The following is a 56,830-nucleotide window of genomic DNA, read 5'->3' as shown; positions in this document are numbered from 1 at the left end:
TCGGCGTCGGCTATGCCGCCTATTGGGTGCAGGGTTTTGCCGAGCCCGAGCGGCTTTGGAACGAATTCTACATCGCCAGCCGTACCGGCTTCCACTTCCACAACACCTATGTCGAGGCCCTTGTCGAACTCGGCTTCACCGGGGCGGTGCTGATATCGCTGATCTTGCTGCGCACGCTCTATGGCCACGTCGCAGCGGTGATCTTCAAGAGGTGGCAAGCCGAATCGGTGGTTCTCTTCGGCGTGATGGTATTGCTGCTCATCCGTTCCTTCGTCGAGGTCGAGACCCTCAACCCTTACATCATGGGCTCCTTCCTGATGTATTTCAGCTACTTCAAGCTGGCGCGGCTGCCTGTTACCCGCACGCGATGGTCCCCCGCCATCGAGCCGGCGAATGCGAAGGGCGGAGAGGCAACCTGGCCTCACCGTCCCGCGGCGGCCGAGTAACGATGAGGGTCCGCTAGAGCCGTTCCAGGAAAAGTGCGTAGCGGCTTTCCGTCCGGCGCCAATGCATGTCGCGCAAAAGTGACCTCGGTTTTGCGACAACGGCATGCATCAAGCAACGGCCTAAAGCGCGCCGCATGAATCCGTTTCGACGCGACGCGCTTTAGGTAAAGCTGGAGCGGGTCAGAGCCATTCCAGGAAAAGAACGTGAGACGGTTCTCCACCCGGTGTCGCGTCAACAGTCGTTCTGGTTTCCCGGTGTAGGAAATCCTGCCAGCAAAAACCTCCGCCCGGCAGGCCAGGCGGAGGTTCAAAGTCTTTGCGTTATGGATCGAACGCGACGGGCCGCGCGAACTTCCGCTTTCCTACTGGCTGGCCAGCGGTGCCAGCTTGATCTTGATCACATCGCCAGGCAGCACCGGTGTGTCTTCCTTGGCGGCGATTTCGCTGGTCTTGCCGTCGACATTGCGCACCAGCGAATAGAGCAAGCTAGGCTGCTGGTCGTTGGTGATGGCGGCCGTCGTCGCCGGATCCGTGGCCTGGGTTATCAGGCCTTTTTGCATGTTCACCTTCAGCGCGGCCTCGTTCAGGTCGGCTTCGGTCTGCTGCCGGTCGACGGCAAGCTTCGAGCTCAAGGTGTTCTGGGCGTCGATGGCGTCCTGCGTCGCCTTGCTGATAGCCTGCTTGGCGGTGAGGATGGCCGTCTCATAATCCAGGATCTTGCCCTGCAGGTCGGTGACGGACTGCTGAGAATCCAGAAGTCTCGAATTGGCGACCAGGCCCTTCTGGGCAAGCGGACCGATGCTGGTCAGCTGTTGCTGCGCCAGGTCGACCTGCTTCTGCTGGTTGACGATCTTCTTCTGCAGCGATTCGATTTCGGCCTGCAGCACACCCTTGAGATCGTCCAGCGCCTCGAGCTTCAGCTTCAGCGCCTTCTGGTCGGCGGTCAGGATCGTCATCTCGTCATTGACGATGGTCGGTAGCCGCGGATCGCCCTCGACCTCCTTCGGCGCTTCGAAGCTCGTCTTGCCAGCCATATCGGCGTCGATGCGGGCGCGCTTGACGATCAGTCGCACGCGCAGGTCGTCGGAGATATCGAAATTGCCCTTGGCTGTGACCAGGTCCTTGCCGAGCTGGGGACCGTAGTCGGCGTTGCGCCTGATGCCGCCGGCGACGCTGATCGCCTTCAGCACCGTAAGGTCGGGCACATAGGGAAATTGGCCGGGGTTCTGCACTTCGCCCGAAATGTAAAACGGCCGGAATTGTGCCATTTCGACCGAGGCTTCGGGCTTGTCCGACAAAGCGAGCTTGTGCTGCAGCGCCTCGCCGATCGCCGCGGCGATCTCCGCCGTGGTCTTGCCGGCCGCCGGCAGTTCGCCGACGAAAGGCACCGACAGCGTGCCGGCCGGACCGACCGTGTATTGGCCATTGACCGACGACCAGTCGCGGAACGCGCTTTCGACGGTCTGCCATTCGGCAATGCGGATGGTGAGCTTGTCCTGGGAACCCAGACGGTAATCGTCGGCGGCGGCCAGCTGGGGGAAAGCGAGCGACATCGCAAGGCACGTCGCCACGAGCCGCGAGCGGCCAGAAAATGGGCCGCTGCCAAAGGCTTCCAACATGTCTATCTTCAACTGAACATTCCGATCCGTTTTAGCCCCACCGCCCGATGAGCTTGCCGCCGGATGCCTGGGTCAGGCCGGCCGATCAATAAGAGCCGCGTGACATCCAGACGGCCGGTACGGTCCTGATGATGATGCGAACGTCCTCGAACAGCGACCAGTTCTCGACATAGTGGCGATCGAACGCGACGCGGCTGTCATAGGAAACGTCGTTGCGGCCGCTGACCTGCCACAGGCCGGTCAGGCCGGGCCGGGACTTCAGATAATAGACGGCCGCGCTGCCGTAGATTTCCAGTTCGTCACGGACCACCGGGCGAGGCCCGACCAGGCTCATGTCGCCCTGAAGGATGTTGATGATCTGCGGCAACTCATCGAGGCTGAGCTTGCGCAGGACCGCTCCGACGCGGGTGACGCGTGGGTCGTTCTTCAGCTTGCGGGTCGCTATCCATTCTGCATTGGCCTCTGGATTGGTCGCAAGATAGGCAGCCAGCACCTTGTCGCCGTTCGGCACCATGGTGCGGAACTTGAGGCAGGAGAACAGCCGTCCGCCGCGCCCTATTCGGCGGTGACCGTAGAAAATCGACCCGCCATCGGAGAACTTGACGAGCAACGCTATCATGATGAACAGCGGGCTGAGCGCGATCAGCCCAGCCAGCGAGCCGGCGATGTCGAAGCTCCGCTTGATGAGGCCGCCGATCGGCGGCGGAAAGTCGGTGTTGGCCTGCGAAAAGTCCGCCGTGGCCGACTTGGCAATATCCCTCATACGGAAACTCCATGCGTTGAACGAATGGTTTACCGCACGATACCAAAAAAATGCTGCAGCGCAACACACAATTTCCAACCCCCTTGAAATAGTCGCGTCATGAATTGACTAAATAATAAGCTCGCCCTGCACAAATTTCGAAATCTTTAGCACATTTGTGACAATAAATGGGCAAGGATAAAAAAATCAGGACATTTTTGAGGCGATTCCTAGGCGACGCGTTCTCGGGGTGAGGGCCTGGAGCATGTCAGTGCTTTAGGAAGATGCCATATTCGAAACTATTCACCTAAAATACTGCTTAATATTATAGATTGTACTCGCAGCTTATGGTGGCTGCAGGTTGAGTGAATTGCGATCGTGTGCGTTGCAGCATGGCAGAGTCGAAGGCGTAAGCTCAATCAAAAATATGTGCGGTTGCCCTTGCCGCCTTCTGCTCGCCTTAATAGAATTGCAAATTATACCTGTCATAGTGACGACAGGTTGAAAGGCCGGAAGCAACCGGTCGGCGGCGGGTGACTCAACAAGCCCGCATGACAAGGGACGGCGCTCGGGTGGGGCTATCGTTGGATATGACCCGAGCCGGTTTATGGGCTATTGGGTATGTCGCTTCCAAAATTCATCGTTGGGATGCTCTTCGCGCTCGCGATCGTCGTTGCCTGGTCCTGGCTAGGTGGGGCTTCGCTTGGCACGACACTGATGCGCATCATCATCTGCGCCGTGGTCATCCAGGCCGGTTATTTCGCGGTTGTTTATGCCATGATCGCCAGTAGCGCGCCGACACCAGCCGACAGGCTGCGCGAAGCCGAGAGAAAGCAGAACTCCCCCGAAGTGCCCAAGGGCGAGAAACTTGGCAGCGCCCGGCGGGGCCTGCATTAGATCCCACGGGGATATCACCGTCCTCAGGCCACATCGGCGGGTTCAGTCTCCGACTGTTCTCCCGACAGCATCCGGGACAGCCGGCTCCCCGGCTTCGCCTTCAGCCGCTGATATTGCCCGACTTCCACGATACGGCCCCCTTCCATTGCCACCACCCAGTCGGCGAAGGCGATCATCGATGGCCGGTGCGCGATGGTCAGGATCGTCATCGCGCCGCGCAGGCCGTCGATCGACTGGGCGATAAGCGACTGGTTCTGCCAGTCGAGCGCGCTTGTTGCCTCATCCAGGATGAGCAGCGAGGGTTTGCGCAGCAGCGCGCGCGCCAGCGCGACGCGCTGACGCTCGCCGCCCGAGAGGCGTACGCCGCGGTCGCCGACCACCGTCTCCAGTCCCCGGTCGAGCCGTTCGACGAATTCGCCGGCGTGCGCGGCGCGCAGTGCCGTCCACAATTCGTCGTTGCCGGCCTGCGGGGCGGCAAGCCGCAGGTTCGCCGCGATCGTGTCATGCAGCAGGAACACGTCCTGCGGCACATAGGCAACCCGATCGCGCCAGCGGCGGCGATTGCCGGCATCGATCTCGACGCCATCGACGAGGATCTTGCCGGCGGTCGGCTCGAGCAGCCCGAGCAGCATGTCGGCGATCGTGCTCTTGCCTGATCCGGACGGGCCGATCAGAGCGGTGACCTTGCCGGCCGGGAGGCCGAAGGTGATGTCGCTCACCACCGCCTTGCCGGCGCCGTCGTCATAGGCGAAGGAGACATCACGAATGTTCAGCCCCGTATCGAGCGACAGCTTGCGGGCTTCCCTGGGTTCGATATGGCCCGGTTCGCGCTCGGCGTCGAAACGTGCCTGCAGGCTACGCATTGCTGTGTAGGCGGGCAGGTTGATCAGCAGCTGCTGGGCCTGCGTCTGCATGTCCATGAAGCGCGGCGCGATTCGCATGAAGACCAGGAGCAGCACGACGATCTCGGCCAGCGACAGGTGGAAGCGGACCAGCGCCACGTAGATGAAGACGCTCAAGCCCACGACGCTCGCCACCTGGAACACGGCGGTGCCGATCGAAGAATTGCGGACATAGGCGATGTTGTCGGCCTTCATCTTTTCGAGCGTGGCCTGCAGCTGCGCGAAATAGCTGGCCTCGACATTCAGGCTCTTGGCCACCTTGATGCCGCCGAGAAATTCCGAGACCGTGCGGTACTGATCCTGGCGATTGGTCGTCAGGATCCGGCCGAAAGCGGTGGCGCGCGAGCGGAACGGCTGCAGCGCTATGAACATCACGATGCCGATGACGACGGCAAACGCCGTCATGACCGGCGAAATGAACATGGAAATCACGAGATAGCCCGCCAGCAGCACGGCGATCTGCACCAGCATCAGCAGGGAAAAGGCCGCCCCCTGGACGCGGTCTATGTCACCGGTCAGGGCATGGTCGAGATCGGAGCCGCGCATGCGCGTGAACACGCCCCACCGCGCCTTGCCGATGCTCTCGAACAGGTTCATGCGCAAGCGGTTGATGAAATCGAAGAGCAGCCTTGCCATATAGACCGACTTGAAGCGGTTGAAGGCTGCCTGCACGGCAACAAGCCCGACAAGCGCACAGAGCACCGTGGTCAGCTGCAGCGTTCCGCCTGGCACCAGCCAGCGCACAAAATCAATGTTCGGCAGCCTGACCGCGAAATCCTGGTCGGCGCGCCCGACCAGATGCAGCAGCGGCACCAGCAGCAGGATGGAGATGCCTTCCGTCAGGCTGCCGAGGATCAGGAACAACAGCGCCGTCCAGGTTCGCCGCCCGCCGATCTGGGCAATGACGGCACCGAACGCCGCGACATCGCGAAACAGCGACAGGCTGAAGATCGATGACCTAGGCATCTCCAGCCAGTTCCTTCTCGATCAGCGCCACGGCCTCGCCGATCCTGTCGATGCCCGTCGGAACGTCCAGCCGGCACACGCCGACATGGTTAGCGATTGCTGAACAGTGGCGAAGATGCATCGCCGCGAAATCGCCGGAGAGTGCGGCGCGGCCAAACCGCGTCACGTAGGAGAATTTGATGATGGCCGGCAAGGCGGCGATGTGAGGCAAGGGGGTGATCCCAGCCCTTTCGCCGCGCTCGAGGATGTAAATCCTGGCCGCCGGCACCTTGTTGCCGGAGAAGGCGCCGTGCAGGCGATGCTGCATTTTCTCGATCGCGGGATGCACTTGCGGCCGCACTTGCGCCTGCCCAAGCGAGATCGCCGCCGCGGCATCGGCGGCAAGCTTGATCTGCGGAAACCCCGGAACGATCATCGGCTGGTTCGGGTCTGCCAGGTCGATCGCCACGACGTCGTCGGTAAGCAGGTCGTGTCCGGCCCGGACCAACGCGCTTGCCGTCGTCGATTTGCCGGCGCCCTTGTCGCCCATGAAGATGGCGCCCCTGCCGGTCACCGCAATGGCGCTGGCATGCAGAACCAACAGGCCGCGCTGGTGCAGAAGCAGCGCCAGCACCGGCCCCAGCAGCGGGAAGGCAAGCAAGGCGTCGTCGACGCCGGGCGCCGGCTGGACATCGATGCGGCGCGCGTCGCTGATCAGGAATGCGCCGACGGCCTCCCAGGCCAGATACTGCCGGCCGGGCTCGAAGCGGAAGACGGTCGCGGCCTCCGCCGAGGGCTTGGGCATGTCGATCGGGCCGATGGCGATCTCGATATCGGCCGCCGCTGGCTCCGCCGGCTCCAGTTCGGGCAGTGACACGTCGGATGCGATCATCAGGCCGTAGGCGCGGTAGTAACGTCGTTCTCCCGCGATCCCGCCGCGCTGGGCAAGATGGTCGAGATCGCCGCCGAACGGCTCATGGCGAGACATCATGCGGGGCTCCCGCCATGCTGGACCTGCCGCAGCCACAGCGACAGTGACGCCGAGCGCCAGACATACTGGACATCGAGCGGTGCCGCCTGGTCCGGCTGGCGCAGCAGCCGCGCATAGGCGGCGTTTACTTCAGGCAGGTTGACATAGGGCGCGATGCGACCCGCATCGCCTACCAGCAACTGCTCCAGCAGGTCGCGATGATTGCGCACCATGCCGTTGACGAGATTGGCGGTGAAATCGATCTTGTCGCGCCGCCACTGGACCGCCGCCGGCAGGATGCCCTGCATGGCCTGGCGCAACACGTAGCGGCCAAAGCCGTGACTGAGCTTCTGCTCGCCCGGCAGCCCTAGGCAGAATTCGACCAGCGACTTGTCCCAGAACGGATAACGCGGCTCGACGCCGAAATTGGCGGCGGCCTTGTCCAGAACCTCGAAAGAATGCGGGACATATCCGTTGGACAGGATCCAGCGGTGGCTGAGCGCGTCGCTGGCCTGGATGCTGGGCGGCATATAGCCGGCTCGGTGGAACCGGTCGATGAGCTCCGTTCGCCGGGCAAGGTCCGGATTGATCAGGTCGCGCCAGCTCCGGCCACGCTGCGATTTGGCAGGCCTGCGTATCCTGTTCAGGGCTCGGTTCCCCAGTTGCCTCAGCCTGGCGATGCGCCAGGCCGGTCCGTAAATGGTGAGAAACTGGAAATAGAGGCCGAGCGTGCTGCCGCCATAGGTGTTGGAGGCGCTGCGGACCTCGCGCCAGAGGTCCAGCCATCTGCCGCCATTGGCAAGCTCGTGCAGATGGCCATGTCCCTGCGAAACGACTTCGTCGCCGCCATGGCCGTCGAGCAGCACCTTGATGCCCTTGGCGCCCGCCGTCCGGTAGATGCCGCGGGTCAGCGTCAGGCCCGGCGCCAGGAAGGTGCCTTCCTGCTCCTCCAGTACCCGTTCGAACTCAGCGAAAGGCGCATAATTGCCGACAGGGATCAGCGTCGGATCGGCCTTCTGCTGATCCAGCACCGCATCGATGAAGGAGCGCTCGTCCATCGACGAACCCTTGTCGAAAACCAGTGAGAAGGTCGGCAGCTTCGGCTTGCGCCCGGCCGCATTTTGCAGCCCGGCCACGCAGGCGATCGAGGAGGAATCGAGGCCGCCGCTCAGCATCGCGCCGACCGACGGACTTCCCCGCATGCGATTTCGGACCGCTTGCGAGAACAGATGGGCGAATTCTTCCGCGGCATCAGACCGCGGCACTCGCTGCGATGGTTCGATCTGCCAATACCGGCGCAGCACCAGACGTTGCGCGCTGACGGTGAGGCTGTGACGCGCCGGCAGGGCGAAGATGTCGCTGTAGGGCGTGGATTGCGGGTCATCGGCAAGCCCGGCCAGGAATCCAGAAATCCGGTGCTCGCTAAGGCGCGCATCGACCCCGTCGAGGTCGAGCATTGGCCCGATCTCGGAGGCAAAGGCAAAGCGTCGCTCCGCGGCGTGGTAGTAGAATGGCTTGACCCCGAAATGGTCCCTCGCGCAGAACAAAAGTTGCCGCTCGGCATCCCAGACGGCAAAGGCGAAATCGCCTTGCAGATGCACGGGGCAGGCTTCACCCCAGCGCAGATAGGCCCGCATCAGCAATACCGCATCGGCGACTGAGCTGTCCCTGATACCGAGCCTGGCGAGCAACTCGTCGCGGTTGTCGAGCCGGCAGTCGGCGGTGATGGCCAGCTTGCCGCCGGCCATGGTCAGCGGGCCGGGGCCGGGTTCGTCGGTCGTGTTCAGCCAGGCGTGGCCAAGCGCGATGCCGCTGTCCAGCCACCATGAGCTTCCGTCTGGGCCACGATGGCGCATGCGCGCCAGCATCTGCTGGATGCCGCTCGCCGCTTCAGCCAGCGCGGGGCCCTGTCGCAGCAGGATTCCGGCCACGCCGCTCATCGGCTGCCGTGGTCGACCAGATGGGCGAAACCATCGACGGATCCGCCAAGCACGATGTGGTTGTCGCTGACTAGCCAGGCATGCGCCTTCAATTGCTCGCCCGTGCCGCGCTCGATGCCGATGCGGACATTCGAGGCATTGCCTTGGCGCGCCAGGAGGTATTGGCCCGAAAGCGCCTGGGTCAGGCATGTGGCGCCCGGCACGAACCGTGCGGCCGCTGCAACCCCCCAGGCGACAAGCCGCAACTCGCCCATGCTGGCACATTGGCGTGCGTTGAGCCGTGTCACCATCCCGCGGACGCGGTTGTAGGAGAACAATGTCAGCCCGAGCCGGACGGCCGCGACCACCAGCAGGCAGCGGCACAGGAAAACCGCTTCCGAGCCGCTCAAGGACAAAATCCTGGCCAGGCTCCGCCCGCCAGGCCGCTGCTTCATCGGCCGGGGATGTCCCTGTGTCACAGGTCTTTGCTGCGGAACCATGGCCATTTGCGACACCTGCCTAGACGAGGGCCTCATGCTCAAGCCTCGCAAGCCCGTTTTCCATCAAGCCTTTCAGCAATGCGTCGACGTCGGCCTTGCAGCGTTCGGCGTCGACATTGTAGCGAGCGAGAACCGCGCTGCGGATATCGGCGATCGATTTGGATTCCTGGATCAGTTCCCAGATGAAGGCCCCGACACCGTTGAGGCTGTAATAAATATTGGATTTCAGGTTGAGAAGCGCGAGGCCATTGCCGAATTCGCAAGCAACGGCGTCCTTGGTGGCCCTTACGCAATCGTGCTCGGAGGGGTTCCAGTTCATCCTAAAACCTCGTTTGCAACACACGGCCTACACGTCGTCGGTTCAAGGCGGAAAGTCGGGGATTTTCATCCCCGGCTCCATTTTGGTCTTGGATCCTGGAGGCCCAACGTCACTCCTCCAGCATCAGGCTGGTCTCAGGAGAAAGTCAGGTCGCCGATCGGGGTGTGCGCGGGAAACGACGCGTCGAGTGCCGTGCTGCCACCGCCGCCCTGCGTAATGGTTTCAATTGAACCATGTACCGTCAGGTTTGGCGTTTCATACTCATGCTTTTCAACATTCTGTTCCATTTTACTCTCCATTAGGACTTGAAACGGCCTGTCGATTGCCGTCAGCACTTTAATGCTGCATTGCAATAGCTGCACGGCAACATTTATGAGTCAAGCCTCATTTACCTTGCGTTAATCAATTATGGGTTGCGAACGTCACCCGGTATAAGAGACTCGCCTCTTTTGAGATAAAGCCGCATGCAATCGGCGCTTGCTGCTAGAAGCCCTGTAAATCTTTGATTCTACTGTTTTAACGGAAAATAACGCAGGCGATTGATTTTAGATGACACTAGACTATATCCCTCTTTGAACTGACCGCCGACGATAGCCCGGCGATCGCAAAATTTTGCACTGCGAAAGGAAAGGCTTTACGGCGCCGCGGTTTTTAAGGATGCTTTGCTTCGCAGTTGCAGCATAGCGCGACGCGCAAACCGTTTTTTGGAGACTGTGCGCTCAATGGCCTTGCCGGAAAGCTCTTATGAAAGATTGCGCGCCACGGACTGCGCCAATGAGATCGCCTATGTGCAGGCCTGCTTACGATTGTATTTCGCAGGAACGGCCGCCTCGGCGGGCGAGGTGTCGCCGCCTGGCCTTTCCGTCGCTGTCGTCGCCGATATCGCCAGGCTCAACAAGGTCGGTACCTTCGTTCTGAAGGCGCTGTCGCGTGCGCCGGCGAATGAGAGGCCGGCCGAGCTCTTCCAGTGGCTTGAAACCTATCGTAGAAGGACGGTTTCGATGAACGCCGCCTGCCTGATGGATTCGATGGCCATCAACGAGGCACTGCTCGACAGGCGGATTGATTTCGTCTTCCTGAAAGGGCCGTTCCAGCAGCATCTGCTTTACGACGATCACTTCATGAAGCCTGCGGGCGATGTCGACATCCTGGTCTCGCCGGCCGGGTTCTCGAAGGCACGCGAAGTGTTGCGCTCGATCGGCTACGAGGTGTCAGGCAAGTCACGTTCGGTCTGGTGGGTCCGCTTCCTCGGCGAACAGCACATGGTCCGCGGCAATGGGCCGAAATCATCCACGGTCGATCTTCATTACCGGCTTCAGCAGCCCGGCTCGCCCAGTCCCCGCGATGCCGACGGGTTCCTGCGGCGAAAACGGCTGGTCGAGATTACCGGCGCCGAAGTCCCCTTCACGTCAGCCGCCGACACTTTGATGCTGTCCTGCATCAGCGTCGCCAAGGCCCTGTTCAACCGCGAGCCCTGCGCCGGCTATGTCTGCGATATCAGGGCCAGCGCCAGCCGACTCGACGAGGCTGATCAGCAGCGTGTGCTCGATGCCGCGGTGACCCAGGGACTGGAAGACACCTTGCTGCTCGGCCTGCGCGCCGCCGATGTGCTGCTGGGCGGCACCGGCACGCTTCTGTCGGAGCGAGCCAAGCCGATCCTGTCGCGCATCGGCAATGAGGATCTGCTCAACATGGTCATTGCGCCATGGCTGTTGTCGCTGCGCTGGCCGCAACGGCGGACGGTGTTGTGGGAATTGTGCGGGCGGGCTCCCGTCCGCTATCTGGCCGAGGTTGGCTGGGCCGCGTCGGCGGACATCAGCCGCCGCATCTTCGAACGGCCGGCCAGTCCATGATGGCAGTGGGTATCGAACGGGTACAGGGCGAGGGCAGAACGGAACCTGTGCAAGAGGCAAATTCCATGTCGATGACGAAATCCCAGGTCTGCGTGATCATCGCGGCCAAGAACGCGGCGCGCACCATCGCGGTCGCCATCGGATCCGCGCTGCGCGAACCGGAAGTGGCGGAGGTCGTCGTCGTCGACGACGGCTCTACCGACACTACGGCCGAGGTCGCCCACTCCGCCGATGATGGCAGCGGTCGGCTTACCGTCATGCGCCTCGACGTCAACCGCGGCCCGTCCTTTGCCCGCAATGCCGCGATCGCCCGCTCACGAGCGCCGTTCGTCAGCATTCTGGACGCCGACGATTTCTTCCTCGAGGGCCGGTTTCGCAACTTGTTTGCCGGCGCCGACTGGGATTTCGCCGCCGACAACATCATGCTTATCAGAGATGACGCGACCGGTGACGCGACCAAAATCGTCGCCCCGGATTTTGCCGCCGATCCGGAATTCCTGGATTTCGAAAGCTTCGTGGAAGGCAACATCTCCAGACGCCGGGTGCAAAGAGGTGAACTCGGCTTCTTGAAGCCCGTGATCAGCCGTGCCTTCCTCGACCGCCACGGATTGCGCTACGACGAAAGCCTGCGACTGGGCGAGGACTATGAGCTTTACGCGCGGGCGGTCGCCCACGGGGCACGGTTCAAGGTCATCCGCTCCTGCGGTTACGGCGCCATCGTGCGCGCCGATTCGCTCAGTGGCCGCCACAAGACGCAGGACCTGAAGCGGCTGGCCGATGCCGATCTGGCGCTGCTGGCCATCGACAGCCTGCCGGAAGGGTCCAAGGCGGTACTGCGGCGGCACGAGCGGCATGTGCGCGACAAATACCGGCTGCGCAATTTCCTCGATGTGAAGGCCGAGCGGGGCCTGGCTTCGGCCGCGGCCTACGCCTTCGCAAGCCAATCCAACCTCATTCCTATCGTCCAGGGGGTGGCATCCGACAAGCTCGAGGCGCTGTTTCGCAGTGTTGGCCTCGTGTCCAGGAACAAGCGCGTACCGACGCTGCGGTTCCTGATGGACGGAACCAGCACGGGCAAGGGACGGTAAGGCGCGGGACCGTCCGGTGCTGCCTGCCGCCCGGGAGCGTGCCACGCAAACCATTTCGATCGGATTTATGAGTTTACGAATTGGGTGGTTGCCTCGCGGCTCCGGGGATGGCAGTCTATGTTGCGGTGCAGCAAATTGAACGGCCAGCCGAATTGGCCCCCGGTCGGACTGGTCCGAAGTCTCTCTTCTTCGGCGAAGTGGACGCGGTACGAGTTTTTCAGCCCCGGTTGCGGGGATCGGCCAGTGGCCCGGCCGGAAGCCGGCCCAGAAAGCCGGCGATGACGGGAATTTAAGCTCATGGCCTCGATATTCGGCTTCAGATCAAGGGATCCTATCCGCGACAGGCAGACAGACGTTGCGCGTCTCGACCGGCTGGCGAAGCTGTTCGAGCAGGTCGCGGCTGAAATCGACGCCGAGAAAACCAGCCTGGAGAGCCGCTACCGTAAGGAGGCGACCAACGCGGCCTTCCCAGTCGAAGCCGTGGAAAACGGTTCCGCCTCCGACCGCCGCGCGTCCGAGGTCAGTGCGCTGACGCAGTCGATCTTGAACAGCGAGCGCCGCATCGCGGCATTGTCGCGCCAGGGCGGCATGATGCGCGAGCTCCGTCATTCGCTGGATGTGGTCTTCGACGAGAACGCGGCCACCGATTCGCCGGCCACGGTCGCATCGGCCTGGCGGGCAGGAGCCGGCCGGGGGTGAAGACGGCGGCGCGGGACCGTTACGACGGAGGTGATGCAAGACTGGAGGAAGTCGGGAGGGTGATTGAAGAGGTCAAGGTTGGCCCGTTTGGAAGCGGTTCAAACGTCGACTTTGGGTTGGGGACGCACAGCGCAAAGGTGAGTTTGTCATGAATTCGGATCCCAAAATCATGTCCACGACAGCAATTGACGCCCCCATGCATTTCGGCTGGCGGTCCGGCCTGGCAGTCGCTTTGCTACTCGCCGCTCTTGGCAGCCTGCCGGCAACCCCGTCTCATGCGCAGGATGTCCAGTCCGCGCCCTCTTTCGTCGACGACTTCAAGAGTTTCGACCGCGAGCGCTGGTACGTTTCAGATGGCTGGACAAACGGCAGCCATCAGAATTGCACCTGGTCGAAAGGCCTGGTCCAGCTTTCCGACGGCGTTCTTTCGCTCGGTTTCGCGAAGCAGAAGACCAAAGATCGTGAGTTCGCCTGCGGTGAGATACAGACCAAGCAGCGCTTCGGCTATGGTACCTATGAGGCGCGAATGAAAACCGATACAGGCGCCGGCCTCAATGCGGCCTTCTTTTCCTATATCGGCCCGTCCGACAAGCAGCCCTGGGACGAGATCGATTTCGAGGTCCTCACCAAGGACACGTCCAAGGTGCAGGTCAACGCCTATATCGCCGGCAAGGGCAAGAACGAGAAGCTGGTCGACGTGCCCGGTGGCACCGACAGTGCCTTCAACGACTACGCCTTCGTCTGGGAGAAGGATAGTCTTCGCTGGTACCTCAACGGCCAGCTTGTGAACACCATCACCGATCCTGCGAAGCTGCCCAGCCATGCGCAGAGGATTTTCTTCAGCTTTTGGGGCAGCGACACGATGAAGGGCTGGATGGGAGCGTTCGCCGATCCGGGCCGCAAGCTTTCGCTGCAGGTCCAACGTGTCGCCTTCACCGCGCTCGGCCAGCCCTGCCAATTTCCGGAATCGCTGGTGTGCGGTATAAAGGAGTTGGGAAAGACGAATTGAACCGGCAGGGTCGAGAAGAGGCCCGCTGCCTGATGGGAAGCAAACCGCATGAACTTGACGGTGTTTGGAATTGGCTATGTCGGCCTCGTGCAGGCGGCGGTGCTTGCCGAGGTTGGACACCAGGTCGTTTGCGTCGACATCGACGCAAGCAAGGTGGAGCGGCTCAACCAGGGCCTCGTTCCGATCTTCGAGCCAGGCCTTGAAAGCATCGTCAGGGAGAATCACGCCGCCGGCCGCATCAAGTTCACCACCGATGCGGCGGCCGCCGTCAGGCATGGCGAAATCCAGATGATAGCGGTCGGCACGCCGCCCGGCGAGGACGGTTCGGCCGACCTCAAATACGTGTTGACGGTCGCCGAGACCATCGGGCGCGAGATGGATACCGCCAAGATCGTCGTCGGCAAGTCGACCGTGCCGGTCGGCACCTGCGAAAAGGTGAAGGCCAGGATCGCCGAGACGCTGAAGAAAAGGGGGCGCGAGGATTTGCGCTTCGACGTCGCCTCCAATCCCGAATTCCTCAAGGAAGGCTCCGCCGTCGCCGACTGCATGAAGCCCGACCGCATCATCGTCGGCACCAGCAGCGAGGACACCGAAGCGGTGATGCGCGAACTCTACGCGCCCTTCAATCGCAACCATGAGAAGATGATCGTGATGGACGTGCGGAGCGCCGAATTCACGAAATACGCCGCCAACTGCATGCTGGCGACCAAGATCAGCTTCATGAACGAGATGGCGAACCTCGCCGAGCAGCTCGGCGCCGACATCGAGGAGGTGCGCAAGGGTATCGGCAGCGATCCGCGCATCGGCTACCACTTCATCTATCCGGGCCTCGGCTATGGCGGCTCGTGTTTTCCCAAGGACGTCCGCGCTCTGATCAAGACCGCCGAGGGCGTCAAATTCGACGCCAAGCTGCTGCGCGCCGTCGAGGAGCGCAACAACGACCAGAAATCCGTCCTGTTCGACAAGGTGCACCGCTATTTCAAGGGTGATCTCACGGGCAAGACCTTCGCGCTGTGGGGCTTGGCCTTCAAGCCCAACACCGACGACATGCGTGAGGCGCCGGCGCGTGTGCTGATGGAAGCGCTTTGGAACGCCGGCGCGACCGTGCAGGCCTATGACCCCGAGGCCATGCAGGAATGCCAGGCCATCTATGGGCTGCGCGACGACCTGATGCTGTGCGGCACCAAGGAAGCGGCATTGCGCGGCGCCGATGCGCTGCTGATCGCCACCGAATGGAAGAATTTTCGCGCACCGTCCTTCGATGCGCTGAAGGCTGCACTGACCACGCCGGTCATCTTCGATGGCCGCAACCTCTACGATCCCAAGGTCGTGGCGCGCCACGGCATCGAATATCACTCGATTGGCAGGCTGGCCGCGTGAGCAGCTGAATGCAATCACGACAGCTGTTAACCCCGCGTCGTGCGCTCCGCGCTCTGGGCAGTTTGCGCGACATGCATCAGGTCGACGGAAGATAGCCAGCTTGAATTGGATAGCCGGCCTTGAATTCGTGTAGCCCCGTGCAACGTCACCAACGCGCCATCACTCCAGCTGAGCAGCGCGTCATCGTGGTGTGTGAATTGAGGCGATCATGTCGATCGCTCGACGCTCACGGGCTGGCCACCATGCCCTTCAATGCGACGCCGCGGGTCAATGCATGCCGCCCAAAAGTGATCTCGGTTTTGGGAAGACGACATGCATAAAAACAAAGACCAAGCGCGTCGCCTGAATCCGCTTCGACGCGAAGCGCTTTAGGCGGTTCGGGGCTTGGCCGAAAACATCTTGTTGAGATTTTGCACAGGGCTATCGACCATTCTTCGGAAAATGTCAGCCACCAAAAGCGACACTGCAAGAACCATGGGCAGGACGATCCACACAGGAGCACCAATCAACGTGCCTATTTTCGCGACAGCGATGAGCACAGTGAAATGAGTGAGGTACAATGGGTAAGATATATCCCCCAGCCATATCAGCGCCGGCTTATCGAGGAAACGGCTACTCCCGGGCGAAGCGAACGCCATAAGAATTATGAGGCCAGCACCAACTCCGGAGGAGATGTGGCTGAAAAGTAACCCGTCATAGATGATCCAACGAGCCTCCAAAAGAAGAATTCCCATGGCCCACATCAACGCAACGACAACGGTTGGATATTTGGCGATAGCTGTTTTCAGTATGTCTCGATAGACGGCCAGGAAAGCTCCACCGACAAAGATCGGGATATAAATGGAGGTCTGCAGAAGGGACTGCGTTACGCTGCTGGCGGTAAGGCTAAATGCTTCGGGCCAGATCGCCCCGGGCACCAAGAGGACCAACGACAAAGTTACCATGGCCTTTGGAAATTTCAGAACGCCCCAGACTATGAATGGCATCGCGATGGATATTCTTATCTCGTGTACGAGAGACCACATTATGGGCGATAGCGTCATATGTTGGGTCAGTCCTGTCATTAACAAATGACCCACGACGGACTTGATTGAAATCGCACCAGGTGGCATGTGCTGGAGCCATTCGCTGTATCCATCTCCGATGGGTTGAACGAAAAGAGCCTTTGATGCAATTATTGCCAGCAACAATGCGACGGCAAAGGGCATCCAAATTCGCACTATTCTCTTTGCGGCATAATTGGCAAAAGAATCCCGTGCTTTGAGAATAGCCAACGTCAAGACAAAGCCGCTTAATATGAAAAACACCAGTACTGCTTCGTGCCCACTCCAGAAGATGTGGAGCGGAGAATAGGTAATTACGTTCTCCCAGCGCCAGGTGAAATGGCGTGTTGCGTTTGGGTCTGCCCACACAAGCAAATCGATACCTGGAATGGCCAACACCAAGTGACTCGTTAGTACGACGATAGCTGCAATTCCACGAATTGCATGCAGGGAATTGAAACGGTCTTGAGTCAATATTCGCGCCCTGAATTAATCGACGTAGCGGCGGTTATCTAACTGCGAAGAAGTCCCGCTTGACATAGGCACGAAATGCCCGGCGCTGGGATATTCGAGTGCGAGCGCCCCGAAGGGTTGAAATCCTCGCACGCAGGCCGGGTGTCGGCTGCGGCGCGTAAGGTTCGACTTTGAAGACCGACGCAAGCTCCGGAAAGCGCTCCATGAGATCGGTATAAGACTTGTGGAAACGCCATCCCCATGGCGGGACGGCAGCCTTCCAAGGTTTGGCGGGGCCGGTGAAATGGATAATCTTTGGCGCGAGAATTCCGTGGCACTTGAGCTTGGCGTAGACATTGTGGAAATTATAGGCTGGCGAGAGCGGTTCGACATTTTGCTCAAAGACGGCATTGAGCGCACTCTGGTCGTGCCGAATGAATGTGTCGCCGTTGCTGAAGAATGCGTTTAGCGCTTTGGGACCATAAATGGCCCAAGTGTCCCGGTTGCATGCCAGCACTCCGGAGTTGAAGTAGCTCTGACGCGTGGCTCCCGCCAACACATCGAAATAGCCTTTAGGATTGAGCCCCAATCTATCGTCGGGATCGAGCCAGGCGCTACCCCTGCCGGCCGCGATCCAACCGTCCCGGACCCGATGCCGAACGAGCGGCGCAATGTCTCCAACGATTTGGATATCGCCATCAAGATAAACGATGTTGCGATACTGCGACGGCAAATGGTCGGCTATCACGAGCCGCGCCAAAGCGGTGACTGGCACGTGGTTCTTGGCAAACGCCACGCCATCCGGTGGCACATAGGACGTGTCGGGCAGCGCGATGAAGGATAGCGCCCGACCTGCACGGTTCTGAAGTGTGTCGATCAGTGCTGGATCGACACCGACCGTGTAGATGATGATGTCGGCCAACGCGTCGATGCCTTGCGCCGTCAACTGAAGTGCCGCCAGGAGTGATGGACCGAGATATCCGTTGTCGGTCACGAAGACGACCGCGGTGTCGTGCTTTTTCCCTTTCATGCCCACCGTCCAAGCAGGCGTGCGCCCCTGCCCATCAAAAGCCGCTTGCCCAGGGCAATCAGTTCAGTTTCGGGTCCTACAGGTCGTCGCATCAAATTCCACTGCAGCAATTGCGCTCCGGCAAAAGCGATCGCTCCAATGGCGATCTGTGACGCGAGGTTCAAAATCATCTCGGACGTTTCGACGCCGGATGGAAGCGCCGACCGAGAGACGAGCACGGCCGCGATCATGACTCCGGCACTTGCCAGGCTTCGCAGATTGGGGCGCACCTGTGCCAGGTAGCCAATGCCGGTGAGTTGCCGCACGACCTGAAGATTGAAAAAGATGCCGATGACCCCCGCCACCGCTCGCGCGATTGCCACGCCGGCAAGTCCACCAAGCCAAAGTCCCACGACGACCGAGGGGACGCGCAGGACGAATGCCTGAACGTCACGCTTGAACAGCAATCGCGTGTCGCCCGTTGCCATCGCCAGCGGTTGCGCCAGGCTTCCCAGGGTTTGAATGGCAAACACGGCAGACAACGCCTGGATCACGATTACGGCGGGAAGCCACTTGTCCGTCATCGTCAGCCGGACCAATGGTTCGGCGATCAGCGCCATTCCGACACCGACGGGCAATGCGATCATCGTGACGAGTGCTTGCGACGACTGGTAGACCTTTTCCAGGCCGCCGTCGTCACGGTTCTTCACATGGGCGAATGCAGGAAACAGCACCGAGGTCAAAGGAGCGATCGCCTCGCGCGTCGGCATGGCGGCGAGATTGTCGCCCACCGAATAATATCCAAGCGGGGTCTTGCCGAGGAAGGCCCCGATCAGCAGGTGGTCGAACCGCCAGTTCAGCGTGTTGATAGCCTGTGCAAGGGTCAGCCAGATGGAATAGCCGAACATCTCACGCCAGTGCCGCAAGCCCGGCTTTGGCCTGAAGGGCGCGACTATATAGGAAATGACGAGGCCAGTGAAATCCGATGCCAACGTTCCCGCAACAAGCGCCCAGTAGCTTTTGAAGATGAACGCGAACACGGCAGACACGATGAGCCCGACAAGCTTCTGGGAAACTTCGACCAGGAATTGCTGCCAGAACACCAGGTCGCGCGTGAGGAGGATTCGACGCGGACTGCCAAGCCCTCCTATCAGTGTCGAAATTGCCAACGCCGCCAGCACCGGCGGCAAGCGCGGTTCCGCGAACGCCGATTCGGCCGGCATCGCGACGACCATAAGCATCGCGGCGACCGCCGCGGCACGCACCGCGCTTAGCGTCCAGGCGGTATCAAGATGTTCCTTGGTGGGATTTGGATGATGGATGAGCACAGCGCCGATCGAAATTTCGGTGACTGAGTTCAAGATCGCGAGCACGGTCCAGCCGAGGGCGACAATTCCGAAATCGCCGGGAGTGAGCAGCCGCGCTAGGACAAGCGTACTTACCAAACCCAGGAGATTGGTGATGAGCCGAGCCGCGGTGATCCATGCCGCGCCCTTGGCCAGTCTTCCCTTGATTCCATCCACGCGCCGGCGCCTCCAGTACACTCAGAACCGACACATCCCCGCCCGCGATCGATATTCGATCAATGTCCGATACGACCGTTTTTATTCCCCGTCGGGTCAGGGCGCAAGCATTTATGCCGCAGTGCAGCATTAAAACGGATGTGGCTATTGTGCACCGCAGTCGGTGGGGCAAGATGGAAAAGAGCGACACACAAAAGGATCGACTTCTGATGACGCACCAGAAATGGCTGGAAGACCCTCCGCAAGGGAGCCGGACGACCGAAGATCTTCAAATTGCCTTGCGGCATCGTATCAGAGAAGTCTTGCTCCCGCTGATAGCCGGACGCGGCGAGCGCATCCACCTTATTGATCCACCGGAGCATCCCAACGTCGGCGACTGCGCGATCTTGTTGGGCGAATTGGATTTTTTCAAACGCGAGCTTCCCGGCAGCCAAGTGGCATTCCACGACTGGAGTACCTACAGCCCGTCATCTGACCGACACATCGAGCGCGCATCCGTTCTCTTGATGCATGGCGGGGGCAATTTCGGGGATATATATCCTCACCACCACGAGTTTCGTTTGAAAATCCTTCGGCGCTTTCCCAATCGACCGACCATCCAGCTGTCTCAAAGCATCCACTTCGACTCACCGGCGGTGTTGCAGGAGACGCGTGACGCCATCGCCGCGCATTCCGATTTCACATTGCTGGCTCGTGACACAAAAAGTGAAGCCTTTGCCCGGGCGAATTTCGATTGCCAAGTGGTGCTCTGTCCGGACATGGCATTCGCCATGGACCGGATCGTCCGCAAGCCGGCAAATGTGGACGCGTTCTGCCTGTTGCGCACTGACAAGGAAGCGGTGGCGCCGCATGAGGAAATCAAGAGGCAGTTGAACCAGATGGGGCTCTCCGCGGAGGCGAGAGACTGGTTGGATGATCCCAGAACCGCGGCTCGATTGGCGGACATATTGTTCTCCAAATTCACGCGTAAGTTTCCTGCCGCCTATCCGCTGCTGGCACCCTTGGCGCTTATCGCACGCCGACGCTACGCGGAGACCCGGCTGAGGGTGGGTATCGATCTGTTGAGCCGCGGGCGTATTGTGGTCACCGATCGGTTGCATGCTCATATTCTGAGCACGCTTCTCGGAATCCCGAACGTTGTTTTCAGATCCTTCGATGCCAAAGCTGCTGCTTTTTACGACACCTGGACACATGCGGCGCCCATCTGCCGGCTAGCTGATGGTCCCTCCGACATGGTCCATGCTGTCCAAGCCGTGATGCCGCCGAAATGAGCCAGATCATTGGAATGCCGGATTGCAGCTCTTCGCCGCACTACGCGGCGGTGATCCGCGCATATCAATGCACGCCGCTCCTGATCGAAGTGATAGAAGCGCTGCGAAGACAAAGCGTGCCTCCGAAACGGTTGATCATCGTGGATTCGTCGCGCGATCCGGCCGTATCCAGCGCGTTTGAAGAGCTTGGTGCGGATATCGTGACATATCCTTCCGAGGACTTCAATTTCTCGAAAGCGATCAATCTCGGTGTCGCAGTCAACGACCAGCCTCTCACGCTCATCATCAGCAGCCACATGCTCATTCGGGCGCCTGACCTGATAGCGAAAGGATGGGACGCTGGTCTTAGTGGGGGCATGGAGATTGTCTACTGGAGGCATCCACCAGCACAGGATGCCCCGCACGAGTGCCACACCGTTATGACCAATCACAACTTCAACGGCAGAAATGGCCTGTCCAATACCATGGCCATGATCCCTACTCGACTGCTACGAGAGCGTCCCTTCCGGGAGGAGGTCTTTTCGGCCGAGGACCAGGAATGGACCAAGTACTATTTGGCATCCCGCCGTCACGCGATGTTGCGCATCGACACCAGGGATGTCAGCTACAGCAATCCCAACCACAACGCCGAGACATGGAGCGAGACCAAGCTTCTGCGGGAGGAATTGGCAATTGGATACTTCGTCAATCGGCGGCTACTTTTGCCGGACAGGATCATCGCTCGGCTTCTGCGAGGTATTCTCGCCACTTTGCGCCGCCGACCAGAAAAAGCTCGAGTGCATTTCGGCTTTGCCTGGGCCATGACTAAAGCAAATTTCAAGCAACCAAGTGCAAAGTCGCGATATTTTTGAGCCGTGGAGCATCTCCCGGGGCGTGGCGGCTGACATTTTTGGCGTTCGAAAGATCAGAACGGCTTTTTTTTGAGTTTAAGGAGCGGTGATGAGAAATTCTGTTGATGAAAATATCAACATAGTATGCGTGTCCGATACAAACTATGTACCGCATCTGGTTGCACTATTGAAATCAGTCCAATCAAATTCTGGTCATGATGACACCTTCAATGTGCATATTATACACGACGCTATAAGTGAAGATTTGCAAAAATTAATATCGGCCGAATTGAGAGGGATGGAGGTTCGCTGGTATTCAATTGTCGGCCACGACGCTCTGACGTTGCCTCCTCTTCTGCAAATAAGCCGCGCTACATATTTGCGTCTTATCATGGACGAGGTTCTGGATGAATCGATATCTCGTCTCATATACCTGGATATCGATATGGTTGTAACGGGCAGCCTGAAAGAGCTTTGGCAATGCGAGTTGGGTGACTGTGTTTGTGCGGCTGTTCCTGATCCTGGTATAAATATCGAAGCGTTCGCGCAGAAGTATAATTTGGCCCTCCCCGGTCAATATTTTAACGCGGGGATGATGGTATTTGACATGCAGCGCGCTCGTATCGATGGAATTCTGAGAGGTGCATTGAATCTGTTGCTGGAGCATCCATCCAAGTTTGAATATGCCGATCAGGACGCCCTGAATGTCGTGTTGTGGGGTAAGTGGAAGCAGGTGGATGCGACTTGGAATTTCCAGAGAGAGTTTATGTACGATGATCTAGCCGCATGGCGCGTGATGTCGAGAGATAGGCATACCGTGCCGAAGATCATCCACTTTACGGAGAGCGTTAAGCCGTGGAAGGCTGGAGAGTGGCACCCGTTTGCGTGGCTTTATTGGAAGCACCTGCTCCGGTCGGGATTCGCCGGGGAGGTCATGCGAAAAGAGAACATCAGATATCGAGACATTATCAAAATGTGGCTTAAGTACCTATTCAAGAAACCGAATTTGGCTCGGGGCTCGGCCAATCCGTAGGGCGCCATCCTGCTTCGTCTCGATCCACGCATTTTATGCTGCAGCGCAATATGCACTATGCACAAATTTATCGCCAGTCGATGGTCTTCCGCGACCTGACTCCCCAATGGAAACTTCCAGAGCTGGCAAGCCTTTGAAACGACGTGATAAATCCATTCAGAGCGTGTGGTTCTCCTGACTGTTTGGCATTCGCCTTGATCAACGCACCGGGTCGATTTTTGCTACGCCGCAGCAAAAATGTTGCGATGCAGCAAGAGCTGTACTAGGCTCGCCTCGGGTGGGTCAAACAGCGGTCGAGTTTTCATGCTGCATGTCTTGTACCTTGTACACGATGTTTCCGATCCGGCGGTTCGCCGGCGGATCACGATGCTCCGGACAGGTGGCGCCCAGGTCACCCTGGCTGGCTTCCGCCGTACCGCCACCCCGGTTGCCGATATCGAAGGATTGCGGCCGGTCGACCTTGGCGCGACGCGTGACGGCCGATTCGCGCAGCGTCTGGCGGCCGTGGCGAAAACAGCAGTTTCGATAGGTTCGAAGCTCAAGGGCATGCCGAAGCCCGACATCATCATCGCGCGCAACCTGGAAATGCTGGCGTTGGCGCGCCGGACAAGGTCGGCTTTCGGCGCCGCGGTCCCGATCGTCTATGAATGCCTCGACATTCATCGCCTGGTGCTCCGCGACGATGTCCTGGGCAAGGCGCTGCGCGCCACCGAGCGCCATCTGGCGCGGGACGTGAAGCTGCTGGTGACCAGTTCGCCCGCCTTCATCGCCAATTATTTCAAACCCTTCCGCCAGGTCGCGGCACCGGTGGAACTGGTCGAGAACAAGTATTTCGAGGCAGCGGCTGTTCTGCCTGGCGAACGCGAGGCGGTGGAAGGACCTTGCGCCCCGCCATGGCGTATCGGCTGGTTCGGGGCGCTTCGGTGCCGCCGCTCGCTCGAACTGCTGGCCGGCTTCACGCGCCGTATGGAGGGCCGGTTCGAGATCGTACTGCGCGGCCGCCCGGCACTTTCCGAATTTCCGGATTTCCATGCCTTCGTCGATGCCGAACCTTACCTGTCGTTTCGCGGGCCGTATCGCAACCCGGAGGACATGGCGGCGATCTATCAGGACGTCCATTTCTCCTGGGCGATCGATTTCTTCGAGGAGGGACAGAACTCCGAATGGCTGCTGCCCAACCGCCTTTATGAAGGCTGCCGCTTCGGCGCGGTACCGATCTCGATGGACAACACCGAGACCGGACGGTTCCTGCGGCAGCGCGATATCGGCGTTTTGTTGCCGCAGGCCACGCCCGAGGCGCTGGAAACAGCACTTGGCAGGATGGAACAACACCGCTTCGGCAGGCTCAAGGCGCGCGTGCTGGCCCACAATCCGAGGATGTGGAGCTACGATCGCGGCGACTGCAGCGCCCTGGTCGAGAAACTTCGCCGACTGACCATCGCGCGCGAGCCTTTCACAACCGAAGTTTTGGCCTAGGAGAAACATCGCCCGATGACGCAAGCGCCTGCCGCCAGCCTGATCGTGATCCCGTGCCTCAACGAGGCAACTCATATCGGTGCGCTGCTCGACCAGCTCTGCCCGGCGGCGGAACGGCTTGGCGCGCGGATCCTCGTTGCCGATGGCGGCAGCACCGACGGTACGCTGGCAATTGTCGGCGAGCGCCAGAAGAACGATCCGCGCATCATCCTGCTTCACAATGAAAGGCGCATCCAGAGTGCCGCGATCAACCTGGCGGTGTCCAAATTCGGCGAGGGCGCGCAATATCTGATCCGCATCGATGCCCATGGCGGTTATCCCGACGACTATTGCGACCGGCTGATCGAGGAGGCGCAGGCCACCGGCGCCGATTCGGTGGTGGTTTCGATGCTGACCAGCGGCAGCGGCACCGTGCAGAAGGCGGCGGCGGCGGCGCAGAACTCCAAGCTCGGCACCGGCGGCTCCAAGCATCGCCACCTCTCCGCCGGCGAGTGGGTCGACCACGGCCATCACGCGCTGATGCGGATATCGGCCTTCCAGGCCGTCGGCGGCTATGACGAGACGTTCAGCCACAACGAGGATGCGGAACTCGACTATCGGCTGAGGCAGGCCGGCTACAGGATCTGGATGAGCGGCAGGACGCAGATGGTCTACTATCCGCGTACTTCGCTGCGCGGCCTCTATTTCCAGTACCTCGGCTACGGCCGTGGCCGGGCCAAGAATGTGCTGAAACACCGGGTGATCCCGAAGGTTCGGCAGATGGTGCCGTTGGCGGTCTTCCCGGTGGTTCTGTTGGCGGCCTTCTCCTTCGTGCACTGGATTGCGGCGCTGCCGCTGTTGCTGTGGGTGGCGGTGTGCCTGGGCTACGGCCTGGTGACGGCCATCAGTCAGCGCAATGCCGATATCGCGCTTGCCGGCGTCTCGGCGATGGTCATGCATTTCGGCTGGTCCGTCGGCTTCTGGCTGCAGCTTCTCGGCCTCGGCGCGTGGCGGAGGGCGGCGTGATGGTGGCTGGGGTCAGGAACCGCAGCATCGACATCGGCGTGTGCACGTTCCGGCGGCCGGAACTGGCCGACACGCTGCGCTCGCTCGCCGCGCTTGCCATGCCTGACGGCTTCGAGGTCGGCGTCATCGTCGCCGACAATGACGACACGCCAAGCGCCAGGGCGTTGGTGACGGCGCTGTCGCAGGAATTGAAGCTGCCGGTCCGCTACCGGCATTGCCCGGCGCGTAACATCTCGATTGCCCGCAACGCTTGTCTCGACGCCAGTAAGGCGGATTTCCTGGCCTTCATCGACGACGATGAGACCGCCACCGCCCACTGGCTCGCCGAACTGGTGGCGATGGCTGAACAGAGCGGTGCCGCCGCGGTTCTCGGCCCGGTGCGCGCGCTCTATCGCCCGGATGCGCCGGACTGGATGCGCCGCGGCGATTTCCATTCCACCTTGCCGGTTCGCGTGCGCGGCGAAATCCGCACCGGCTACACCTGCAACGTCCTGCTGCGCATGGGATCGGACAGCCTGCGCGACCGCCGCTTCAGCCTGGCGCGCGGCCAGACCGGCGGTGAGGACACCGAATTCTTCGACCAGATGCACAAGGCAGGCGGCCGGATCGCCTTTGCGCCGGAAGCATGGGTTGACGAGGCGGTGCCGAGGGCCAGAGCCGCGTTCGACTGGCTCAGCCGCCGTCGTTTCCGGGTCGGCCAGACGCACGGCCATCTCCTGGGCCGCAATGCCGGCGGCATCGCGCGGGTGAAGCAGGCCGGCCTTGCCGTGGCAAAGGCCGCTTATTGCTTCGCCGCCGCACTTCCGGTTGCCGCCAGCCCGATGCGCAGGAACCGCAGCGTACTGCGCGGCATCATGCATGTCGGCGTCGTCAGCGGCCTTGTCGGTGTCCGCGAACTGCGCCTCTACGGCCAGCCTTCACCAGAGGAAGGGGGCAAGCATGCAGCCTGATGGTGCCTTCGTCCCCGACGTTTCTTTTGTGATTGCCGCCTACAATGCCGAGGCAACCCTTGATCGGGCGATCGCCAGCGCTATCGCCCAGAAGGGCGTCAGCCTCGAAATCATCGTCGTCGACGACAAATCGCGTGACGGCACACTCGATGTGGCGCGAGCCTATCCCGAGCACATCGTACGCGTCGTGGCGCTCGAAAAGAACAAGGGCCCCGGTGGGGCCAGGAATGCCGGGCTCGACGCCGCGCGCGGCAGGTGGATCGCGGTTCTCGATTCCGACGACGCCGTCTTTCCCGGCCGCATCGCCGCCATGATAGGCCGCGCCGAAAAGGCGGACGCCGAGATCGCCGTCGACAATCTCCAGGTCGTCCGTGAGGACGGTGTGGTCGAGGACGCGATGTTCCCGCGCCAGTATCTGGAAGGTCTGCGCGAGATAACGCTCGCCACCTACATCGCCGGCAACGTCGTCTTCGAATCGAAATTCAATTTCGGCTACCTCAAGCCGATCTTCCTGCGCAGTTTCCTCGACGAGAACCAGCTGCGCTATGACGAGAAACTGAGGATCGGCGAGGACTACATCCTGTTTGCCGACGCTCTCGCCAAGGGCGGCAGATGCGTGGTCGAGCCTACTATCGGCTATGCCTATCATATTCGCAGCGGCTCCATCTCCCGTGTGCTCGAGCTTCATCACGTCGAAGCGATGCGCAAAGCAGATGCGGTATTCGCTCAAACCCACCAGATGGATGAGGCCGCGCAGGCAGCGTTCGCCCGGCGCGGCCGCAGCCTGCGCAAGGCAGCCTCGTTCCTGGCGATGATTCAGCACATCAAGGCGCGGTCCCCGCTCAAGGCGATCGGGACGGCGCTCAGCGACCCGGCGGCGGTCGGGCATATGAGAATGCCGATCGCCGTGCGGTTGCGAAGAGTAGCGGCACAGTTTGCCGTTGGGGTGGGGAGGTGAAGATGCAGGCACATGGAGGGATTTTTCGTGGCCTGTGAATGGACTGAAGTCGATCTCCTCAGAAGGAATTTGCGATGAAGAAAATCAGGAAGGCCGTGATACCGGTGGCGGGGCTTGGAACAAGGTTCCTGCCGGCGACCAAGTCGATGCCGAAGGAAATGCTTCCCGTAGTCGACAGGCCCGTCGTGCAATACGCGGTGGACGAGGCCTTCGAGGCCGGCATCGAACACATCGTGTTCGTGACGGGCCGCAACAAGGCGGTCATCGAGGACTATTTCGACCTCCATCCGGAATTGATCGGAACCCTGGAGCAGACCGGCAAGAAGGCGCAATTGCAGTCTCTGGAAAGCCTGCTTCCGGTGGCCGGCGCCACCTCCTTTATCCGCCAGCAATCGCCGCAAGGCCTCGGACATGCCGTCTGGTGCGCGCGCGAGGTCATCGGCAACGAGCCCTTCGCCCTGCTTTTGCCTGACATGGTCTCCTTCGGAGGGCGCGGATGCCTGGCCGAGATCACCGACCTCTATGCCGAGACCGGCGGCAACGTCATCGCCGTCGAGCGCTGCGATCCGACCGAGACCAACAAATATGGCATCGTCGGCCGTGGCGCCGACATTGGCGGCGGCTTCGAGGTGACGGCCATGGTCGAAAAGCCGGCGCCGGCCAACGCGCCGTCGAACTTCTACATCAACGGCCGCTATATCCTGCAGCCCGAGATCTTCCAGCTTCTGGGCAACCAGCAACGCGGCGCCGGCAATGAGATCCAGCTGACCGACGCCATGGTCCGCCTGTCGCAGGAGCAGCCATTCTTTGCCCAGCCCTTCAAGGGCCGCATGTTCGACTGCGGTTCCAAGGAGGGGTTCATCCAGGCCAATATCGCCTTCGCGCTGGCGCGCGACGACATGAAGGGCCCGGTTTTCGAGATGCTCCGGGAGTTCGTCCGGACGCATGAACGCCAGGAAGAAGCCGCATAATGCCCATCTTTCGGGAGCATTGTCGGATGGCTGACGGCGGAGGGGCCGGTCGGCTCCTCGCTGTCCGGCACCAAGCGTGTGTCGCGTCCGCCAATGCTCCCGATCTTTCTGGGGCCCGCGAGCGAGACAAGCCAGAATTGGACCGAAGATGAATTATGCCAATTTTCCTCTCGACAAGAGGATGCCATTGCCGAATTCGGACGCAGGAGACGGCGACGACTTCATCGATATCGAGCGGCTGCTTGGCATGGCCGCACGGCAGGCCAAGGTGGTTGGCGTGTGCGCCATCATCGGTCTTTTCCTGGGCTTGCTCTATCTGCAGACGACGCCGCCAAAATATGTGTCGGTCTCCAGCGTGCTGATCGATGAGGGCCTCAACAAGATCGTCGACGACATCTCGGCGGCATCGACAACCATGCAGACCGATTCGGCCATCCTGAGCCAGATCGAGATCCTGACCTCGACCCGGCTCGCCGCCGTGGTCGTCGACAAGCTCAAGCTCGACCAGAACGACGCGTTCATGAACCCGCCCCAGTCGGCGCTTGCCCAGGGCGTCGGGATGATCCGCGGTCTGATCCAGTATGTCCATCCGAGCCAGGCCACGCCGGGCGTCGGCGATATCTCCAAGCTCGACCCCGCCGCGCGCGATGCGCTGATCGCCACGTCGCGACGCGACTATGCCATCCTCAAGCTGCAGAACGAGATCCGGGCCGATCGCGTCGGGCGAAGCTACGTCATCGCGCTTGGCTATCAAGCGACGGATCCGGGTTTGGCGAAAGCCATCACCAAGGCCTATGCCGACGCCTATCTCGCCGATCAGCTCGATGCCAGCTTCGACGCCACCGAGCGCGCGGCCGTCTGGCTGCAGGGCCGGCTGACCGAACTGCGCGAGAGCTCGCAGCAGGCATCGCTGGCGGTCGAGAAATTCAGGGCCGAACACGGCCTGTCCGCCAACAGCGACGGCCAGCTGATGAGCGACAAGCAGCTCGCCGACCTGAACGCCCAGCTCATCGTGGCGCAGGCCGACACGGCACGTGCCAGCGCCCGCTACCAGCAATACAAGTCGATCGTCGACAGCGGTTCGGACAACGCTTTCAAGGACGCCGCCATATCCAGCGACCAGCCAAGCAGCGCAGTCATCGCGGCGCTGAAGACGCGCTATCTCACCGTCGCCAAGCGGCAGCAGGATGTGGAGGCGAATTTCGGCCCGCAGCATCCGCAGGCGGTGGCGCTCGCCAAGGAGAAGGCCGACATATCGGCGCAGATCTTCGGCGAACTGAAGCAACTGACCCAAAACTATCGCAACGAATATGAGGTGGCGCTGGCGCGCGAGACCGCGCTCAGGGCCAATGTCGCCGCCGCGCAAGGCAAGAGCTCCATCGACAATCAGTCGCAGGTGAAGCTGCGCGAGCTCGACCAGAAGGCGACGGCGCTGACCACACTCTACCAGACGTTCCTCGGCCGCTACGAGGAAGCCGCGCAGCAGCAATCCTTCCCGGTCGGCAAGATCCGCATCATCTCGGATGCGTCGACGCCGCTTGCCGCCTCGAGCCCGCGCACCGTCATCGTGCTCGGCCTTTCGCTGGTGCTCGGCGTTCTGATGGGCGCCGGCTTCGGCGGGCTCAACGAGTTCAACGAGCGATTCTTCAGGACCGGCGACGAGGTGCGCGACCGCGTTGGCCTCAAATTCCTCGGTTACCTGCCCATCATCGGCAGCAAACCGACGAAGGAAGACAAACCGGACGAGCCCGATCTCAAGGTCGCCAGATCGCCGGCTGCCATTGAAAGGCGCGCGCGAATGCGGGTAAGCATCGACGCTCCGGCGTCGATGTTCTCCGAAACGCTGCGCAGCGCCAAGATCGCTTTCGATGTCGTCATGGAAGGGCAAGCCAGCCGAGTCATCGGCGTGGTCTCGGTCCTGCCCGGCGAAGGCAAGTCGACGGTCGCGGCCAATCTCGCCGGTCTGCTCGCCGCCAACGGCGCCAGGACGCTGCTCATCGACGGCGACCTGCGCAATCCGGGCCTCAGCCGCAGCCTCGGCATGGAAGCCGAGCAAGGGTTGATGGAAGCCGTGGTGAGCGGTCAAACCTGGCAGTCCGTCGGCAAGATCGACAGGCAGACCAAGCTGGCGATCATTCCGGCGGTGTCGCGTGGGCATTTCTCGCACACCAGCGAGCTTCTCTCCTCGGCCGGCATGCGGCGCTTCATCGAGAACGCCAAGGAGACGTTCGAATACATCGTCGTCGATCTGCCGCCGCTGGGGCCAGTGGTCGACGCCAAGGCCTTCGCCCCGCTCGTCGACGGCTTCGTTCTGGTCGCCGAATGGGGCCGCACGCCGCGCGCCATGGTGCGCTCCATGCTGGAATCCGAACCCTATGTCGCAAACAAGATCGTCGGCGCGGTGCTGAACAAGGTCGATCTGAAGAAGCTGGCCAAATACGGATCGTTCGGCGCGTCGGAGAAATTCTTCGACAAGTACTCGAGCTACTATCTCGACAAGTCGGAAGTGCGGTCGAAGACGGCGGCCTGAGATAGGCCGCCGCTCTCATTTCGAGATTGCGCAAAGTTTCGGCCGTCCCGCCCTGCGGCCGTCACAAAGTTCGCAGCGCCGCAACATCGCGGAACGGTAGCGCCACCCAGATGCCGGCAGTGCTCCCTACACGCCGATGCCACGCGCCTTCAGCGCCGCCGTGATTTCCTCGAGGATGGCGGGGTCGTCGATGGTCGCCGGCATCGTCCACGCTTCCTTGTCGGCGATCTTCTGCATGGTGCCGCGCAGGATCTTGCCGGACCGCGTCTTGGGCAGCCGCTTGATGGTCACCACCGTCTTGAAGGCGGCGACCGGTCCGATACGCTCGCGCACCAGCGCTACGACCTCCTTCTCGATGGCGCCGCCTTCGCGCGCGACACCGGCGTTCAGCACCACGAAGCCCAGCGGAATCTGGCCCTTCATCGCATCGGCGATGCCGACGACGGCGCATTCGGCGACGTCGGGATGGGCGGCCAGCACTTCTTCCATCGCGCCGGTCGACAGCCGATGCCCGGCGACGTTGATGATGTCGTCGGTGCGGGCCATCACGTAGAGATAGCCGTCCTCGTCGATCATGCCGGCATCGGCCGTCTTGTAGAAGCCGGGGAACTCATCGAGATAGGCCTGGCGGAAGCGGGCATCGGCGTTCCACAGCGTCGGCAGGCAGCCCGCCGGAAGCGGCAGCTTGACCACGACATTGCCCAGTGTGCCGCGCGGCACCTCATCGCCGGCATCGTCGAGCACGCGGATGTCGTAGCCCGGCATCGGCACACCGGGCGAGCCGTATTTCACCGGCAATAGGCCGAGCCCGGCGGGGTTGATCGTCATCGGCGAGCCGGTCTCGGTCTGCCACCAATGGTCGATCACCGGCACGTTGAGCTTCTGCTCCGCCCATTTGATGGTTTCGGGGTCGGCACGTTCGCCGGCGAGGAACAGCGTGCGGAATTTGGACAGATCGTATTTCGGCACGAACTCGCCCTTGGGGTCCTGCCCCTTGATGGCGCGGAAGGCGGTCGGCGCGGTGAACAACGCGACCACGGCATGCTCCGAGATCACCCGCCAGTAGGTGCCGGCATCGGGCGTGCCGATCGGCTTGCCTTCGAACAGGATGCTGGTGCAGCCATGCAGCAGCGGTCCGTAGACGATGTAGGAATGGCCGACCACCCAGCCCACGTCGGACGCCGCCCAGAACACTTCTCCCGGCTTGACGCCGAACTCGTTGTCCATCGTCCATTTCAGCGCGACCATGTGGCCTCCATTGTCGCGCACGATGCCCTTGGGCTGGCCGGTCGTGCCCGACGTGTAGATGATGTAGAGCGGGTCGGTCGCCAGCACCGGCACGCAATCGACATTGGCGCCGGCCGCTCGTTCGCGGGCGACGGCGTCGGCATAGTCGATGTCGAAATGGTCCTTCAAATCGCAGCGCAACTGGTCACGCTGCAGGATCAGGCAGGCGTCCGGCTTGTGGCGGGACATCTCGATCGCCTTGTCGAGCAGCGGCTTGTAGGCGACCACCCGGCCCGGCTCCAGGCCGCAGGACGCCGAGATGATCAGTTTCGGTTTTGCGTCGTCGATGCGGGTGGCAAGCTCATGCGAGGCAAAGCCGCCGAACACGACCGAATGCACGGCGCTGATGCGGGCGCAGGCGAGCATGGCGATGGCCGCTTCGGCCACCATCGGCATGTAGATGATGACGCGGTCGCCTTTGCCGACGCCGCGGTTCTTGAGCACCGAGGTCAGCGCCACCACTTCGCGTTTCAACTCGGCATAGGTGAACTTCTTCACCGTTCCGGTGATGGCGCTGTCATGGATCAGTGCGATCTGGTCGGCCCGCCCGCCGGCGACATGCCGGTCAAGGGCGTTGTAGCAGGTGTTGCAGGTCGCGCCGGTGAACCAGCGGCCATAGACGCCGGCGGCGGCATCGAACACCTTGTCCCAGGGCGAATACCAGTCGATTGCCTCGGCCGCCTCCGCCCAGAATTTTTCCGGGTCGCGTTTCCAGCCGTCATAGACCTCATGATAGCGTGAAGCCATCCGTAACCTCCCCAGGAACGATTTGCGGTCCTCGGCAATAGCCTATGTTGTTTCTTCGGGCGATGTCTCCCTGCATTTTCGTCTCAGTCGGCCGCGTCTTGACCTGACACGCGCGGTGTCGTGAAGTGGCGGCTATCGAGGGGGTGAACGAATGCACCATCGGTGGTCTATCGCGGCAAGGCCGGCGATTGGGCTGGCAATTGGCGTGGCACTGGCGGTTTCAGCCGGGACCGCTCATGCCGGAGATGCCGCGGCACGGCGTATCATCGGCTTCTCGCCCGATGGCGTCTATTTCGCCTTCGAACAATACGGAACGCTCGACGCCGGTGCCTCGGCCTCCGGCTATTCCGAGATCGATATCATCGATATCAGAACCGACGAGTTCGTCGGCGGCAAGCCGATCCTGATCGTCGACGAATCCGAGGAGTCGACGCTGAGCCTCGATCAGGCAAGGGCGCAAGCCACCGCCAAGGCAGGACCCACCCTTGCCAAATATGCCATCGCATCGCGCGGCAAGCAGACGGCTTCCGACAAGTTCACCTTTCCCGGTGAGATGGTCGCCTACAACGACATTCCCCGCCTTGAGCAGGTGTCACAGAAATGGCTTTCGCCGCTCTATGACGAAACCGGAGCTTCGACGATCCAGTTGGAACAGATTCTGGCCGGCAGCACGGCCGATTGTTCGGCGAGCTTCGATGACACCCAGCAAGGCGGCACATCGGGCAAGGCGCTCGGTTTCCGGCTGACGCTGCAAGGCCAGGACGGCAAGCCTTTCAGGACCTTGCATGAGGACAAGGCCGTGCCGGGCTCGAGGAACTGCCCGAGCTCCTACAGCCTGTCGGAATCCTATGAATACACACCGGCTGGCAAGCCGGCGGTGATCGTCGTGCTGGTGCAGCGCTTCAGCCAGGGCTTTGAAGGGCGTGATCGCCGCTTCATCGCCGTAACCGGACAGCTCCGATGAGCGATCCATCGATAGCCGTCTAACGAACCGGATTCGCTGAACAAATGTGGATTGCACTAGATCGGCAAGGCCACCAGCATGAGGCCGACACCGCCGAAGATCAAAATGGCTGTCGCAAGAGCTTTTCGATGACGTTCGAAAGTCGTTGGAGCCCGCTCCCAATTGTAACGCATACGCTTATCTCCCCAGGTCCCGAGGAGTTCTTACCTTACCCAAAGGAAGAAAAGCAACGGTCTTGCCGGTCAACGCACTCGCCTGCCGCGTCATTCCGACGACTGTTTCTGGGACGATTTCGGCCGTGTATGGACGTTGCGGCCTGACGAGAGCCTATCGCAAACATAGAGGCCTGCGGGCCATACCCCAGCCGGCCGATAGACAGCGCCCCACCACCGCGCTATCTCATTTCGGGGTTTTGCATGGCTTTTGGGGCACGTGATGGAAATTGCCTCTGGAACGGTTCTGCGGCTGGCGGACGATGCCTCGGTTCAGCATGTCGGCGACGGCGCGGTCGTGCTTTTGGCGCGCAGCGGTCAACTCTATACCTGCAACGGCACGACCGAAGCTTTTCTCGACAAGGTGGATGGCGCGCGCAGCCTCGGCCAGATCGTGGGCCTGCTTTGCGAGGAGTTCGAGGTCGACAAGGGCACGCTTGACGAGGACATGGCGGCGCTGGCCACCGATCTTGTTTCGGAAGGCATTCTCGCCGCTCCAGGACTCGATAGCTGAAAGGACTGCTTAATGGCGGACAGTCCTCTCTTGCGCGCCTTGTTTCGCTGCCATCTCTGGGCAAGCGCGCGGCTGATGCCGGTCCTCATTGCCAACCGCAGCTTCGAGGAGGTGCTGAAATGGGCGCCGCTCGCTTCGCCGACGCCCTATCGCGGTTTGCCAGCCCCCTACATTATCGCCCGCGTCAACCGTGCCGTGCGCCGTCCCTGGCTGATGCGCGACCGCAGATGCCTGCGGGAAGGATTGCTCGGCCACCGTTTCCTGCGCCTCGCGGGCTTCGATCCGGAGTTGCACTTCGGCGTCGATCCGAAGTCGCTGCAAGCGTCGCGGCTGTCGGCGCATTGCTGGGTCTGCCTCGACGGCAGGCCGGTGGTCAGCGACAGCCTTCCCGGCATGGTCGAGATCTATCGCCACCATGACCGCGCCTCGAAAGTGCGCGTCACTTGACCAGACCTTGCGTCTTCTATGATCTCAACGGCCATGTCCTCGGCATTTCGGCCGACCGTGCCGAGCTATGGCGGGACTTCGACAGGATGCTCGCCAGCCTGCGCGTCGAAGGTTCGACCGAAGCGGATTTTCATCTCGACATCGTCGAGGCGGAAGCATTGGACGAGACACCCGGCGGATCCCTGGTCTTCGACGGCGAGATCCCGGACGACGGCTACTGCCGGATGATCACGGACGGCGCCAGCGTCCATCTGGTCCTGCCAGGACGCCAGACCGTCGAGATCAACGAGAAGGGCTGGGCTCGACTCCGCATCGTGCCCGACAGCAAGGCCGCCTGGACGCCTTCGATGCTGATGCTGGACGCAGCACTCGATGCCGGCGGCCAACATGTGCTGCACACCGCGGGCCTGACGCTGCCGGGCCGCGACGCCGTCGTGCTGGTCCATGCCCCGAGCGGTACCGGCAAGACCACCACATCGCTGGCCTTGGCAACGCAAGGATTCGGCCTGTGCTCCGACGATGCCATGATCCTGAATGTCGCTTCCGCCACGCCTGTTGCCTGGGGTTTGCCCCGCCACGTCAAGATCCATGAGAAGACAGCGCGGATGATCCCGCTTGTGGCGCCATGTCTCGGGCCGTCCTGGGACCGTAACGGCGAACAGGCTGTTTCGCTGGAAAAGCTGGGTGGGATCATAAAAATCGAGAACCCGACCGCCCGTCCGGTAGCAGCACTCCTGCACCTTGCGCGATCGGCCGACGAAGAAACCCGGCTCACGCCCATGGCCCGGACCGACGCGATGGTGGCGCTGGCGATGGACAATGTCCGCACCGGCATGACCGGCCTGCTGCCGCTGCAGAAGCGCCGGCTGGCGACGATCGGCAAGCTGGTCTCCTCGGTGCCGACCTTCACCCTGGAAGTGGGCGCGCGTCCGGCCGATGCGGCGGCGCTGATAAGCGCCACATTGACGTCACGGGACTGACGGCCACTTCAAGCCGCGTATGGCCTGGCCTTGGCCAGCCGCTGGATCCAGCGGAACGCATCGCGACGCAGACGCGAGCCGATCTTCTCCCGGGAGTTGACCCTGAGCAGCGTGTTCGTCGTGATCAGCTTTTTGGCCAACCGTATCGACAGGTCGGGCTTGATCCGCCCGGCCAGTTCGAACGCATGCGGTTCGTCGAACAACTGGCCGGTCACGTTGAGCACGATCGCCAGTTCGAGTTCGATGCCGATCATGCGGGCGGCGTCGAGCAGGCGTTGCTCTGCTTTCGGCGACTGTAGCGCCCGTACGCCTTGCAGCACGTCGACACAAAGCTGCAGCCGGTGGAATTTATGCCCCCCTGCCGCATGCACGATGGCGATCGTCAAAAGGGCTGCCGGCGTGTCCGTCGCCTCGCCGTCAATGATGCCCAGCTCGCGAAAGCCCAGGGACATGCGCCGCCGCATGCCGGTATCGTGCACAAGGTCGCCATGCAGCTCGACCAGCAGGCTGGCGTTCTCCTTTTCCAGCCATTTGAACTCCTGCAGCTGGTAGGATTCGGCTTCGTTGCTGCCAAGCTCGAAGCCTGACGCCGCGATCACCTGGTTTGCCCGCGCAAGGTTGGCGGGCTCGACGAGGATGTCGATGTCGGTGAACGGCCGGTCGGAAACGTTGCGGTAGAGTTTTCGCGCGAAGACCGGTCCCTTGACGATCCGCGCCGGAATGCCTTCCGCAACCATCCCCTTCATGATGCGGTCGCCATGATACTGCAGCAGCATCGATTGGCCGGTGGCGATCGTCGCCTTCTGGCGCAGATCGTCCAGCTTGGATTGCAGGCCTGGATCTTCAGGCAGGCGCGCGTCGCCGCGCTCCCTGAGTTTGCGCAGCATGATAGGCAGGACACCGTGGAATTCGGCATTGTCGAGCAGTGCCGACAGTGCCTTCGCCGACAAATTGTCCTCGACCGCCGCGGCCTCCGGATCGGCCAAGCGCAGCAGCAGTCTTTCTTCGGCGAAGGTGAGGGAGGGCAGCATCAACCCGGGCAAATCCATGGCTAAGTGGATTGTCCAGAATGGTTGCAGAAAAGCGCGGCCGAAGCCAGCCTTATAGGCCCCAGCGCAGCGCGGCCGTGTGGACAGGTGCGTCCCACCAGTCCGTCAGTTCGTCGTCGAGCAGGGTCAGCGTGATCGAGCAGCCGGCCATGTCGAGCGAGGTGACATAGGTGCCGACCAGCGAGCGGGCAATCGTCACGCCATGCTTCTCGAAAATCCGGCGAGCGCTGTTGTACATCAAGTAGAGCTCCATCAGCGGCGTGCCGCCGAAACCGTTGACGAACAGCAGCGCCGGGCCTTTCGCCTGGCCATCCAGATCCCCAAGGATCGTGGCACAGATCTCCTGCGCGATCGCATCGGCGCTCTTCAAGGTGTCGCGGCGGCGGCCGGGCTCGCCATGGATACCGACGCCGAATTCCATCTCGCCATCGCCGATATCGAAGGTCGGTTTGCCGGCCGCCGGCACGGTGCCGCTGGTCAGCGCCACACCCATCGAGCGGGTCGCGTCGTTGACGCGCTCGCCCAGTGCCTTCAACGCCGGCAACCCCAGCCCGTGCTCGGCAGCGGCACCGACGATCTTTTCCACCACCAGCGTGCCGGCGACGCCGCGCCGTCCGGTCGTGTAGGACGAATTCTCGACAGCGACGTCGTCATTGGTCACCACCTGAAGCACGCCTTCCGACATTTCCGCCGCCATGTCGAAGTTCATCACGTCGCCCTCATAGTTCTTGACGATGAACAGGCAGCCGGCGCTGGTGTCGACAGCTTGCGCGGCCGCTAGCATCTGGTCCGGCGTCGGCGAGGTGAACACCTGGCCGGGGCAGGCGGCGTCCAGCATGCCATAGCCGACAAAGCCGCCATGCAGCGGCTCGTGGCCGGAGCCGCCGCCGGAGATCAGCGCCACCTTGCCCGGCTTGAGCATCTTGCGGCGGATGAATTTGTGCTCCTCGCCAAGCACCAGGATGTCGGCATGAGCGGCCACGAAACCGTCGAGGCTCTCGGTCAGCACCGTGTCCACCGAGTTCATGAATTTCTTCACGGCCGTCTCCTCCCGAAATAGCCTGACATCAAGGGGTCAATCAGCCACTCTTGCCGGTGATGCTGGTGACCTTCTGGATGAATTCGTTGATCGCGCGGTCGAGCGCCGCATTCTGTTTGTCGTCGCCGAAATCCGGCACGATGAGCGAAACGTGCCTTGTCTTGCGCGCGCCCGCGGCGATCGAGATCTTCCCTGGATGGGCCTGATGATAGGCGGCGAGAAACTGGTCCCGCTCGGCCTGGCTGAAATGGCAGACGGAAAAGATGGCGGGCAGATGCTTCGACGGAATCGGGATCGAATAGGTGGGGCTCGAAATCTGCGTGACGAAACTGCGGTGCTTGCCAAGCGCGTCGGCAAGGCGCTGGCGCATGCCGGACGGGCGCTGGTCGATGACCTGTGACAGGATCGTCTTGTAGGCGCGGATCGCCTCTTCGGAACCGGGTTCGAGTTTGATATCGATCATGCCTGCCGCCTAGACCGGGACGTCCGCGATGGCCGCCTTGGCCATGGCGAGTTGCGCCGGCGCGACCGAGAGATCGCGCAGGCCGGCCTCTAGCAGCGACGAGATCGAGGCGGGGTCGCCGCCGGCATCCCCGCACAGGCTGACGGGAATCCCGGTTTCCCGTCCGAAAGCCGAGACCGAACCGATCAGCCTCAGCACCGCGGGATGACGAACAGAATTCAGGTGGGCCACAGCGGCATTGTCGCGCGCGGCCGCCATCACATATTGCGTCAGATCGTTGGAACCGATCGACAGGAAGGCGACGCCGGCGAACGCCTCCGGCGCAATGGCCACCGAAGGCACTTCGACCATGATGCCGAGCGGCGGCATCTCTTGCGCGATGCTGCGCGCGGCAAGGGCTGCCCGTTCCTCGGCGAACAGGGCGGCGGCGCGTTCATACTCTTCTGATGTGGCGATCATCGGAAACATGACTTTGAGATTGCCGTGTGGTGCGGCGCGCAGCAATGCCCTGATTTGAACACGGAATATGTCGAGCCTGGCCAGCGACAGCCTGATGCCGCGCAGGCCAAGGAACGGATTGCCTTCCTCGACGGTGAAGCCCGGCACCGGCTTGTCGCCTCCGGCATCGACGGTACGGATCGTCACCGGTTTTTCGCCGGCCCATTCCAGCACCTTGCGATAGGCGCGATACTGCGTCTCTTCATCGGGCAGCGTCTTGCCGAACAGGAATTCCGTGCGCATCAGGCCGACACCGTCGCAAGTCGCGATGTCGATGCCATCGACATCGCTGGGGTCGGCGATGTTGACCTGCACCCGCACCGCGGTACCGTACTTCGTCGCCGCCGGCCGCGCCAGAAAGGTCCGCGCGTCGCCTTGGCGGGCGGTGAAGGCGGAGGATGCCTGCCGGAACGAGCCGATCTCCACAGGCGAGGGCGCCAGAACGATATTGCCGTGCTCGGCGTCGAGCAGCGCGATGCCGGCAACAGCGGTGAGCGGCTCGCGCAGACCCACGACCATCGGCACGCCACGCGAGCGCGCCAGCATGGCGACGTGGCTGGCGGTGCTGCCTGCCTTCAGCGCGATGCCGCCGCCATGGCTCCAGTCGGTTTCGAGAAAGCGCGTCGGCGCGATGTCCTCGCCGTGGAGGATGGCGCCGGCCGGTGCCGTGCTGCCACCGTCCTCGGTCAGGGCGCGCAGCACCTGATCCCTGATGTCGCGCAGGTCCGTGGCGCGGGCTCGGAAATAATCCTGGTCCGAGGCGTCGTAGCCGGCGATCTCGGCATCGAGTGCCTGCCGCCAAGCCGCATCGGCGGGTTCTCCGGAAGCGATCGACGCGAAGGCCGGTCCGCTCAGCGCGTCGTCTTCCAGCATGGCGAGGTGGAATTCGAGTATGCCGGCGGCATCGCTGTCGGCGGTTTCGATCATGGCCACGAGCCGGTTCACCGCCTTGCCGATCGCTGCCTCCAGCGACATCTTCTCTTCCGCGGCGCTTTCCTTGCTCGCGTAAATGCTTGCAGGCCGGCCGAGGTCGAACAAAGGCCCCTCGGCATAGCCGGCCGAGGCTGGAACACCCTCAATGCGCATGGCCCGCATTCCCAGCGGGCAGGCCAAGGCATGCATCGACCTCAAGCCGAGCGGACATGGCCGGCATCCTCGTCGAAATCGCGCTGCACCAGTTCGATCAGCGCGCGGACAGCATCATCGGCACCATCGCCATTGGCCCTGATGTGCAGCACCGTGCCCTTCGGTGCCTTGGCCGCCATCACCTTGACGATGCTCTTGGCATCGAACCATGGGCCGTTGGCGGCGAGTGCAATTTCCACGTCGGCGGCAAAGCTCTTGGCCAGCTTGGTGAACTTCACCGAAGGACGCGCATGCAGGCCCACATCGTGGGTGATCAGGACGGTCGCTTCAGCGGTTTCCGGCATGTCTTCAAAAATCCCGTTCACTCACGACGGCGACAATTCGTGCGCCGTCGCGACCACTTCCCGCAGCGAGGCGCCGCCGGATGCCTCGGTCGCCGCCATCACCGCGCCCTCGACGATCGGCGCGTTGCAGACGATGATTTTGTGCGCCCGCGGCTCGCCGATCATCTCGACCGCCATTTCACTGTTGGTCTCGGCGCCGCCGAGATCGACAAGGACGGCAACGCCAGCTTCCGACCAGGCCCTGTCGATGGCGCCCATGATCGCCTCGACATTGGTGCCGAGCCCGCCATGGCCATTTCCACCGCACCACGCAACCGGCACTTCGTCGCCCACCATCTGGCGTACCATGTCGGCCGTGCCCTCCGCGACCAGCGGTGAATGCGACACGATCACGATCCCGACATTGCTCATGCTTTGTCCCCGATGATTTGCGCCACCGTGCGCACCAGCAGCGCGGTCGAGCGCGCGCCGGCATCCATATGGCCGATGGAGCGGTCGCCGAGGAACGAGGCTCGGCCGCGCAGCGCCTTCATCGGCACGGTCGCTTCGGCGGCGGCCTCCGCGATGTCGGCTATTTCAGCCGCCGTCTTTCCCCCGGCCAACGCGTCACGCACGGGCTGCAGCACATCGAGCATGGTTTTCTGGCCGACCTGCGACTTGCCGCGCGCGGCCACCGCTTCGATCGCCTTGCCGAAGGCAGCCGTCAGGTTGGCATGGTCGGGCTCCGCCGAAATCTCCTTGCCGAGCGCCATGAACAGCGTGCCGAAGAGCGGGCCGGAGGCACCGCCCACCATCATCACCAGCTTGGTGCCGATCGCCTTCAGGGCGTCGGGCAGCGGCTTTGCCGCGAACGCATCGGCCTCGGCGCGCACGGCTTCGAAGCCGCGCTTCATGTTCAGCCCATGGTCGCCGTCGCCGATCGCCCGGTCGAGCGCCGTCAATTCCTCGGCGTGAGCGGCAATCGTGTCCGCGGCCGCCGTGATCAGCCTCGAAAGGTCCAGCGCCGTCATGTCGCCCGAATTCCCGGTTTCCACCTTGCCCGCAGTAGCGAAAGAACGGTCGTTCGACAACTGGTGCATGCGTCAGGCCGTGACAAGCAGCGTAGCGGCGGCCGCGAACACTTCGGCCACCGCTTGGGCGCCAGGGTCGACCACGCCGTGCAATTTGGCGCCGATATAGGCGGACCGGCCGGCCTTGGCCTTCTCCATCGCGGCGGTTGCCTCGGCGCCTCGCCGGGCCGCTATCGCGGCTTCCTCCAGACCCTTGCCGTCGAGCGCCTTCAAGGCCGGCTCCAGCGCGTCGACCATGGTGCGATCGCCCGGTTTGGCTCCGCCGTAGAAGGTCATTCGTTCAAGGCCGGCGAGCAGCCCATTGGATAGCTTCGCACCGCTGTCCATTGTCTGCGCCGCCGCCGTGAAGAAGATCGACAGCAGCACGCCGCTGGAGCCACCCATCGAGGCGCTCAGGATATCGCCCATCGCGCCAAGGGTCGCGGCCGGCCCGGCAAGCGGCAGCGTATCGAGCCGTTCGAGGATGCTGCGCGCGCCGGTCGCCACGGTCGAGCCGGTGTCGCCGTCGCCCGCCCTGGCGTCCAGCCCGTTCAATGTCGCTTCGAGCGAAATCAGCCTTTCGCAGACAGTGGCGATCAAGCGCCTGGTGCCTGCATCCTGGCTGGCCTTGCGCGCCGCGTCTCGTCCGGCTGCCTTGGTCATAGGTACGACAGCAGGCGCAACGACCGGCTTTGCCGGCATCCAGGCATGCGGGCCAACCGGTGCCAGCAAGGCAGCCTCGCGCGCCGCATCGAGCTTGATCAGCGACAGTGAGAAACCGTTCATGTTGAGCGCCGTCATCAGCGGCCCGGGGCCTATCGTCAGCTTGACGGTCTTGGCGAGCGGCGAGGCAAGCACCGCATTGGCAACCAGCGACATTTCGAGTGGAGGCACCGAGCCCAGATTGTTGATCAGCAAGGCATAGGTGGCCTTCGGGTCGAGCCGCTCCGCAAGGCGCTCCGCCATAACAGCCACCAGCCGGTCGGCGCTTTGCACCGCGATGCGCTCAACGCCGGGCTCGCCGTGAATGCCGAGGCCGAGCTCGCCGTCGTCGTCGCCGAACCTGTCTTCATGCGGCTGGCCCGGGATTGAACAGGACGACAGCGACATGCCGAGCGAGACGATATCCTTCGCAGCCGCACGCGCGGCTGCCACGATCTCGGCCAGATCGTGGCCGGCTTCCGACAGATGGCCTGATATCTTGTGCACGAACAATGTGCCGGCAACACCGCGCGGCTGGGCGATATCGGGCAGCGCGATGTCGTCGCCGACGATCACCATTTCGACCCGGAAACCTTCGGCGCGCGCCTTCTCTGCCGCCAGGCCGAAATTGAGCCGGTCGCCGGTGTAGTTCTTGACGATCAGCAGGCAACCCGCCGGTCCGGTGACCGCGCGGATGGCCGCCAGCACCGCTTCGACGCTTGGCGAGGCAAAGATCTCGCCCGAGACGGCAGCCGTCAGCATGCCCTTGCCGACGAAGCCGGCATGCGACGGCTCGTGCCCGGCGCCGCCGCCGGAGACGACGGCAACCTTGGACTTGTCCCAATCGGCGCGCAGCACGACCTTGATCTCGGGATAGCCGTCGAGGCGCGCGAGGCCGCCTGAGCCGATGGTGCGCAACAATCCGTCCAGCGCCTCGGTGACGATCGTTTCCCTGCGGTTGAAAAAGTGCTTCATCGAATTGGTCCCGTATTTCGCAATCGTCAATCAGAAGCCGGCATCACCTTGGCGGGGATGCCGAAAATCATTCACATCAGTCGTTGTCCGTCGGCGCCGAAATAGAGCGGCGACCGGTAGCGGACCATCACTTTGTCGCCTTGCGCCAGATCCGTGTCGGGATCGGTCAGCGTCACCAGTTTCTTCGGCCCCACCGTCACATGCAGATGGTTCTGGTCGCCGAGATGTTCGACCCAGTCGACGACGCCGTCGGCATGGCCGTTCATGGCTTTCTCGATCGCCAGATGCTCGGTGCGTGCGCCGATCGTCCTGGTGCCGGCCGGCGCGCCGCTGTCAGGCAGCAGCCCCGTCGGCAGGAGATTGATCGCGGGCTGGCCAAGCCGTGCCGCGACATGCAGGTTTGCCGGCTCCGAATAAATCGTCCGCGGTGAGCCGATCTGCACCAGCACGCCATCGGCGAGGATGCCGATCCGGTCGGCCATGGTCATGGCCTCGATCTGGTCGTGCGTGACGTAGAGCATGGTGGCGCCGAGCTCGGACTGGATGCGTTTCAATTCGAGCCTGAGATCCGCGCGCAGCTTGGCGTCCAGAGACGACAGCGGCTCGTCCATCAGGTAGATGGACGGCTTGCGCACCAGCGCACGGCCGATGGCGACGCGCTGCATTTCGCCGCCCGACAATTTCGTCGACCGGTTGGCGAGCTTGTGATGGATGCGCACCATCTTCGCCACCTCCTCGACCCGGCGGCGGATCTGGTCTTCCGGTATTTTCCGCGCCGGCGAGCGCAGGGGGAAGGCGAGGTTGTCGAACACCGACAAATGCGGATAGAGCGAATATTGCTGGAAGACGAAAGCGGTGTCGCGCTCGGCCGGCGACAGGTTCATGGCATTGTGGCCGCTGATCTCGATCGTTCCGGCATCCGGCCGCTCCAGCCCGGCGATCAGCCGCAGCGTCGTCGTCTTGCCGGCGCCGGTCGGTCCGAGCAGCACGACGAATTCGCCGTCCGATATATGTAGGTCCAGACCGTTGACGGCGACATGCTCGCCGAAACTCTTGGTCACGCCCTTGATGCGCACATCAGCCATACTGCACTCTCCGCTCCGAGGCAGTATCGTGGATCGCCGTTCTCACCGCGCGCCCGGAGCCCTTGTCGAACAGCGACAGCCGCGCGCTGTTCAGCGTCAGGCCGACAGGGTCGCCGGTGTTGAGCCGAATTTCGGCCGGCACCCGCGCCTTGATGATGCCGTCCGCCGTCTCCACCGCCACGATCTGCGTGGTGCCGAGATATTCGGTGCCGTAGATCGCGCCGCGCAGCTTGGAGGCATCGTCGAAGCGGATGTGCTCGGGCCGGATGCCGAGCGCCATATCGGCCGGCGCGATGTCCTCGCGCACTTCCGGCACCGCGACCTTGGCACCCTGGACGACGATCTCCTTCGCGCCTTTGGAAAGCCCACCGCCGAAGCCCAGAAAATTCATCGGCGGCGAGCCGATAAAGTCGGCGACGAACATGGTAGCGGGGCGGTCGTAGATCTCGCGCGGTGTGCCGAACTGCTCGATAACGCCGTGGTTCATGACGGCGATCTTGTCGGCCATCGACATCGCTTCCATCTGGTCATGTGTGACGTACACAGTCGTCGCATGGATACGGTTGTGCAGCTCGCGCAACTCATGGACCATCAAATCGCGGAATTCGGTGTCGAGGGTCCCCAGCGGTTCGTCCATCAGGAAGCATTTCGGCCGCCGCACGATGGCGCGGCCGAGCGCGACGCGCTGGCGGTCACCGCCCGCCAGTCCCGAGACCGATTTGTTGAGCAGGTGGTCGATGCGCAGAAGCTTCGCTGTCTCCTCGACGCGGGTGCGGATCTCGGCCGACGGCATGCCTTGCGCCAAAAGCGGGAAACCGATGTTCTTGCGCACATTCATGTGCGGATAGAGCGCGAACAACTGGAAGACGAAGGCAATGTCGCGCACGCGGGCGCGGAGCATGGTGACGTCGTCGCCGCCGAGCAGGATCTGGCCGCCCGTCGGCAGCTCGAGCCCGGCGATCATACGCAAGGTGGTGGTCTTGCCGCAGCCAGACGGTCCGAGCATGACGAAGAACTCGCCGTCCTCGACGACGAAGTTGGAGTCCTGCACCGCGACGAAATCGCCGAAGACCTTTCTCAGATGTTGGACGCGGATCTCGGCCATGATTATTCCGGGAATTTCGAGACAATAATGAACATCACGGTGCCGGCGAGCATGGTGATGAAGGAATAGGTGTAGAGCGACAGCGCGAAGGGCTGGAACAGCATCAGGAAACCGATGGCGATCAGTGCGGTCGCGATGTTTTCCATCAGCCCGCGCCTGGCCAAGCGTGGCCAGCGTGACTTGGGTTTTACGGGTTGCGTCGTGCTCATTTGCGCACCGCGCCGAAGGTGATGCCGCGCAGCAATTGCTTGCGCAGAAGGATGGTAAAGACAAGGATCGGAACCAGGAAGATCGTCGTGCCGGCCGCGACCGCCGGCCAGTCCTGCCCGCCTTCGCCGATGATGGTAGGTATGAAGGGCGGCGCCGTCTGCGCCGTGCCCGAGGTCAGAAGAGCGGCGAAGGCGTATTCGTTCCAGGCGAAGATCAGACAGAAGATGGAGGTCGCGGCAATGCCGGTGGTCGCCTGCGGTAGCACGGTGCGCCAGAAGGCCTGCAGCCGCGTGTAGCCATCGATCATGGCGGCTTCCTCGTATTCGCGCGGAATCTCGTCGATGAAGCCTTTGAGCAGCCAGACCGCCAACGATACGTTGACCGCCGTGTAGAGCAGGATCATGCCGAGCGCGGTGTCCGACAGGCCGAGTTCGCGGTACATCAGGTAGATCGGGATGGCGACCGCGATCGGCGGCATGAAGCGTGTCGACAGGATGAAGAACAGAAGGTCGTCCGCGAGCGGCACCTGGAAGCGCGAGAAGCCATAGGCCGACAGCGTGCCGAGGAAGACGGCGCAGAAGGTCGAGCCGAAGGCGATGACCAGCGAATTGATGAAGCGCGGCAGGAAGTTGGATGGGCCGGCGATCACCATGTTGCGCTTGCGCACCGTCTCGTCGCAGAAGCCGGTCGCCGGTCCGAGCGAGTTGATGTATTCCGGCGTCTGCCTGGTCCGCGTCGTGAACAAATTGCAGTAGCCCTCGATGCTCGGCTGGAACACGATCTTCGGCGGATAGGCGATCGAGTCCGGCGGCGTCTTGAAGCTGGTGGCGAAGATCCACAGCAGCGGCACGATCGAGATCAGCGCGTAGGCGATGATGATGGCGCCGGCGATGCGCTTCGAACCTGCCGAGGGGGCGACGACCGAATGGGCAGTGGTCAGGCTCATCTCTGCTTCACCTTGTTGAGCGCCTTGACGTAAATGTTGGCGAGACCGAACACCGCGACGAACAGGATGATGGCGAAGGCTGACGAATAGCCGGTGCGCCAGCTTTCGAAGGCCTGCCGCTTCAGCGTGATCGAGGCCACCTCGGTGGTGGAGCCCGGTCCGCCGCCGGTCAGCAGATTGACCATGTCGAACATCTTGAAGTTCTCGATGCCGCGAAACAGCACCGCCAGCATGATGAAGGGCAGCGCCATCGGCAGGGTGATCGACCAGAACTGTCGCCAGTTGGAGGCACGGTCGACCTCGGCCGCCTCATAGATGTATTCAGGAATGGAACGCAGGCCCGCGAGGCAGATCAGCATCACGTATGGCGTCCACATCCAGGTATCGACGATGATGATCGACCACGGTGCCAGCGACACGTTGGACAGCATCTGGATGCTTGTCGGCGGAATGCCCGACACGAACGAGATGACGTAGGAAAACAGCCCGATCTGAGGCTCGTAGAGGAAACGCCAGAAATTGCCGACCACCGCCGGCGACAGCATCATCGGCACCAGGATCAGTGTCGTCCAGAAGGCGTGGCCGCGGAACTTCCTGTCGATCAGCCAAGCCAGTGTGAAGCCGATCAGCGTCTGCAAGAGGATGGTCCAGAACACGAAATGCGCCGTCGTCTGCATGGCGATCCAGATGTCCTGGTCGCCGAGGATGCGCTGGTAGTTGGCGAAACCGAGGTTCTTCACCACTTCGTTGGGGCGGTTGGCGCGGAAATTGGTGAACGACAGATAGATCGCCCAGAACAGCGGAAAGATATTGATGGCGAGCAGCAACAGGATCGTCGGCGAGATGAACAGCCAGGCGAGGCCCTTGTCGCTGATGCCCCGGACCTTGCGCGCCAACGGTCCCGGGGTTGCCCGGGCAACGTTCTCCGCGGTCCGATTGAGCATGGTAAGTCCTGCTTCGGTCACTTGGCGTCTCTGTGATGGAATTTATCTGAACCGCGTCCCGTGCCAAGGGCGGCACGGGACGCGGCGGTCACAGCTCGGGAGGAGCCTTGGATATTGCCTTGCGGCTACATCTTGCCATCGTCCTGGAAGACCTGCGTCCAATCCTTGACCAGGCCGTCGAACGCATCCTTGGCCGAACCCTGGCCGGCGACGACATAGTCGTGGAAGCGCTTCTGCGAGGCCTGCAGCAGCGGTGCGTAGCTCGGCTCGGCCCAGAAGTCCTTCACAATGGCCATCGAGTCGAGGAAGGTTTGAGCATAGGGCTGGCTGGCCGGGAATTTCGGATCCTTGACCACCGCGTTCAGGCAGGAATAGCCACCGAGCGACCACCACTTGGCCTGCACGTCCTTGTTGGCGAACCACTTGATGTATTTCAGCGCCGCTTCCTGCTTGTCGGAATAGGACACCACCGAAATGCCCTGGCCGCCGAGCTGGGCGAACTGGTCGCCGTCCGGCCCCTTGGGATTGACGAAATAGCCGATCTTGTCGCCGCCGACATTCTCGTCCTTCTGCAGGCCCGGCCATGTGAAGGCGAAGTTCATGTGCATCGCCACCTGGCCGGATTTGAAGGCATCGACGCCTTCACCCATGTAGCTGTTCGAGGCGCCCGGAGGGGTGCAGCAGTCGTAGAGCGCCTTGTAGAATTCCAGCCCCTTCACCGATTTCTCGGAGTTGACGAAGCCTTCCATCTCGTAGGGCTTCTTCGGGTTTTCGTACTGGAAGCCATAGCTGTAGAGCACGTCCATGGCGCCCATGGTGATGCCTTCGGAACCGCGCTCGGTGTAGATTGAGGCGCCGTAGACGGTCTTGCCGTCGACCTGCCGCTTCTGGAAGAATTCGGCGATCTGCTTCAGCTGGTCGAAGGTGGCCGGCGGGCCAAGGTCCCAGCCATACTTCTCCTTGAATTCCTTCTGCAGCTCGGGCTTGGAGAACCAATCCTTGCGGTAGGTCCAGCCGACGACGTCGCCCATGGCCGGCAGCGCCCAGTAATTGGGCGTGTTCTTCGGCCATTCCGAATAGCCGACGACGGTCGCCGGCACGAAGTCGTCCATGCTGATCTTCTCCTTGTCGAAGAAGTCGTTCAGCTTGACGTAGTGGCCGTTCTCGGCCGCGCCGCCGATCCACTGGCTGTCGCCGATGATCAGGTCGCAGAGCTTGCCGTGCGAGTTCAGCTCATTGAGGAAACGGTCGGCATAGTTGGTCCACGGCACGAATTCGAATTTCATGCCGATGCCGGTTTCCTTGGTGAAATCCTTGGACAGTTCGACAAGCGCGTTGGCCGGGTCCCAGGCGGCCCAGCACAGCGTCAGGTCTTCAGCGTGCGCGGCGTTCGAGACGGCTGTCGACGCTGCGATCGCCGAGGTCAGTCCCAACGCCAGTTTCAAGCTCGATTTCATGCCTTCCTCCCATTTGTGAAACACGCCCGGATGGCGGTCTCAAGAACCTCAACCTCTCTCCTCAGAGGCCCAAACATGGCGGCATCGCTGCGCCGCGGGATGTTTAGTAATTTGTTTAGTGATGCAATTTTTACTAAACAAGGCAAGCGAATTCGTTGCTGCGCCGCAACATGCTGAAGTCGGTCTCTGAAAACGTTGGGAAAAGCGCCGAAGGCCCGGCCGGATGAGCGCGGATTGTGGACGCGGTCTGGAAGGTCAGTCGACCCGCTTGGTGCTCACCATCACCGTCCTGATCGGCGGGGGTGGCGGAAGCAGCGCGCGGATGTCGCCGAATGGAAACGTCGGCTCGAAGCGGAAGGCTTCGGCCAGCGAGCCTTGCGCGCCATTGCATTGGCCCGAGCGAAAAAGGTTCTGCGTCAGCGCGATATCGACGAAGCGATCCGGGTCCTGCGACTGGTGCATGCGGATCGCCCTGGCCTTGATGTCGGCATGAGCGGAAATATCGACATAGTGGGTCGGCGAGAACCCGGTGCCGCCCATCGTGTCGGCATGCAGCACGGGGACGCCGAACGACGCAGCGATGCGCACGCCGTCCGACAGCGCGCGATGGTCGGCGTGATAGTCGTTGGGCGCGTGCGTGATCACAAGATCCGGCCCAATTTCGCTGATCAGTGTTTTCAGCGCATCGATCAGTGCGGCGTCGGCCACCAGCCCGCCATCGGGAAAGTCGAGGAAGCGCGGCGTCGCCCCGAGCAGCGCGGCCGCGCCCATCGCTTCCTGACGGCGGACGCGAGCCAGAACAGCGGGATCGTTCTTGCCGCCCCTGGCACCATCGGTGGCCACGGCAAAACTGAGTTCTGCGCCTTGCGCGGCATAGGCGGCCATCGTACCGAACATGAAGATCTCGATGTCGTCCGCATGCGCACCGAGCGCTAGTATTTTCAACTTTCTCTCCCCGGAAATGAAAAACGTGCCGAACGGAATCCTGCTCGCCCTGATCGCCTATGCAAGCTATTCGGGCAGCGATGCCGTTATCAAGAGCCTGGGCGGCCAATTCACGATGTTCGAGATCGGTCTCTTCTCGACCCTGTTCGCCGGCTGCTTGGTGCGCGAGGAAGCTCGGCTGGGTAAGGTGCGCTGGAATCCGTTTTCGCGCACCCGGCTTTGAACCGGCGCGACTTTCACGAGTTGCACGGCGCCCGCGACCGCTGATATGCGATCGCAATGACGACCAGACCCTTGCCGGAGCTTCCGGTATCCGCCGTGCTGCCGGCGCTGAGCGAGACGCTCGGCTTTGGCAACAGCGCCGTGCTGGTGGCACCGCCCGGTGCCGGCAAGACCACGCTGGTGCCGCTGGCGCTGCTCGATGCGCCCTGGCCGGGCAAGATCGTGTTGCTCGAACCGCGCCGGCTTGCCGCCCGCGCCGCGGCGCGCCGCATGGCCGAACTGCTGAGGGAAGAGCCCGGCGCCACGGTGGGCTACGCCATGCGTATGGAAAACCGTGCCTCGGCGCGGACGAAAATCCTGGTCGTAACCGAGGGCGTGCTTGCGCGCATGATCCTTGACGACCCTGAACTGCCCGGCGTTTCGGCCGTCATTTTCGACGAATTCCACGAGCGCTCGCTCGACGGCGATTTCGGTCTCGCTCTCGCCCTTGATGTACAAGGCGCGCTGCGGCCGGATCTGCGTTTGCTGGTAATGTCGGCAACGCTCGACGGCGCACGGGTCGCAAAACTCCTGTCGGGCGCGCGGGTGATCGAAAGCCGGGGCCGCGCCTTCCCTGTCGATGTCAGGTATGACGAACGGCCGGCCGGGATGCCGATCGAGGACGCCATGGCCAAGGCAATCCGCTCCGCGCTTGCCGACGAGAGTGGCAGCGTGCTTGCCTTCCTGCCCGGCCAGCGCGAGATCGAGCGCACCGCCGAGCGGTTGGCCGGCAAGGTCGGCGCCGACACCGATATCGTCCCGCTCTATGGCCAGCTCGACGGCAAGGCGCAGGACGCGGCGATCAAGCCGGCGCCGGCGGGCCGCCGCAAGGTGGTGCTGGCGACCTCGATCGCCGAAACCTCCATCACCATCGACGGCGTGCGCGTCGTCATCGACTCCGGTCTGTCGCGGCTGCCGCGCTATGAGCCGGCCAGCGGCCTGACACGGCTGGAGACAGTTCGCGTCAGCAAGGCTTCCGCCGAGCAGCGCGCCGGCCGCGCCGGCCGTACGCAGGCCGGCGTCGCCATCCGGCTGTGGCGGGCTGAGCAGACGGCGGCACTTCCCGCCTTCACGCCGCCGGAAATCCTCGAGGCGGACCTATCCGGCCTCCTGCTCGACTGCGCCGCCTTCGGTGTCGCCGATCCCGGGACGCTTGCTTTCCTCGATCCGCCGCCGGCTCCCGCGCTCAATGAAGCAAGGGCGCTGTTGCGAGCACTCGATGCCATCGACGAGGCAGGCCGGTTGACGGACGCGGGCGCTTCGATGCGCAAGCTCGCTCTGCCGGTACGGCTGGCGCATATGCTCGCCGAGGCGGCGAAGGCCGGACAGGCGCAGGAAGCAGCCATGCTTGCCGTGCTGCTCACCGAGCGTGGCCTCGGCGGCGACGGTGCCGACCTCGAACGCCGGCTGATGCGCTTTCGTGGCGAGAAATCGCCGCGTGCGACGTCGGCGCGCCAGCTTGCCGAGCGCCTGGCCAGGCAGGCAGGCGGCGCGACGACCAGCGGAGCTGTTCCAGCCGGAACCCTGCTCATCCACGCCTGGCCGGACCGCGTCGCCAAGGCGCGCGGCGAGCGCGGCCGTTTCGTGCTCGCCAATGGCTCGGGCGCCATGCTTGATGTCGCCGATCCGCTGGCGGGTGAACCCTTTCTGGTCGTCGCCGACCTGCAGGGCAAGGCGCAGAATGCCCGCATCACGGCGGCGGCGGCAATCGGCGAGGAGGACATCCGGTCGACGCTTGGCAACAAGATCGAAACGCGCAGGCAGACGAGTTTCGACCGCGAGCGCCGCGCCGTGCGGGTGCGCGAAACCGAGTGCCTCGGTGCCATCACGCTCGTCGAACGCATGCTGCCGGCGCCGGCCGGCGCCGATGCCGACCGCGCCATCATCGAGGCCTTGCGCGAGCATGGGCTTTCCCTTTTGACCTGGAGCAAGGAGGCTCGGACGCTGCGCCAGCGGCTGTCCTGGCTGTACAAAGGCTTAGGCGCGCCCTGGCCGGACATGTCGGATGAAGCACTCATCGAGCGCCTCGACGACTGGCTGCTGCCGTTTCTGTCCGGTGCGGCATCCCTGGCCGCTATCGACCCCGGCACTGTCCCGGCCGGGCTGGCGTCGCTCGTGCCGCACGACCTGCAGCGCAAGGTCGAGACGCTGGCGCCGACCCATTTCGACGCTCCGTCGGGCAGCCACGTGCCGATCCGCTACGACGGCCAATGGCCGGTGCTGGCGGTCCGCGTCCAGGAACTTTTCGGCCTCGACCGCCATCCTTCGATCGCCAACGGTACCGTGCCTTTGACGCTCGAATTGTTGTCGCCGGCGCATCGGCCCATCCAGACGACGCGCGACCTGCCCGGCTTCTGGCGCGGCTCCTGGGCCGATGTGCGTGCCGACATGCGCGGCCGCTATCCCAAACATGTCTGGCCGGAAAACCCGCTACTCGCCGCCGCCACCGCCCGCGCCAAACCGCGAGGGACCTAGCCTTGGGCATAACGCACGCCTTGGCGATTGGCGCTCATCATTTCGTCATCCACGGGCGAAGCAAGGAGCGTAGCGACGCAGCGTAGACCCGAGGATCCATGCCGCGACATCAAGGCCACGCGACGGTGCAGAATTCTGCTCCGTTGCACGCTCCGGCTAAGGTCACGGAATGGATCCCAGGGTCTCCGCGACGGAGCTTCGCTCCTGCTTCGCCCAGGGATGATGAAGTTGGGGAGGCCTCGGGCTGACAGCGCTACTGGCGCTATTCCTCCCACGGCTGTAATCCATTGCCATGATCAACATCCTGAACACGCCCGATTTCCAGCAGAGCCAGCGACTGCGCCTCAACACGCTGATCCGGCTGCGCTGGCTGGCCATTGTCGGACAGAGCGTGACGGTGCTCGTCGTCGCTTACGGCCTGAAATTCCCGCTGCCGGTCAGCCTGTGTTTCGCGCTGATCGCCTGTTCGGCCTGGATGAACCTGTTTCTGGCCTTCCGGTTTCCGGCCGCGCACCGGCTCACTCCGTTCGCAGCCTTCGGCATCCTGATCTTCGACAGCCTGCAGCTAGCCGGGCTGCTCTATATGACCGGCGGCCTGACCAATCCGTTCTCGCTGCTGATGACCGTGCCCGTCGTCATTTCGGCAACGTCGCTGCCCCTTCGCCTCACCGCCATCCTCGGCGGGCTGGTGATGATAGCGGCGACCTTGCTGGTCTTCCGCCATCTGCCGCTGCCCTGGCCTGAGGACGCGCCGCTGGCGATGCCCTTCGTGTATGTCGCCGGCATGTGGATGGCGGTGCTGTCGTCCATCGCCTTCACCGCCATGTACGCCTTCCGGGTGGCCGCCGAAGCCCGGCTTCTGGCCAACGCGCTCGCCGCCACCGAACTGGTGCTGCAGCGCGAGCAGCATCTTTCGGCCCTCGATGGGCTGGCCGCCGCCGCCGCGCACGAACTCGGTACGCCGCTCGCCACCATCACGCTGGTCGTCAAGGAAATGGAGAAGGCGCTCGGCACCGATCCGAAATACGGGGAAGACGTGAAGCTGCTGCGCTCGCAGAGCGAGCGCTGCCGGGAAATCCTGAAACGCCTGACCAGCCTGTCGTCGGAGGGCGAGGCGCATCTGTCCCGCCTGCCGCTGACCTCGCTGGTCGAGGAGGTCACCGCGCCACATCGCGACTTCGGCATCTCGATCAAGCTTCGTCCGGGCGAGCGGACCGGACCGGAGCCGGTCGGGCGGCGCAATCCGGGTGTCATCTACGGCCTCGGCAACCTGGTCGAGAACGCCGTCGATTTCGCCCGCAAGAGCGTCACCATACGCTGGAGCTGGGACGAGGCGATGGTCTCCTTCTCGATCACCGATGATGGCCCGGGTTTTCCGCCCGAGATCATCGACCGCATTGGCGAGCCCTATATGTCGACACGCCAGGGCAATGAAGCCGGAGGCGGCCTCGGGCTCGGCCTGTTCATCGCCAAGACATTGCTCGAACGGTCTGGCGCCACGCTCGATTTTCGCAATTCGAGCGGCCTCGGCGAAGGGGCCGTGGTGCGGATTTCCTGGCCGAGGAGCGTTTTCCTGAACCCGGAAACGGCCCCGGCGACGATGTTTGACACTGCGTAATTGGACAATAGCTCCGCAAAACTATATCTGCGTAAAAATAAGGCAGCAGGAATTTTCGAGACGATGACAGGCGATGAAAACAGTGGGCCTATGGTTGAAGGCGAGGACACCTCGCTTCTGATCGTCGACGACGACAAGCCGTTCCTGACCCGTCTGGCCCGTGCCATGGAAACCAGGGGTTTCGTGGTCGAGACGGCGGAGAGCGTCGAGGAGGCCGTGGGCAAGGCCCGCGCCAATCCACCCGCCTATGCGGTGGTCGACATGCGGTTGGGCGACGGCAATGGCCTCGACGTGGTCGCCGCCATCCGCGAGAAGCGCGAGGATTCCCGCACCATCATCCTGACCGGTTACGGCAACATCGCCACCGCGGTGACCGCCGTAAAGCTCGGCGCCGTCGACTATCTGTCGAAGCCAGCCGATGCCGACGATGTCTTCGCGGCACTGACCCGCACCACCGGCGAGCGCGCCGCCCCACCGGAAAACCCGATGTCGGCCGACCGCGTGCGCTGGGAACATATCCAGCGCGTCTACGAAATGTGCGAGCGCAACGTCTCCGAGACCGCGCGCCGGCTCAACATGCATCGCCGCACGCTGCAGCGGATCCTGGCCAAGCGCGCGCCGCGCTGAGAGACGTCGACTCCGGGCAATTGGCGTAAGGCCACCCGAGCTTCGTCATCCTCGGGTCTGCGCCGCGTCGCTACGCTCCTTGCTACGCCTGTGGATGACGAAGCGATGTCGGTCGATTTCCCAAGCATACGATATGCCTGTGAACCATACGAAACTAAGGCGCCTTGCATCGTCAACGGCACCTGCCATCATTGCAAACAACGTTGGCTGCCAGGCTAGGTAACGGAGGCAAAATGCAGGATTTGAAGCAACGGCCGGTTTCCGTCTTCCGCGAGTTCCTGGACAGCGAGGCGGCTGGCGGCATTATCCTGATGGTGGCGGCGGCCCTTGCCCTGATCGTCGCCAATTCGCCGCTTGCCGAAACCTATTTCGCCGTTCTCCACGCCTATCTCGGCCCGCTCAGTGTCTCGCACTGGGTCAATGAGGGGCTGATGGCGGTGTTCTTCCTGCTCGTCGGGCTGGAGATCAAGCGCGAGATGCTGGATGGCCAGCTCTCGACCTGGCCGCGCAGGGTGCTGCCCGGCATCGCCGCGGCCGGCGGCATGGTGGTGCCGGCTCTGGTCTATGTCGCCATCAACAGCAGCAATCCGGCCGCACTGTCCGGCTGGGCGATCCCGACCGCCACCGACATCGCCTTCGCGCTTGGCGTGCTGTCGCTGCTCGGCAGCCGCGTGCCGGCCTCGCTGAAGGTCTCCCTGACCGCGCTTGCCATCATCGACGACCTCGGCGCCGTCATCATCATCGCCATCTTCTACACCAGCGGTCTGTCGCTGGCCTATCTCGGCGCGGCCTTTGCCGTCATTGCCGTGCTCATCGTGCTCAACCGCATGCGGGTGATGACCCTGGTGCCTTACCTCGTGCTTGGCGCCATCCTGTGGGTGCTGGTGCTGAAGTCCGGCGTCCATGCCACGCTGGCCGGCGTAGCACTTGCGCTCACCATTCCGCTCGAACGCTCCGCCGGGATCGGCCACGATCTCGACCATTCGCCGCTGCACCGGCTCGAGCACGGCCTGCACAAGCTGGTGGCGTTCATCGTCGTCCCGATCTTCGGCTTCGCCAATGCCGGCGTTTCGCTTGCCGGCCTGAGTTTCGGCGCCTTGATCGAGCCGCTGACGCTGGGCGTCGCGGCCGGTCTCGTCGTCGGCAAGCTGGTCGGCGTGTTCGGCTCCTCCGCGCTCGCCATCCGCTTCGGCCTCGCCGACCTGCCGGCCCATGCCGGCTGGTCGCACATGGTCGGCATTTCGCTGCTGTGCGGCATCGGCTTCACCATGAGCCTGTTCATAGGCCTGCTCGCCTTCGCCAGCGATGTGGCGCTGCAGGACGCGGTCAAGGTCGGCATTCTCGCCGGTTCCTTCATCGCCGCGCTGCTCGGCGCCGCGGTCCTGCTGATGGCGCCGGCTGCGAGTGGAGTGGAAGGGACGGAGGAGTAGCAGTTCCGGGCTGGAGCATCTGACAGTTGCGGGCGTCAATTTCAGGGCCGCGATTACTCGCTCTCCCCCTCCAGCGCCGGTACCGCCACCCCCGCAAGCTCCGCCGCGAGCAGCCGTGCTGCGCCCGCACGCGCGATGCGCAGCATCAGCGCCTTGCGCGTTGCCGCCGCCATGCGATGCTCCGGCGCATCGCGCAGGATTTCGGCGCCATAGCCGTCGGAGAGGATGAAGCCACACTCCTCGGGAAAGATTTCAGCTGGCACGCCCGGATGGGTGGCAAAGAAAAAACGGTCGGAATGCAGCCGGTAATCAGGCCATTTGCGGTCGACGCGAAAATCCTCGATCGAGGATTTGATCTCGATGATCCAGATATCGCCCTGCCGCGTCAGCGCCACGAGGTCGGCGCGGCGGTCGGTGGCCAGCGACAGTTCAGGCAGCACATGGGCGCCCATTTGCATCAGCAGCCGCTGCACGCCACGCCGCACCAGCATGGCGCGCTCGGACTGGCGGCCGTCGATCAGAGGGTTCAGGGGAATCGGGGAGATGATTGGCATGGCACGCACCATGCCAGATTTTGTTCACGGTTTGAACCCGTTTTTAGGCGGCGATTACCCGGTTGGCAAACCCATCCTTGTTTAAGCGCGCGGGGCCGCAAGGCCGATTTGTCTGATTTGTACGATTTCACCTACGCGGCTTGCGAGCTACTTTCACTAGGGATACGTTTCGGGTTCGCCATGGAGCATTTGCCATGCACGAACTCGATGAAACGAAAATGCTGATCCAAACCGCCAAGGAAAAGCACGCTAACTGGCTTGTCGACAAAACCGGCATCACCCTCAGCCAAGCACGCGAGCTTATCGATTTGCTTGGCGTTGGCAGTCTGCCATCGCTGGTGCGCGAAGCTCTCTTGCTGGCGAAAAAGTAGCCGAAGGCTGTTTGGTCCGTTTGCTAGATAAGACCGGAATTTTGTACGCATTCGGACATGCCATTGCGAACAGGTCCGCTTAGGAACATGCTCAACCTTCACCGGC

At 62.5% G+C, this 56,830-nt stretch carries 54 protein-coding genes (1 of these 54 cut by a window edge); 26 read left to right on the top strand and 28 right to left on the bottom strand.

Annotation, left to right across the window (positions count from 1 at the left end):
- Positions 1-446: the final stretch of an O-antigen ligase family protein gene (locus O7A60_RS00270; RefSeq protein WP_140506663.1), read on the top strand. The gene continues 853 nt to the left of window position 1, outside the view; 446 of the gene's 1,299 nt are visible here — the last part of the coding sequence; the start codon falls outside the window, past its left edge; its stop codon occupies positions 444-446.
- 362 nt (positions 447-808) lie between these two features.
- Here O7A60_RS00270 and O7A60_RS00265 read toward each other — a convergent pair whose 3' ends face one another.
- Together O7A60_RS00265 and O7A60_RS00260 are read right to left on the bottom strand one after the other, a co-directional pair.
- The gene (locus O7A60_RS00265) at positions 809-2,065 is read right to left on the bottom strand and encodes a polysaccharide biosynthesis/export family protein (RefSeq protein WP_181165857.1); all 1,257 of its coding nucleotides are present in this window, start codon (positions 2,063-2,065) and stop codon (positions 809-811) included.
- Positions 2,066-2,150: 85 nt separating this feature from the next.
- Positions 2,151-2,828, bottom strand: a complete 678-nt coding sequence (locus tag O7A60_RS00260) for a sugar transferase (RefSeq protein WP_337104500.1) — start codon at positions 2,826-2,828, stop codon at positions 2,151-2,153.
- A 600-nt stretch (positions 2,829-3,428) separates the two neighbouring features.
- Between O7A60_RS00260 and O7A60_RS00255 the strand changes: the two genes are divergently transcribed.
- Positions 3,429-3,704 carry an exopolysaccharide production repressor exox gene (locus tag O7A60_RS00255; protein WP_337104499.1) on the top strand — a complete coding sequence of 92 codons (276 nt, stop codon included), beginning with the start codon at positions 3,429-3,431 and terminating at the stop codon, positions 3,702-3,704.
- A gap of 23 nt (positions 3,705-3,727) precedes the next feature.
- On the opposite strand, the gene O7A60_RS00250 is transcribed toward O7A60_RS00255, so the two are convergent.
- The 6 genes from O7A60_RS00250 to O7A60_RS00225 form a co-directional block, all read right to left on the bottom strand.
- Positions 3,728-5,572: an ABC transporter ATP-binding protein gene (locus tag O7A60_RS00250; protein ID WP_337104498.1), complete on the bottom strand. Its 1,845-nt coding sequence runs from the start codon at positions 5,570-5,572 to the stop codon at positions 3,728-3,730.
- Positions 5,565-6,542, bottom strand: a complete 978-nt coding sequence (locus tag O7A60_RS00245) for a serine kinase (RefSeq protein ID WP_337104497.1) — start codon at positions 6,540-6,542, stop codon at positions 5,565-5,567. The genes O7A60_RS00250 and O7A60_RS00245 overlap by 8 nt, the downstream gene beginning before the upstream one ends.
- Entirely contained in the window at positions 6,539-8,461 is a 1,923-nt protein-coding gene (locus O7A60_RS00240) for a lasso peptide isopeptide bond-forming cyclase (protein WP_337104496.1), read from the bottom strand. The genes O7A60_RS00245 and O7A60_RS00240 overlap by 4 nt, the downstream gene beginning before the upstream one ends.
- Positions 8,458-8,850: a lasso peptide biosynthesis B2 protein gene (locus tag O7A60_RS00235; RefSeq protein ID WP_337104495.1), complete on the bottom strand. Its 393-nt coding sequence runs from the start codon at positions 8,848-8,850 to the stop codon at positions 8,458-8,460. The genes O7A60_RS00240 and O7A60_RS00235 overlap by 4 nt, the downstream gene beginning before the upstream one ends.
- A gap of 109 nt (positions 8,851-8,959) precedes the next feature.
- Complete coding sequence (locus O7A60_RS00230; protein ID WP_337104494.1) at positions 8,960-9,259, bottom strand: PqqD family protein; 300 nt, start codon at positions 9,257-9,259, stop codon at positions 8,960-8,962.
- A 134-nt stretch (positions 9,260-9,393) separates the two neighbouring features.
- Positions 9,394-9,546, bottom strand: coding sequence for a lasso peptide (locus tag O7A60_RS00225; protein WP_084636520.1), 153 nt, complete (start codon positions 9,544-9,546; stop codon positions 9,394-9,396).
- A 435-nt stretch (positions 9,547-9,981) separates the two neighbouring features.
- Here O7A60_RS00225 and O7A60_RS00220 point away from each other — a divergent pair, with 435 nt between their 5' ends.
- The 5 genes from O7A60_RS00220 (at position 9,982) to O7A60_RS00200 (ending at position 15,288) form a co-directional block, all read left to right on the top strand.
- Positions 9,982-11,112 (top strand): nucleotidyltransferase family protein, encoded by a 1,131-nt coding sequence (locus O7A60_RS00220; RefSeq protein ID WP_337104493.1) that lies wholly within the window; start codon positions 9,982-9,984, stop codon positions 11,110-11,112.
- A 65-nt stretch (positions 11,113-11,177) separates the two neighbouring features.
- Positions 11,178-12,200, top strand: coding sequence for a glycosyltransferase family 2 protein (locus tag O7A60_RS00215; protein ID WP_337104492.1), 1,023 nt, complete (start codon positions 11,178-11,180; stop codon positions 12,198-12,200).
- A 297-nt stretch (positions 12,201-12,497) separates the two neighbouring features.
- A complete protein-coding gene (locus O7A60_RS00210) occupies positions 12,498-12,899 on the top strand; it encodes a hypothetical protein (protein WP_140746145.1) in 402 nt (133 codons plus the stop codon).
- Between the two features lie 148 nt (positions 12,900-13,047).
- Complete coding sequence (gene exoK, locus O7A60_RS00205) at positions 13,048-13,908, top strand: endo-1,3-1,4-beta-glycanase ExoK (protein WP_337104491.1); 861 nt, start codon at positions 13,048-13,050, stop codon at positions 13,906-13,908.
- Positions 13,909-13,956: 48 nt separating this feature from the next.
- Positions 13,957-15,288: a UDP-glucose dehydrogenase family protein gene (locus O7A60_RS00200; protein WP_337104490.1), complete on the top strand. Its 1,332-nt coding sequence runs from the start codon at positions 13,957-13,959 to the stop codon at positions 15,286-15,288.
- 368 nt (positions 15,289-15,656) lie between these two features.
- Here the strand turns inward: O7A60_RS00200 and O7A60_RS00195 are convergent, their stop codons facing one another.
- From O7A60_RS00195 to O7A60_RS00185, 3 genes are read right to left on the bottom strand one after another with little or no spacing between them, the layout of a single operon-like run.
- Positions 15,657-16,805, bottom strand: coding sequence for an acyltransferase family protein (locus tag O7A60_RS00195; protein WP_337104489.1), 1,149 nt, complete (start codon positions 16,803-16,805; stop codon positions 15,657-15,659).
- Positions 16,806-16,839: 34 nt separating this feature from the next.
- Complete coding sequence (locus O7A60_RS00190) at positions 16,840-17,814, bottom strand: glycosyltransferase family 8 protein (protein WP_337104488.1); 975 nt, start codon at positions 17,812-17,814, stop codon at positions 16,840-16,842.
- Positions 17,811-19,316, bottom strand: coding sequence for a lipopolysaccharide biosynthesis protein (locus tag O7A60_RS00185; protein WP_337104487.1), 1,506 nt, complete (start codon positions 19,314-19,316; stop codon positions 17,811-17,813). Before O7A60_RS00185 ends, O7A60_RS00190 begins: the two co-directional genes overlap by 4 nt.
- Before the next feature lie 62 nt (positions 19,317-19,378).
- On the opposite strand from O7A60_RS00185, the gene O7A60_RS00180 reads away from it, so the two are divergent.
- From O7A60_RS00180 to O7A60_RS00140, 9 genes are all read left to right on the top strand, one after another.
- Positions 19,379-20,587 carry a polysaccharide pyruvyl transferase family protein gene (locus tag O7A60_RS00180; RefSeq protein WP_337104486.1) on the top strand — a complete coding sequence of 403 codons (1,209 nt, stop codon included), beginning with the start codon at positions 19,379-19,381 and terminating at the stop codon, positions 20,585-20,587.
- Complete coding sequence (locus O7A60_RS00175; protein ID WP_027142868.1) at positions 20,584-21,438, top strand: glycosyltransferase family 2 protein; 855 nt, start codon at positions 20,584-20,586, stop codon at positions 21,436-21,438. The genes O7A60_RS00180 and O7A60_RS00175 overlap by 4 nt, the downstream gene beginning before the upstream one ends.
- Positions 21,439-21,526: 88 nt before the next feature.
- A complete protein-coding gene (locus tag O7A60_RS00170) occupies positions 21,527-22,450 on the top strand; it encodes a glycosyltransferase family 8 protein (RefSeq protein WP_337104484.1) in 924 nt (307 codons plus the stop codon).
- Between the two features lie 303 nt (positions 22,451-22,753).
- A complete protein-coding gene (locus O7A60_RS00165) occupies positions 22,754-23,926 on the top strand; it encodes a glycosyltransferase family protein (protein ID WP_337104483.1) in 1,173 nt (390 codons plus the stop codon).
- 15 nt (positions 23,927-23,941) lie between these two features.
- Positions 23,942-24,931, top strand: a complete 990-nt coding sequence (locus O7A60_RS00160) for a glycosyltransferase family 2 protein (protein ID WP_027142871.1) — start codon at positions 23,942-23,944, stop codon at positions 24,929-24,931.
- On the top strand, positions 24,931-25,881 hold the full coding sequence (locus O7A60_RS00155; RefSeq protein ID WP_337104870.1) for a glycosyltransferase family 2 protein: 951 nt from the start codon (positions 24,931-24,933) through the stop codon (positions 25,879-25,881). Before O7A60_RS00160 ends, O7A60_RS00155 begins: the two co-directional genes overlap by 1 nt.
- Positions 25,871-26,839, top strand: coding sequence for a glycosyltransferase family 2 protein (locus O7A60_RS00150; protein WP_337104482.1), 969 nt, complete (start codon positions 25,871-25,873; stop codon positions 26,837-26,839). The genes O7A60_RS00155 and O7A60_RS00150 overlap by 11 nt, the downstream gene beginning before the upstream one ends.
- A gap of 74 nt (positions 26,840-26,913) precedes the next feature.
- Positions 26,914-27,810 (top strand): UTP--glucose-1-phosphate uridylyltransferase, encoded by an 897-nt coding sequence (locus O7A60_RS00145; protein WP_140746177.1) that lies wholly within the window; start codon positions 26,914-26,916, stop codon positions 27,808-27,810.
- 148 nt (positions 27,811-27,958) lie between these two features.
- Positions 27,959-30,340 (top strand): polysaccharide biosynthesis tyrosine autokinase, encoded by a 2,382-nt coding sequence (locus O7A60_RS00140; protein ID WP_337104481.1) that lies wholly within the window; start codon positions 27,959-27,961, stop codon positions 30,338-30,340.
- A gap of 126 nt (positions 30,341-30,466) precedes the next feature.
- Here the strand turns inward: O7A60_RS00140 and O7A60_RS00135 are convergent, their stop codons facing one another.
- Positions 30,467-32,374 (bottom strand): propionyl-CoA synthetase, encoded by a 1,908-nt coding sequence (locus O7A60_RS00135; protein WP_337104480.1) that lies wholly within the window; start codon positions 32,372-32,374, stop codon positions 30,467-30,469.
- A 151-nt stretch (positions 32,375-32,525) separates the two neighbouring features.
- Here O7A60_RS00135 and O7A60_RS00130 point away from each other — a divergent pair, with 151 nt between their 5' ends.
- From O7A60_RS00130 to O7A60_RS00115, 4 genes are all read left to right on the top strand, one after another.
- A complete protein-coding gene (locus tag O7A60_RS00130) occupies positions 32,526-33,338 on the top strand; it encodes a DUF2259 domain-containing protein (protein ID WP_337104479.1) in 813 nt (270 codons plus the stop codon).
- Between the two features lie 435 nt (positions 33,339-33,773).
- On the top strand, positions 33,774-34,064 hold the full coding sequence (locus O7A60_RS00125) for a PqqD family protein (RefSeq protein WP_149905695.1): 291 nt from the start codon (positions 33,774-33,776) through the stop codon (positions 34,062-34,064).
- Positions 34,065-34,076: 12 nt separating this feature from the next.
- On the top strand, positions 34,077-34,511 hold the full coding sequence (locus O7A60_RS00120) for a lasso peptide biosynthesis B2 protein (protein WP_337104478.1): 435 nt from the start codon (positions 34,077-34,079) through the stop codon (positions 34,509-34,511).
- Positions 34,508-35,491, top strand: a complete 984-nt coding sequence (locus O7A60_RS00115; RefSeq protein WP_337104477.1) for a phosphoenolpyruvate carboxykinase (ATP) — start codon at positions 34,508-34,510, stop codon at positions 35,489-35,491. The genes O7A60_RS00120 and O7A60_RS00115 overlap by 4 nt, the downstream gene beginning before the upstream one ends.
- Positions 35,492-35,499: 8 nt before the next feature.
- Here O7A60_RS00115 and O7A60_RS00110 read toward each other — a convergent pair whose 3' ends face one another.
- The 15 genes from O7A60_RS00110 to O7A60_RS00040 form a co-directional block, all read right to left on the bottom strand.
- Positions 35,500-36,522: a nucleotidyltransferase family protein gene (locus tag O7A60_RS00110; RefSeq protein WP_337104476.1), complete on the bottom strand. Its 1,023-nt coding sequence runs from the start codon at positions 36,520-36,522 to the stop codon at positions 35,500-35,502.
- Between the two features lie 70 nt (positions 36,523-36,592).
- Positions 36,593-37,579 carry a dihydroxyacetone kinase subunit DhaK gene (dhaK, locus tag O7A60_RS00105; protein ID WP_337104475.1) on the bottom strand — a complete coding sequence of 329 codons (987 nt, stop codon included), beginning with the start codon at positions 37,577-37,579 and terminating at the stop codon, positions 36,593-36,595.
- Positions 37,580-37,619: 40 nt separating this feature from the next.
- Complete coding sequence (locus tag O7A60_RS00100; RefSeq protein WP_337104474.1) at positions 37,620-38,042, bottom strand: hypothetical protein; 423 nt, start codon at positions 38,040-38,042, stop codon at positions 37,620-37,622.
- A gap of 9 nt (positions 38,043-38,051) precedes the next feature.
- A complete protein-coding gene (gene ptsP / locus O7A60_RS00095) occupies positions 38,052-39,626 on the bottom strand; it encodes a phosphoenolpyruvate--protein phosphotransferase (protein WP_337104473.1) in 1,575 nt (524 codons plus the stop codon).
- 41 nt (positions 39,627-39,667) lie between these two features.
- Positions 39,668-39,970 (bottom strand): HPr family phosphocarrier protein, encoded by a 303-nt coding sequence (locus O7A60_RS00090; RefSeq protein WP_337104472.1) that lies wholly within the window; start codon positions 39,968-39,970, stop codon positions 39,668-39,670.
- A 21-nt stretch (positions 39,971-39,991) separates the two neighbouring features.
- Positions 39,992-40,381, bottom strand: a complete 390-nt coding sequence (dhaM, locus tag O7A60_RS00085) for a dihydroxyacetone kinase phosphoryl donor subunit DhaM (protein WP_027142886.1) — start codon at positions 40,379-40,381, stop codon at positions 39,992-39,994.
- Positions 40,378-40,980 carry a dihydroxyacetone kinase subunit DhaL gene (gene dhaL, locus O7A60_RS00080; RefSeq protein ID WP_337104869.1) on the bottom strand — a complete coding sequence of 201 codons (603 nt, stop codon included), beginning with the start codon at positions 40,978-40,980 and terminating at the stop codon, positions 40,378-40,380. Before dhaL ends, dhaM begins: the two co-directional genes overlap by 4 nt.
- Positions 40,981-41,052: 72 nt before the next feature.
- Positions 41,053-42,696 carry a dihydroxyacetone kinase subunit DhaK gene (locus tag O7A60_RS00075; RefSeq protein WP_337104470.1) on the bottom strand — a complete coding sequence of 548 codons (1,644 nt, stop codon included), beginning with the start codon at positions 42,694-42,696 and terminating at the stop codon, positions 41,053-41,055.
- 71 nt (positions 42,697-42,767) lie between these two features.
- Entirely contained in the window at positions 42,768-43,781 is a 1,014-nt protein-coding gene (locus O7A60_RS00070) for an ABC transporter ATP-binding protein (RefSeq protein ID WP_337104469.1), read from the bottom strand.
- The gene (locus tag O7A60_RS00065) at positions 43,774-44,886 is read right to left on the bottom strand and encodes an ABC transporter ATP-binding protein (RefSeq protein WP_337104468.1); all 1,113 of its coding nucleotides are present in this window, start codon (positions 44,884-44,886) and stop codon (positions 43,774-43,776) included. Before O7A60_RS00065 ends, O7A60_RS00070 begins: the two co-directional genes overlap by 8 nt.
- A gap of 2 nt (positions 44,887-44,888) precedes the next feature.
- Entirely contained in the window at positions 44,889-45,095 is a 207-nt protein-coding gene (locus O7A60_RS00060) for a hypothetical protein (RefSeq protein WP_337104467.1), read from the bottom strand.
- Positions 45,092-46,042 carry a carbohydrate ABC transporter permease gene (locus tag O7A60_RS00055; RefSeq protein ID WP_337104466.1) on the bottom strand — a complete coding sequence of 317 codons (951 nt, stop codon included), beginning with the start codon at positions 46,040-46,042 and terminating at the stop codon, positions 45,092-45,094. Before O7A60_RS00055 ends, O7A60_RS00060 begins: the two co-directional genes overlap by 4 nt.
- Complete coding sequence (locus tag O7A60_RS00050) at positions 46,039-46,986, bottom strand: carbohydrate ABC transporter permease (protein ID WP_337104465.1); 948 nt, start codon at positions 46,984-46,986, stop codon at positions 46,039-46,041. The genes O7A60_RS00055 and O7A60_RS00050 overlap by 4 nt, the downstream gene beginning before the upstream one ends.
- A 125-nt stretch (positions 46,987-47,111) precedes the next feature.
- Positions 47,112-48,443, bottom strand: coding sequence for an ABC transporter substrate-binding protein (locus tag O7A60_RS00045; RefSeq protein ID WP_337104464.1), 1,332 nt, complete (start codon positions 48,441-48,443; stop codon positions 47,112-47,114).
- Between the two features lie 255 nt (positions 48,444-48,698).
- On the bottom strand, positions 48,699-49,388 hold the full coding sequence (locus O7A60_RS00040; RefSeq protein ID WP_337104463.1) for a PIG-L deacetylase family protein: 690 nt from the start codon (positions 49,386-49,388) through the stop codon (positions 48,699-48,701).
- A gap of 25 nt (positions 49,389-49,413) precedes the next feature.
- Here O7A60_RS00040 and O7A60_RS00035 point away from each other — a divergent pair, with 25 nt between their 5' ends.
- The 5 genes from O7A60_RS00035 (at position 49,414) to nhaA (ending at position 55,799) form a co-directional block, all read left to right on the top strand.
- Positions 49,414-49,611, top strand: coding sequence for a hypothetical protein (locus O7A60_RS00035; RefSeq protein ID WP_415926792.1), 198 nt, complete (start codon positions 49,414-49,416; stop codon positions 49,609-49,611).
- Between the two features lie 56 nt (positions 49,612-49,667).
- Positions 49,668-52,124: an ATP-dependent helicase HrpB gene (gene hrpB, locus O7A60_RS00030; protein WP_337104462.1), complete on the top strand. Its 2,457-nt coding sequence runs from the start codon at positions 49,668-49,670 to the stop codon at positions 52,122-52,124.
- Between the two features lie 292 nt (positions 52,125-52,416).
- Positions 52,417-53,742, top strand: coding sequence for an ActS/PrrB/RegB family redox-sensitive histidine kinase (locus O7A60_RS00025; protein WP_181165861.1), 1,326 nt, complete (start codon positions 52,417-52,419; stop codon positions 53,740-53,742).
- 63 nt (positions 53,743-53,805) lie between these two features.
- A complete protein-coding gene (locus tag O7A60_RS00020; RefSeq protein ID WP_015314185.1) occupies positions 53,806-54,369 on the top strand; it encodes an ActR/PrrA/RegA family redox response regulator transcription factor in 564 nt (187 codons plus the stop codon).
- Positions 54,370-54,602: 233 nt separating this feature from the next.
- Positions 54,603-55,799 carry a Na+/H+ antiporter NhaA gene (nhaA, locus tag O7A60_RS00015; RefSeq protein ID WP_337104460.1) on the top strand — a complete coding sequence of 399 codons (1,197 nt, stop codon included), beginning with the start codon at positions 54,603-54,605 and terminating at the stop codon, positions 55,797-55,799.
- Between the two features lie 53 nt (positions 55,800-55,852).
- Here nhaA and O7A60_RS00010 read toward each other — a convergent pair whose 3' ends face one another.
- On the bottom strand, positions 55,853-56,353 hold the full coding sequence (locus tag O7A60_RS00010) for an MmcB family DNA repair protein (RefSeq protein ID WP_337104459.1): 501 nt from the start codon (positions 56,351-56,353) through the stop codon (positions 55,853-55,855).
- 194 nt (positions 56,354-56,547) lie between these two features.
- On the opposite strand from O7A60_RS00010, the gene O7A60_RS00005 reads away from it, so the two are divergent.
- Positions 56,548-56,724 (top strand): hypothetical protein, encoded by a 177-nt coding sequence (locus tag O7A60_RS00005; RefSeq protein ID WP_198028738.1) that lies wholly within the window; start codon positions 56,548-56,550, stop codon positions 56,722-56,724.
- Positions 56,725-56,830: the final 106 nt, after the last annotated feature.

Origin of the sequence: Mesorhizobium salmacidum (SeqCode) (assembly GCF_037179605.1) — a bacterium.
Taxonomy (GTDB): domain Bacteria; phylum Pseudomonadota; class Alphaproteobacteria; order Rhizobiales; family Rhizobiaceae; genus Mesorhizobium; species Mesorhizobium salmacidum.
The sequence above is the reverse complement of the archived record's forward strand: the minus strand, read 5'-3'. Positions and strand labels throughout refer to the sequence as shown.

Bases quoted from the DNA above. Each gene is read 5' to 3' on its own strand.
- O7A60_RS00065 (WP_337104468.1), bottom strand. From the start codon at position 44,886: ATGGCCGAGATCCGCGTCCAACATCTGAGAAAGGTCTTCGGCGATTTC.
- O7A60_RS00170 (WP_337104484.1), top strand. From the start codon at position 21,527: ATGAGAAATTCTGTTGATGAAAATATCAACATAGTATGCGTGTCCGAT.
- O7A60_RS00190 (WP_337104488.1), bottom strand. From the start codon at position 17,814: ATGAAAGGGAAAAAGCACGACACCGCGGTCGTCTTCGTGACCGACAAC.
- O7A60_RS00075 (WP_337104470.1), bottom strand. From the start codon at position 42,696: ATGAAGCACTTTTTCAACCGCAGGGAAACGATCGTCACCGAGGCGCTG.
- O7A60_RS00020 (WP_015314185.1), top strand. From the start codon at position 53,806: ATGACAGGCGATGAAAACAGTGGGCCTATGGTTGAAGGCGAGGACACC.
- hrpB (WP_337104462.1), top strand. From the start codon at position 49,668: ATGACGACCAGACCCTTGCCGGAGCTTCCGGTATCCGCCGTGCTGCCG.
- O7A60_RS00045 (WP_337104464.1), bottom strand. From the start codon at position 48,443: ATGAAATCGAGCTTGAAACTGGCGTTGGGACTGACCTCGGCGATCGCA.
- O7A60_RS00230 (WP_337104494.1), bottom strand. From the start codon at position 9,259: ATGAACTGGAACCCCTCCGAGCACGATTGCGTAAGGGCCACCAAGGAC.
- O7A60_RS00150 (WP_337104482.1), top strand. From the start codon at position 25,871: ATGCAGCCTGATGGTGCCTTCGTCCCCGACGTTTCTTTTGTGATTGCC.
- O7A60_RS00090 (WP_337104472.1), bottom strand. From the start codon at position 39,970: ATGCCGGAAACCGCTGAAGCGACCGTCCTGATCACCCACGATGTGGGC.
- O7A60_RS00245 (WP_337104497.1), bottom strand. From the start codon at position 6,542: ATGATGTCTCGCCATGAGCCGTTCGGCGGCGATCTCGACCATCTTGCC.
- O7A60_RS00110 (WP_337104476.1), bottom strand. From the start codon at position 36,522: ATGCTGCCCTCCCTCACCTTCGCCGAAGAAAGACTGCTGCTGCGCTTG.
- O7A60_RS00200 (WP_337104490.1), top strand. From the start codon at position 13,957: ATGAACTTGACGGTGTTTGGAATTGGCTATGTCGGCCTCGTGCAGGCG.
- O7A60_RS00055 (WP_337104466.1), bottom strand. From the start codon at position 46,042: ATGAGCCTGACCACTGCCCATTCGGTCGTCGCCCCCTCGGCAGGTTCG.
- O7A60_RS00180 (WP_337104486.1), top strand. From the start codon at position 19,379: ATGTCCGATACGACCGTTTTTATTCCCCGTCGGGTCAGGGCGCAAGCA.
- O7A60_RS00060 (WP_337104467.1), bottom strand. From the start codon at position 45,095: ATGAGCACGACGCAACCCGTAAAACCCAAGTCACGCTGGCCACGCTTG.
- O7A60_RS00050 (WP_337104465.1), bottom strand. From the start codon at position 46,986: ATGCTCAATCGGACCGCGGAGAACGTTGCCCGGGCAACCCCGGGACCG.
- O7A60_RS00130 (WP_337104479.1), top strand. From the start codon at position 32,526: ATGCACCATCGGTGGTCTATCGCGGCAAGGCCGGCGATTGGGCTGGCA.
- O7A60_RS00025 (WP_181165861.1), top strand. From the start codon at position 52,417: ATGATCAACATCCTGAACACGCCCGATTTCCAGCAGAGCCAGCGACTG.
- O7A60_RS00165 (WP_337104483.1), top strand. From the start codon at position 22,754: ATGCTGCATGTCTTGTACCTTGTACACGATGTTTCCGATCCGGCGGTT.
- O7A60_RS00240 (WP_337104496.1), bottom strand. From the start codon at position 8,461: ATGAGCGGCGTGGCCGGAATCCTGCTGCGACAGGGCCCCGCGCTGGCT.
- dhaL (WP_337104869.1), bottom strand. From the start codon at position 40,980: ATGACGGCGCTGGACCTTTCGAGGCTGATCACGGCGGCCGCGGACACG.
- O7A60_RS00265 (WP_181165857.1), bottom strand. From the start codon at position 2,065: ATGTTGGAAGCCTTTGGCAGCGGCCCATTTTCTGGCCGCTCGCGGCTC.
- O7A60_RS00160 (WP_027142871.1), top strand. From the start codon at position 23,942: ATGACGCAAGCGCCTGCCGCCAGCCTGATCGTGATCCCGTGCCTCAAC.
- O7A60_RS00145 (WP_140746177.1), top strand. From the start codon at position 26,914: ATGAAGAAAATCAGGAAGGCCGTGATACCGGTGGCGGGGCTTGGAACA.
- nhaA (WP_337104460.1), top strand. From the start codon at position 54,603: ATGCAGGATTTGAAGCAACGGCCGGTTTCCGTCTTCCGCGAGTTCCTG.
- O7A60_RS00210 (WP_140746145.1), top strand. From the start codon at position 12,498: ATGGCCTCGATATTCGGCTTCAGATCAAGGGATCCTATCCGCGACAGG.
- O7A60_RS00100 (WP_337104474.1), bottom strand. From the start codon at position 38,042: ATGATCGATATCAAACTCGAACCCGGTTCCGAAGAGGCGATCCGCGCC.
- dhaM (WP_027142886.1), bottom strand. From the start codon at position 40,381: ATGAGCAATGTCGGGATCGTGATCGTGTCGCATTCACCGCTGGTCGCG.
- exoK (WP_337104491.1), top strand. From the start codon at position 13,048: ATGAATTCGGATCCCAAAATCATGTCCACGACAGCAATTGACGCCCCC.
- O7A60_RS00010 (WP_337104459.1), bottom strand. From the start codon at position 56,353: ATGCCAATCATCTCCCCGATTCCCCTGAACCCTCTGATCGACGGCCGC.
- O7A60_RS00255 (WP_337104499.1), top strand. From the start codon at position 3,429: ATGTCGCTTCCAAAATTCATCGTTGGGATGCTCTTCGCGCTCGCGATC.
- O7A60_RS00215 (WP_337104492.1), top strand. From the start codon at position 11,178: ATGTCGATGACGAAATCCCAGGTCTGCGTGATCATCGCGGCCAAGAAC.
- O7A60_RS00155 (WP_337104870.1), top strand. From the start codon at position 24,931: ATGGTGGCTGGGGTCAGGAACCGCAGCATCGACATCGGCGTGTGCACG.
- O7A60_RS00125 (WP_149905695.1), top strand. From the start codon at position 33,774: ATGGAAATTGCCTCTGGAACGGTTCTGCGGCTGGCGGACGATGCCTCG.
- O7A60_RS00225 (WP_084636520.1), bottom strand. From the start codon at position 9,546: ATGGAACAGAATGTTGAAAAGCATGAGTATGAAACGCCAAACCTGACG.
- O7A60_RS00070 (WP_337104469.1), bottom strand. From the start codon at position 43,781: ATGGCTGATGTGCGCATCAAGGGCGTGACCAAGAGTTTCGGCGAGCAT.
- ptsP (WP_337104473.1), bottom strand. From the start codon at position 39,626: ATGCGCATTGAGGGTGTTCCAGCCTCGGCCGGCTATGCCGAGGGGCCT.
- O7A60_RS00260 (WP_337104500.1), bottom strand. From the start codon at position 2,828: ATGAGGGATATTGCCAAGTCGGCCACGGCGGACTTTTCGCAGGCCAAC.
- O7A60_RS00250 (WP_337104498.1), bottom strand. From the start codon at position 5,572: ATGCCTAGGTCATCGATCTTCAGCCTGTCGCTGTTTCGCGATGTCGCG.
- O7A60_RS00175 (WP_027142868.1), top strand. From the start codon at position 20,584: ATGAGCCAGATCATTGGAATGCCGGATTGCAGCTCTTCGCCGCACTAC.
- O7A60_RS00120 (WP_337104478.1), top strand. From the start codon at position 34,077: ATGGCGGACAGTCCTCTCTTGCGCGCCTTGTTTCGCTGCCATCTCTGG.
- O7A60_RS00220 (WP_337104493.1), top strand. From the start codon at position 9,982: ATGGCCTTGCCGGAAAGCTCTTATGAAAGATTGCGCGCCACGGACTGC.
- O7A60_RS00135 (WP_337104480.1), bottom strand. From the start codon at position 32,374: ATGGCTTCACGCTATCATGAGGTCTATGACGGCTGGAAACGCGACCCG.
- O7A60_RS00005 (WP_198028738.1), top strand. From the start codon at position 56,548: ATGCACGAACTCGATGAAACGAAAATGCTGATCCAAACCGCCAAGGAA.
- O7A60_RS00140 (WP_337104481.1), top strand. From the start codon at position 27,959: ATGAATTATGCCAATTTTCCTCTCGACAAGAGGATGCCATTGCCGAAT.